At 33.9% G+C, this 57671-nt stretch carries 62 protein-coding genes and 1 pseudogene (1 of these 63 cut by a window edge); 44 read left to right on the forward strand and 19 right to left on the reverse strand.

The features are described 5' to 3' along the window. Positions 1–40 precede the first annotated feature (40 nt). A complete protein-coding gene (locus DM447_RS05605) occupies positions 41–919 on the reverse strand; it encodes a sensor domain-containing diguanylate cyclase (protein WP_112180281.1) in 879 nt (292 codons plus the stop codon). Positions 920–1388: 469 nt separating this feature from the next. On the opposite strand from DM447_RS05605, the gene DM447_RS05610 reads away from it, so the two are divergent. The 3 genes from DM447_RS05610 (at position 1389) to DM447_RS05620 (ending at position 3956) form a co-directional block, all read left to right on the forward strand. Further along, complete coding sequence (locus DM447_RS05610) at positions 1389–1484, forward strand: putative holin-like toxin (RefSeq protein ID WP_241964565.1); 96 nt, start codon at positions 1389–1391, stop codon at positions 1482–1484. 240 nt (positions 1485–1724) lie between these two features. Next, entirely contained in the window at positions 1725–2708 is a 984-nt protein-coding gene (locus tag DM447_RS05615; protein WP_112180283.1) for an NAD(P)/FAD-dependent oxidoreductase, read from the forward strand. 138 nt (positions 2709–2846) lie between these two features. Beyond that, positions 2847–3956 carry a plasmid pRiA4b ORF-3 family protein gene (locus DM447_RS05620; protein WP_112180284.1) on the forward strand — a complete coding sequence of 370 codons (1110 nt, stop codon included), beginning with the start codon at positions 2847–2849 and terminating at the stop codon, positions 3954–3956. A gap of 112 nt (positions 3957–4068) precedes the next feature. On the opposite strand, the gene DM447_RS05625 is transcribed toward DM447_RS05620, so the two are convergent. Further along, entirely contained in the window at positions 4069–4392 is a 324-nt protein-coding gene (locus DM447_RS05625) for a hypothetical protein (protein ID WP_241964566.1), read from the reverse strand. Positions 4393–4698: 306 nt separating this feature from the next. Here DM447_RS05625 and DM447_RS05630 point away from each other — a divergent pair, with 306 nt between their 5' ends. From DM447_RS05630 to DM447_RS05665, 6 genes are all read left to right on the forward strand, one after another. Further along, a complete protein-coding gene (locus DM447_RS05630; protein ID WP_112180285.1) occupies positions 4699–6417 on the forward strand; it encodes a two-component system sensor histidine kinase NtrB in 1719 nt (572 codons plus the stop codon). A 338-nt stretch (positions 6418–6755) separates the two neighbouring features. Beyond that, entirely contained in the window at positions 6756–8051 is a 1296-nt protein-coding gene (locus DM447_RS05640) for a hypothetical protein (RefSeq protein ID WP_112180287.1), read from the forward strand. A 793-nt stretch (positions 8052–8844) separates the two neighbouring features. Beyond that, the gene (locus DM447_RS05650) at positions 8845–9045 is read left to right on the forward strand and encodes a hypothetical protein (protein ID WP_112180289.1); all 201 of its coding nucleotides are present in this window, start codon (positions 8845–8847) and stop codon (positions 9043–9045) included. A 284-nt stretch (positions 9046–9329) separates the two neighbouring features. Then, positions 9330–9686, forward strand: a complete 357-nt coding sequence (locus DM447_RS05655) for a hypothetical protein (RefSeq protein WP_112180290.1) — start codon at positions 9330–9332, stop codon at positions 9684–9686. Positions 9687–9943: 257 nt separating this feature from the next. After that, positions 9944–10441, forward strand: a complete 498-nt coding sequence (locus tag DM447_RS05660; RefSeq protein WP_112180291.1) for a GNAT family N-acetyltransferase — start codon at positions 9944–9946, stop codon at positions 10439–10441. Positions 10442–10633: 192 nt separating this feature from the next. Next, entirely contained in the window at positions 10634–10906 is a 273-nt protein-coding gene (locus DM447_RS05665; protein ID WP_112180292.1) for a hypothetical protein, read from the forward strand. Positions 10907–11292: 386 nt separating this feature from the next. Here the strand turns inward: DM447_RS05665 and DM447_RS05670 are convergent, their stop codons facing one another. Further along, the gene (locus DM447_RS05670) at positions 11293–12207 is read right to left on the reverse strand and encodes a class I SAM-dependent methyltransferase (protein ID WP_112180293.1); all 915 of its coding nucleotides are present in this window, start codon (positions 12205–12207) and stop codon (positions 11293–11295) included. A 390-nt stretch (positions 12208–12597) separates the two neighbouring features. Here DM447_RS05670 and DM447_RS05675 point away from each other — a divergent pair. The 5 genes and pseudogenes from DM447_RS05675 to DM447_RS05710 form a co-directional block, all read left to right on the forward strand. Beyond that, a pseudogene (locus DM447_RS05675) lies at positions 12598–12690 on the forward strand (GNAT family N-acetyltransferase); the annotation flags it as partial. Between the two features lie 100 nt (positions 12691–12790). Then, positions 12791–13210 carry an NUDIX hydrolase gene (locus DM447_RS05680; protein WP_112180294.1) on the forward strand — a complete coding sequence of 140 codons (420 nt, stop codon included), beginning with the start codon at positions 12791–12793 and terminating at the stop codon, positions 13208–13210. 200 nt (positions 13211–13410) lie between these two features. Beyond that, the gene (locus tag DM447_RS05690; RefSeq protein WP_112180296.1) at positions 13411–14160 is read left to right on the forward strand and encodes a nucleoside phosphorylase; all 750 of its coding nucleotides are present in this window, start codon (positions 13411–13413) and stop codon (positions 14158–14160) included. A gap of 890 nt (positions 14161–15050) precedes the next feature. After that, positions 15051–15230 carry a hypothetical protein gene (locus DM447_RS05705; protein ID WP_112180298.1) on the forward strand — a complete coding sequence of 60 codons (180 nt, stop codon included), beginning with the start codon at positions 15051–15053 and terminating at the stop codon, positions 15228–15230. Positions 15231–15323: 93 nt separating this feature from the next. After that, a complete protein-coding gene (locus DM447_RS05710; RefSeq protein ID WP_112180299.1) occupies positions 15324–15506 on the forward strand; it encodes a hypothetical protein in 183 nt (60 codons plus the stop codon). 440 nt (positions 15507–15946) lie between these two features. Here the strand turns inward: DM447_RS05710 and DM447_RS05720 are convergent, their stop codons facing one another. The 3 genes from DM447_RS05720 to DM447_RS05730 all read right to left on the reverse strand — a co-directional run bounded on the left by DM447_RS05720 (position 15947) and on the right by DM447_RS05730 (position 17550). Further along, a complete protein-coding gene (locus tag DM447_RS05720; RefSeq protein ID WP_112180301.1) occupies positions 15947–16510 on the reverse strand; it encodes a hypothetical protein in 564 nt (187 codons plus the stop codon). 306 nt (positions 16511–16816) lie between these two features. Further along, positions 16817–17245: a hypothetical protein gene (locus tag DM447_RS05725; RefSeq protein WP_112180302.1), complete on the reverse strand. Its 429-nt coding sequence runs from the start codon at positions 17243–17245 to the stop codon at positions 16817–16819. Between the two features lie 218 nt (positions 17246–17463). Then, positions 17464–17550: a YjcZ family sporulation protein gene (locus DM447_RS05730; protein ID WP_112180303.1), complete on the reverse strand. Its 87-nt coding sequence runs from the start codon at positions 17548–17550 to the stop codon at positions 17464–17466. Positions 17551–18131: 581 nt separating this feature from the next. Between DM447_RS05730 and DM447_RS05735 the strand changes: the two genes are divergently transcribed. From DM447_RS05735 to DM447_RS05760, 6 genes are all read left to right on the forward strand, one after another. Continuing rightward, on the forward strand, positions 18132–18482 hold the full coding sequence (locus DM447_RS05735; RefSeq protein ID WP_112180304.1) for a DUF2200 domain-containing protein: 351 nt from the start codon (positions 18132–18134) through the stop codon (positions 18480–18482). Positions 18483–18691: 209 nt separating this feature from the next. Then, positions 18692–19018: a PadR family transcriptional regulator gene (locus DM447_RS05740; protein WP_112180305.1), complete on the forward strand. Its 327-nt coding sequence runs from the start codon at positions 18692–18694 to the stop codon at positions 19016–19018. Positions 19019–19032: 14 nt separating this feature from the next. Beyond that, a complete protein-coding gene (locus tag DM447_RS05745) occupies positions 19033–19371 on the forward strand; it encodes a DUF1048 domain-containing protein (protein ID WP_112180306.1) in 339 nt (112 codons plus the stop codon). Between the two features lie 558 nt (positions 19372–19929). After that, on the forward strand, positions 19930–21033 hold the full coding sequence (locus DM447_RS05750) for an NAD(P)/FAD-dependent oxidoreductase (RefSeq protein WP_112180307.1): 1104 nt from the start codon (positions 19930–19932) through the stop codon (positions 21031–21033). Continuing rightward, complete coding sequence (locus DM447_RS05755) at positions 21033–22016, forward strand: DUF3231 family protein (protein ID WP_112180308.1); 984 nt, start codon at positions 21033–21035, stop codon at positions 22014–22016. The genes DM447_RS05750 and DM447_RS05755 overlap by 1 nt, the downstream gene beginning before the upstream one ends. Before the next feature lie 340 nt (positions 22017–22356). Further along, on the forward strand, positions 22357–23535 hold the full coding sequence (locus DM447_RS05760) for an NAD(P)-dependent malic enzyme (RefSeq protein WP_112180309.1): 1179 nt from the start codon (positions 22357–22359) through the stop codon (positions 23533–23535). A 14-nt stretch (positions 23536–23549) separates the two neighbouring features. Here the strand turns inward: DM447_RS05760 and DM447_RS05765 are convergent, their stop codons facing one another. The 4 genes from DM447_RS05765 to DM447_RS05780 are packed head-to-tail and all read right to left on the reverse strand — an operon-like array spanning position 23550 to position 26044. Next, entirely contained in the window at positions 23550–24203 is a 654-nt protein-coding gene (locus tag DM447_RS05765) for a GyrI-like domain-containing protein (RefSeq protein ID WP_112180310.1), read from the reverse strand. Between the two features lie 22 nt (positions 24204–24225). Then, positions 24226–25131, reverse strand: coding sequence for a helix-turn-helix transcriptional regulator (locus DM447_RS05770; RefSeq protein ID WP_112180311.1), 906 nt, complete (start codon positions 25129–25131; stop codon positions 24226–24228). Positions 25132–25152: 21 nt separating this feature from the next. Next, entirely contained in the window at positions 25153–25467 is a 315-nt protein-coding gene (locus tag DM447_RS05775; RefSeq protein WP_112180312.1) for a nucleoside triphosphate pyrophosphohydrolase family protein, read from the reverse strand. Next, positions 25457–26044: a DNA-3-methyladenine glycosylase I gene (locus tag DM447_RS05780; protein WP_112180313.1), complete on the reverse strand. Its 588-nt coding sequence runs from the start codon at positions 26042–26044 to the stop codon at positions 25457–25459. The genes DM447_RS05775 and DM447_RS05780 overlap by 11 nt, the downstream gene beginning before the upstream one ends. A gap of 503 nt (positions 26045–26547) precedes the next feature. Here DM447_RS05780 and DM447_RS05785 point away from each other — a divergent pair. The 3 genes from DM447_RS05785 to DM447_RS05795 all read left to right on the forward strand — a co-directional run bounded on the left by DM447_RS05785 (position 26548) and on the right by DM447_RS05795 (position 28562). Beyond that, positions 26548–27180, forward strand: a complete 633-nt coding sequence (locus DM447_RS05785) for a DUF3990 domain-containing protein (RefSeq protein WP_112180314.1) — start codon at positions 26548–26550, stop codon at positions 27178–27180. A 36-nt stretch (positions 27181–27216) separates the two neighbouring features. Beyond that, entirely contained in the window at positions 27217–27495 is a 279-nt protein-coding gene (locus tag DM447_RS05790) for a hypothetical protein (protein ID WP_112180315.1), read from the forward strand. 311 nt (positions 27496–27806) lie between these two features. Continuing rightward, on the forward strand, positions 27807–28562 hold the full coding sequence (locus DM447_RS05795; RefSeq protein WP_112180316.1) for an AAA family ATPase: 756 nt from the start codon (positions 27807–27809) through the stop codon (positions 28560–28562). A 49-nt stretch (positions 28563–28611) separates the two neighbouring features. Here the strand turns inward: DM447_RS05795 and DM447_RS05800 are convergent, their stop codons facing one another. Next, on the reverse strand, positions 28612–28743 hold the full coding sequence (locus DM447_RS05800; protein WP_112180317.1) for a DUF4023 domain-containing protein: 132 nt from the start codon (positions 28741–28743) through the stop codon (positions 28612–28614). A gap of 309 nt (positions 28744–29052) precedes the next feature. Between DM447_RS05800 and DM447_RS05805 the strand changes: the two genes are divergently transcribed. The 4 genes from DM447_RS05805 to DM447_RS05815 all read left to right on the forward strand — a co-directional run bounded on the left by DM447_RS05805 (position 29053) and on the right by DM447_RS05815 (position 32043). Then, the gene (locus tag DM447_RS05805; RefSeq protein ID WP_112180318.1) at positions 29053–30420 is read left to right on the forward strand and encodes a hypothetical protein; all 1368 of its coding nucleotides are present in this window, start codon (positions 29053–29055) and stop codon (positions 30418–30420) included. Between the two features lie 389 nt (positions 30421–30809). Next, the gene (locus DM447_RS05810) at positions 30810–31103 is read left to right on the forward strand and encodes a hypothetical protein (protein WP_241964567.1); all 294 of its coding nucleotides are present in this window, start codon (positions 30810–30812) and stop codon (positions 31101–31103) included. A 183-nt stretch (positions 31104–31286) separates the two neighbouring features. After that, a complete protein-coding gene (locus tag DM447_RS18435; protein WP_198663149.1) occupies positions 31287–31448 on the forward strand; it encodes a hypothetical protein in 162 nt (53 codons plus the stop codon). A 145-nt stretch (positions 31449–31593) separates the two neighbouring features. Continuing rightward, positions 31594–32043: a VanZ family protein gene (locus DM447_RS05815; RefSeq protein ID WP_112180319.1), complete on the forward strand. Its 450-nt coding sequence runs from the start codon at positions 31594–31596 to the stop codon at positions 32041–32043. Positions 32044–32230: 187 nt separating this feature from the next. On the opposite strand, the gene DM447_RS05820 is transcribed toward DM447_RS05815, so the two are convergent. Further along, the gene (locus tag DM447_RS05820; protein ID WP_112180320.1) at positions 32231–34600 is read right to left on the reverse strand and encodes a polyprenyl synthetase family protein; all 2370 of its coding nucleotides are present in this window, start codon (positions 34598–34600) and stop codon (positions 32231–32233) included. 248 nt (positions 34601–34848) lie between these two features. On the opposite strand from DM447_RS05820, the gene DM447_RS05825 reads away from it, so the two are divergent. The 7 genes from DM447_RS05825 to DM447_RS05855 all read left to right on the forward strand — a co-directional run bounded on the left by DM447_RS05825 (position 34849) and on the right by DM447_RS05855 (position 39968). After that, positions 34849–36000, forward strand: a complete 1152-nt coding sequence (locus DM447_RS05825) for an AI-2E family transporter (RefSeq protein ID WP_112180321.1) — start codon at positions 34849–34851, stop codon at positions 35998–36000. Positions 36001–36209: 209 nt separating this feature from the next. Next, on the forward strand, positions 36210–36407 hold the full coding sequence (locus DM447_RS05830; RefSeq protein WP_112180322.1) for a helix-turn-helix domain-containing protein: 198 nt from the start codon (positions 36210–36212) through the stop codon (positions 36405–36407). Positions 36408–36526: 119 nt separating this feature from the next. Further along, on the forward strand, positions 36527–37162 hold the full coding sequence (locus tag DM447_RS05835; RefSeq protein WP_162632577.1) for a DnaD domain-containing protein: 636 nt from the start codon (positions 36527–36529) through the stop codon (positions 37160–37162). After that, a complete protein-coding gene (locus tag DM447_RS05840) occupies positions 37159–37482 on the forward strand; it encodes a replicative helicase loader/inhibitor (RefSeq protein ID WP_112180324.1) in 324 nt (107 codons plus the stop codon). Before DM447_RS05835 ends, DM447_RS05840 begins: the two co-directional genes overlap by 4 nt. Continuing rightward, complete coding sequence (gene dnaB / locus DM447_RS05845) at positions 37479–38774, forward strand: replicative DNA helicase (RefSeq protein WP_112180325.1); 1296 nt, start codon at positions 37479–37481, stop codon at positions 38772–38774. Before DM447_RS05840 ends, dnaB begins: the two co-directional genes overlap by 4 nt. Positions 38775–38822: 48 nt before the next feature. Beyond that, on the forward strand, positions 38823–39281 hold the full coding sequence (locus DM447_RS05850; RefSeq protein WP_112180326.1) for a thermonuclease family protein: 459 nt from the start codon (positions 38823–38825) through the stop codon (positions 39279–39281). Between the two features lie 123 nt (positions 39282–39404). Then, on the forward strand, positions 39405–39968 hold the full coding sequence (locus tag DM447_RS05855) for a hypothetical protein (RefSeq protein ID WP_112180327.1): 564 nt from the start codon (positions 39405–39407) through the stop codon (positions 39966–39968). A gap of 225 nt (positions 39969–40193) precedes the next feature. On the opposite strand, the gene DM447_RS05860 is transcribed toward DM447_RS05855, so the two are convergent. Genes DM447_RS05860 through DM447_RS05870 form a run of 3 tightly spaced genes read right to left on the reverse strand, consistent with a single transcriptional unit; the run spans position 40194 to position 43430 of the window. Further along, positions 40194–41411 carry an MFS transporter gene (locus DM447_RS05860; RefSeq protein WP_112180328.1) on the reverse strand — a complete coding sequence of 406 codons (1218 nt, stop codon included), beginning with the start codon at positions 41409–41411 and terminating at the stop codon, positions 40194–40196. Between the two features lie 9 nt (positions 41412–41420). Next, positions 41421–42365, reverse strand: coding sequence for a hypothetical protein (locus DM447_RS05865; RefSeq protein WP_112180329.1), 945 nt, complete (start codon positions 42363–42365; stop codon positions 41421–41423). Positions 42366–42368: 3 nt separating this feature from the next. After that, positions 42369–43430 carry an arginase family protein gene (locus DM447_RS05870; RefSeq protein WP_112180330.1) on the reverse strand — a complete coding sequence of 354 codons (1062 nt, stop codon included), beginning with the start codon at positions 43428–43430 and terminating at the stop codon, positions 42369–42371. A gap of 1204 nt (positions 43431–44634) precedes the next feature. On the opposite strand from DM447_RS05870, the gene DM447_RS05880 reads away from it, so the two are divergent. The 4 genes from DM447_RS05880 to DM447_RS05895 all read left to right on the forward strand — a co-directional run bounded on the left by DM447_RS05880 (position 44635) and on the right by DM447_RS05895 (position 49149). Beyond that, positions 44635–45519, forward strand: a complete 885-nt coding sequence (locus DM447_RS05880) for a helix-turn-helix domain-containing protein (protein ID WP_112180332.1) — start codon at positions 44635–44637, stop codon at positions 45517–45519. 182 nt (positions 45520–45701) lie between these two features. Further along, positions 45702–46286 carry a hypothetical protein gene (locus tag DM447_RS05885; protein WP_112180333.1) on the forward strand — a complete coding sequence of 195 codons (585 nt, stop codon included), beginning with the start codon at positions 45702–45704 and terminating at the stop codon, positions 46284–46286. 371 nt (positions 46287–46657) lie between these two features. Further along, the gene (locus tag DM447_RS05890) at positions 46658–47791 is read left to right on the forward strand and encodes an SIR2 family protein (RefSeq protein ID WP_112180334.1); all 1134 of its coding nucleotides are present in this window, start codon (positions 46658–46660) and stop codon (positions 47789–47791) included. A 59-nt stretch (positions 47792–47850) separates the two neighbouring features. Beyond that, on the forward strand, positions 47851–49149 hold the full coding sequence (locus DM447_RS05895; protein ID WP_162632579.1) for an ATP-binding protein: 1299 nt from the start codon (positions 47851–47853) through the stop codon (positions 49147–49149). Here the strand turns inward: DM447_RS05895 and DM447_RS05900 are convergent. Next, positions 49116–49757 (reverse strand): hypothetical protein, encoded by a 642-nt coding sequence (locus DM447_RS05900; protein WP_112180336.1) that lies wholly within the window; start codon positions 49755–49757, stop codon positions 49116–49118. The genes DM447_RS05895 and DM447_RS05900 overlap by 34 nt on opposite strands. Here DM447_RS05900 and DM447_RS05905 point away from each other — a divergent pair. The 3 genes from DM447_RS05905 to DM447_RS05915 all read left to right on the forward strand — a co-directional run bounded on the left by DM447_RS05905 (position 49751) and on the right by DM447_RS05915 (position 53190). Beyond that, positions 49751–50218 (forward strand): hypothetical protein, encoded by a 468-nt coding sequence (locus tag DM447_RS05905; RefSeq protein WP_112180337.1) that lies wholly within the window; start codon positions 49751–49753, stop codon positions 50216–50218. The genes DM447_RS05900 and DM447_RS05905 overlap by 7 nt on opposite strands. Positions 50219–50558: 340 nt before the next feature. Continuing rightward, the gene (locus DM447_RS05910; RefSeq protein WP_112180338.1) at positions 50559–52076 is read left to right on the forward strand and encodes an SIR2 family protein; all 1518 of its coding nucleotides are present in this window, start codon (positions 50559–50561) and stop codon (positions 52074–52076) included. A gap of 262 nt (positions 52077–52338) precedes the next feature. Then, a complete protein-coding gene (locus DM447_RS05915) occupies positions 52339–53190 on the forward strand; it encodes an AraC family transcriptional regulator (RefSeq protein WP_112180339.1) in 852 nt (283 codons plus the stop codon). A 44-nt stretch (positions 53191–53234) separates the two neighbouring features. Here DM447_RS05915 and DM447_RS05920 read toward each other — a convergent pair whose 3' ends face one another. The 3 genes from DM447_RS05920 to DM447_RS05930 all read right to left on the reverse strand — a co-directional run bounded on the left by DM447_RS05920 (position 53235) and on the right by DM447_RS05930 (position 55113). Next, positions 53235–53606 carry a hypothetical protein gene (locus DM447_RS05920; RefSeq protein WP_112180340.1) on the reverse strand — a complete coding sequence of 124 codons (372 nt, stop codon included), beginning with the start codon at positions 53604–53606 and terminating at the stop codon, positions 53235–53237. A 320-nt stretch (positions 53607–53926) separates the two neighbouring features. Then, entirely contained in the window at positions 53927–54127 is a 201-nt protein-coding gene (locus DM447_RS05925; protein WP_112180341.1) for a hypothetical protein, read from the reverse strand. 110 nt (positions 54128–54237) lie between these two features. Next, the gene (locus DM447_RS05930; RefSeq protein WP_112180342.1) at positions 54238–55113 is read right to left on the reverse strand and encodes an AraC family transcriptional regulator; all 876 of its coding nucleotides are present in this window, start codon (positions 55111–55113) and stop codon (positions 54238–54240) included. A 271-nt stretch (positions 55114–55384) separates the two neighbouring features. Between DM447_RS05930 and DM447_RS05935 the strand changes: the two genes are divergently transcribed. The 3 genes from DM447_RS05935 to DM447_RS05945 form a co-directional block, all read left to right on the forward strand. Next, positions 55385–56254 carry an alpha/beta hydrolase gene (locus DM447_RS05935; protein WP_112180343.1) on the forward strand — a complete coding sequence of 290 codons (870 nt, stop codon included), beginning with the start codon at positions 55385–55387 and terminating at the stop codon, positions 56252–56254. A 176-nt stretch (positions 56255–56430) separates the two neighbouring features. Further along, complete coding sequence (locus DM447_RS05940; protein WP_479684904.1) at positions 56431–57096, forward strand: DUF554 domain-containing protein; 666 nt, start codon at positions 56431–56433, stop codon at positions 57094–57096. Positions 57097–57158: 62 nt separating this feature from the next. After that, on the forward strand, positions 57159–57671 hold the 5' portion of the coding sequence (locus DM447_RS05945; protein ID WP_112180345.1) for a PRD domain-containing protein. Its footprint extends 324 nt past the window's final position; 513 of the gene's 837 nt are visible here — the first part of the coding sequence; its start codon is at positions 57159–57161; its stop codon lies off the right edge, out of view.

A 57671-nucleotide genomic window follows, 5' to 3' on the forward strand; every position in this document is an offset into this window, starting at 1 on the left:
TTGCAAAGGACAGACTCTCTGGTGAGGCAGCATGATTAATTTATAAAATTACAATTTGATTCTTGCCTTTATCTTTCGCAGCATATAAAGCTCTGTCTACTTTATCAAGCATCGCTCTCATATCTAAGTCATTTGAAAATGACGCACCGCCAATCGATACATCCACTTTTATTGGATAGGTAATTTCCTCCTGAATCTTGATCTTATTGATATTGATAATAATTCTTTTTGCTATATAATCTAACGCTTCATTCGAAGTTTCGGGTAAAATAATGGCAAACTCATCTCCACCTATGCGAGCACATGTATCAGAATCACGGATCGTTTCAAGAAATACTAGCGAAATTTCTTTTAACACGAGGTCACCTACCGTATGTCCATAAGTATCATTTAAATGCTTAAAGTCATCAATATCAATATACAATACAGACAACGAACTATTATTACGGTTAGATCGTTTCATTTCTATTAGGAATTCTTTATCAAAATACCTTCTATTATATAAATTTGTTAGAGAATCAGTATGTACACGTTTTTTTAGCTGTATTTCCATCAGCTTTTGTTTTGTTATATCAATATGTCGTATTACAATTCCTTCGATACCAAATTCGTTTTTTTTCATTCTTGTTGCTTGCATGTTAAACCAGCGTTTGAAATCTGGAGAATGACATGGATATTCATGGGTGAACTCATCAACTTCACCATTCATAATTGCCTCTAATCCATTCAATACTGTTGTATTTTCTTTAGCAACCTGCATATAATTTGTCCCGACACCGAGTGCTGACAAATTTCCATTATTCTTTTTAGCAAAATTCAGCCATTCATCGTTGGTTTGAATAATGTTGCCAGAATAATCAATCAAACATATCTGATCTTTTATAGAATTCAAGATAGAAGAACTAATTTCAATATCCATCCAATATACCCCTTTTCCCTTTTCCTATTAAATGAGGAGATTAAGTCCCGTAACACATCCTCAGCCTACCCTGAAATTCTATAAAGCTACTTTTAGGATATTACCCTGGATCGTAGGTTTAAAACACTATTTTTTATTTTATCTGTAGTTAATTTAGCCTATAAGAGAAATATCTAATAAGGATACCTTGTTTTTGGTGACCAATTTAGCTGTAAGATATAGAATAGAAAGTAGAAGAGGGTATTGAAATGAGCGAGAATACATAAACATTGGAGTAAGAATGGCAACACGTAGAATTGAAATAGGGATTAATAAGCGTATAATATTAGAAATTCAAATAATTAAATTCTTTAACAAAAAAAGAAACGTTTGTTCTTAATTAGTGGTTTTCTTATGGTATAATTTAGAAAGATAATGTTCTGTTAAGGAGAGGTCGGCTAAGTCCCCGTTGAGAAAGGGGGTGATGCCTATGGGTATGTATGAGAGTTTTATGGTGCTGTTTGGTTTTGGCACCTTCTTGATTGCAATGCTCGCATTGATCGTAACGTTGATCAATAGAAAATAGACCTCCCTATTTACCCTTTAGTGATTAGGTGAGGTCTATCGATAGTAAGATAGCCGATCCCACTTTAGAGAACCGCTTATCTATAAACCACAGTTGACGCTGTGGTTTATTAGTATATGATTAGCTTATTAAAATTATAACATATAAAATAAAAAATGGAAATATAAAGGATTAAAGTTAGAGTGACCAATTTAGCTGTAAGATATACAATAGAAGGTAGAATATGAGAGGGGTTTTTAGATGAGTGATCAAGTACCAATCGTTATTATTGGCGGGGGACTGTCTGGGATCATGGCTGCACGAAAATTAAAAGAAAAAGGCTATCAAGACATCATCCTTGTTGAGAAGAGTCGAAGCGTTGGCGGTAGAATGGCAACACGTAGAATTGAAAAAGGAAAAATCGATCACGGTGCACAGTTTTTCACAGTACGAACTGAAAAATTTCAAGCGTTTGTTGACGAATGGATAGAAAATGCTAATGTGAAGCATTGGTTTGGTGATGATTATTACCGGTATATGAGTGTTGATGGTATGAATGCTTTTGCTAAAAAGCTAGCAGAGGATATTTCAGTCCGTCTACAAACGAGAATTACAGAAATTAAGAAAAATACGACTGGATACATCCTTACAACAGATGAGGGTGAGGCGATTAATGCAAGGGCTGTTATTGTAACAGCACCAGCTCCACAGGCGAAGACATTACTTGAGAATGATAACTTAAAAGTGGATACGAAAGTTTTACAGAAGCTTGATGAGATTGTCTTCCAGCCATGTTTGGTCGGTTTATTTCAAATGCAACAGCCCACAAATTTACCGAATAGTGGTCATCTTGATTCGGAACTTCCAGAAGGTGTCATGCGCCTCGTTGATCACGAGAAAAAAGGGATCTCGGAAATTCCAACCGTCAGCGTCTATATGACTGGTGAATGGAGTAAAGCACACTATCAACTAGGAGATGAAGCGGTTTTAGAAAAGATAAAGCAGGTAACAAGTGCGTATATTGATTTTGATTCTGCACTATCAAGTCAACTAAAAAAGTGGCGTTACGCAGAGGCAGTTCAATTTTTACGCCAGCCTTTTCTTAATACAAATCAGGAATATCCCTTATTAGTAGCCGGTGATGCTTTCTTGCATTCTCAAGACCCAGCGAACCGGACACGTTTAGAAAGTGCATTTGTTTCAGGAATTACAGTAGGTGGGGAACTAGTAAAGTTACTTAAATAAGGATTATGATGAACACATTTAAAGGTGAATAAAATGGAATGTGTTCTTATCCTTCGATAATGAGATATGTTATGATAATAAAGAATGTACGCTTAAAGTGAATGGCTACGCTCTAAAACGGTAATAGGAGAATTCAATATGCTAATTCAATGTACGAAAAAGCTTTTAACTGAATTAAAGTTAAAGCCAACACCAGCTAAAGAAGAAGAACCGTTATTTTCTTGGCATGCTAATATTTTAACAGTGAATCGCAGGAAGACGCTTGTACTGATGAATGATAGTAATCGATATATTATTGTGCTTTATGGATTAAAGGCAAAGGATTTCAAAAAAATAGATGAGTTAATCGTGCAAGCTATTCGTGAAATATATAAAGAAGAGAACATAAAGGAAGAAGTTATTGAGGCGTTTCTTGCCCAGTCTAAAGAAATTACTTTTACTACGACAAAAGATAGAACGGGCGTTGCTAGGCTAAATAAGGCGTGTGAGAATGTCTACGTTATGGAAGATGACCTAGATCAAAATACGATGTATCAAGTTGCTTTAAGTAAGCTAGCAAGTCGTTTGCTTGTTGGAACCGGAAAGAACACGTATATAGTGCCAAATGAAGCGTTATTCAGTGATTTAGAGGGGCTGACAAAGGGACCGATTTTAAATTCAGAAGCGATTGTTCTTAAAGTGACATTGGAAATGGAGAATACTTCTGTTTGGCGTCGAATCGTCGTTCCAAAGCGCATGACTTTCTCTAATTTACATACGACACTACAAAGAACATTTAATTGGCATGATTATCACCTGCATAACTTCACTATTTTCCCAGGTAAACCGTTTGATCCGGACAAAATGAAAGCAAAGGAAAATCGAAAACCGGTTGCAAAAATTGTTTGCAATGAAGAGTTTCTTGAATATGATTCCGATATCCCTGAAAAATTGGAAACTGGGGAAAGGATAGCAGATTATCTTCCAGCTGAAATACTATACATCTATGACTTTGGCGATGATTGGCAACACAGAATTGTTGTTGAAGATTTTATCAATGACTATGATAAAAATCATCCTACATGTGTAGCAGGTGAAGGAAATGCTCCACCTGAAGATGTAGGTGGCGAGCCTGGATATGAAGAGTTTTTAGAAATTATAAAAGATCCAACTTACCCAGATCATCAAAATATGCAACGCTGGGGAATAAGCCAAGGATACGAAGAATTTGATATCAATATGACAAATAGAAGATTGAAGTATATTTAGTAGAGTAAGATCTCGCAAGTTTAGAAGGTATCTAGTATTTCAAATGGACAAATGTCTTATTTGAATACTAGATACCTTTTTAAAATCTATCGTTTAACTAATAAAGTAATCTTTATAATAAATTACTGTTATAACGAGTGCTACTATGGTGTACACAATATGCAGTATAGAATGGTACAGTAGGGTTAAATGTTTGTTTTTCCTCATCTATCTTTATCCCAGTTTGGGCTTGCGTGCTCATTTTAACACTCGTAGAGCCCATTCCTCCGGTTGAATTCATGAACCGTACAATTCCCACAAATAAAATACCCATTAAAAAAGAATAGTCAATAAATTTACCACCAAATAAAACTGCGACTCCCCAATTTAGAAGTAACATTACACAAACAGTTACAATCGACCAAATAATATGCTTTCCTATTGTAATCGCCTCCAATAAGTACGCTCTTTTTTTATATCCTTATTTACTTAACGAGTTTCCCAACTAAAGGTTTCAAATTTTCAAAGATTCGTATTCGTAAATTCAAGCATTCTAAAGTACCTAAGTTTTATTTTTTACAGTTCTCATTTGAATAATCTAAAGTAAAATCATCTATTATATAGGAAATATTACATAATTTGTAGTTCTGTATAACTAGTCTTTAATAACTATTTATTGCTTTGCTTGATAAGTTGAATTACAATTATAAAAAACGATGATTTGACATTTAACTACAAAATACGATAAAAAGAGTGAATTAATTTGACTACACTACAACAAAACTATAAATGGTTTATTATTCTAGCGGGATGCAGTGTCTTTTTTTTGCATCCTGTCTTTACGGCTTCATTAGATATCAATGAGTGGAAAGAATGGAGATTAATTATATTTCTAATCGCTTCTTTGCTAATAGCCTGTCGTTATATTATTGTGTTGCCACCCGACGGTAATAGATTTAGTTTGGATTCATCTATTTACATCGCTTCTATTTTTGTTTTTGGGATTAACATGACATTATTGCTTTTATTTTGTAGCAGTTTAGTTAATGATGTTAGACAACGTCACACAAAGTGGAATATTCAAGTATTCAATTTTGCTACATATACGATAATGATTAGTACTTCCTATTATGTCTTCATTTTAACTGGGGGAAAACTGGGCTATATTGACATAGAAAGTTCTGTCTCATACCTATTAGCTATTATTAGTTACAGTCTAGTGAATATTATAATAGTTGGATGTTATTTCCTGACTAGATCTGAGGACCGATTTTATTCGTTATTAAAAGATATTATAATTGAAGCAATGCGAAATTATCTAATAATATCTACATTAGCTTTCGTACTGATTTCCTTATTAGAGTTATACCCTATACTTGGATTAGTGCTATTTACAACCATGATAGTAGTGTTTTCATTCGTTCTTAAAAAATATTTCGAGTTATATGAACAAGTCTATAATGATAAGATATATATAGATCAAATCATGCGTGCATTAACAATTGGTATTTTAACACTTAATGATGAAACGGGAGAAATCATACTTAATGATGCTGCTTCCAGAATGCTAAAGAAGAGTAAAGATGAAATAAGAGATCTTCTTTTGTCCGATACTAAAATATCTCAAAGTAATTCATTTTGGGATATTCTACGTAATGAAAAAAATATCCTTAATAAAAAAGTACTTTATAAGACAGAAAAGGAAACATATGTATTGTTAGTTTCGCAGACAGAACTTATTAATCACTCGAATGAAGTAAGTGCGCGAGTCTTTCAATTTTTAGATATAACGGAAAGTGAAGCTATTGAAAAACGTATGTATCAATCAGAAAAGCTTGCGATGCTTGGGGAGTTATCTGCAGGTGCAGCACACGAAATCCGTAATCCATTAACAATTATTAAAGGATTTATGACGCTTATGAACAGTTCTCTTTCTGAAAAAGAACAAGAGAAGTTCCATGTTTCCTTTATGGTGAATGAATTAGATCGCATTAATTACATCGTAGAGGATATGCTTAAACTTGCAAAACCTACTGAACCAGAAGTGAAAGAAACAAATATAAAAGAAATGATTGAGACGTTTATTAACAATTACAAGGATTCTAATGAAGCGGATAACATAAAATTTGATCTGTTGCTTGATGCCGAACAGGTAAAGGTTGATCATAAACAGTTACAGCAAGTATTCTACAATCTAATTCGAAATAGTACGGAATCAATGGGGCAAGTAGGCCTAATCCGAATGTTTTCAAAAGTGAAACATGGGCAGTATCATCTATATATTGAGGATAATGGGAGTGGCATTTCTGATGAACTACAGGAGTCCATATTTAAACCATTTATGACAAATAAAGATACAGGAACTGGGTTAGGTCTTCCAATTATTAAACGCATTATTGAGTCGCACCAGGGCGAAATTTCACTGGAGTCAAGCTCAGAAAATGGGACAACATTTCTAATAACATTACCAATAGCAACTTAAATAAGGAAGCAGGAGACCATTCTCTGCTTCCTTCAGACTTTTCCACACAAGGGTAGGCATTTCATTCCGATAATATTCCCAGTCCCCCCACTTACTGCATTATTTTGAAAATACGTTGTTGCTTTCAGTTTAACAATAGAGTATTGTCCATTATCTGCTAGTAATTCACTTACAAAATATAAATTTTCAATTAATTTAAAAAGCTTTATCAAAAATATGGTACTCAAAACATGTGTGTGATAACGCTGTTTAGAGGATATTTAATAGTACTTAACGAATAGTAGTAGATAAGTATATCGAAGCGCTTTAGATTATAAATATAAGTGAGGTCATAGGTAATGGATAAAAGAATACAAGAATTAATTGATCGTACGAAAATAAAATTCAGTTTAGATAACTACTACTTACAAAATTATAGTCTGAATCGTAATGTCGATATTTTTAATGCTACGAGTTATACACTGTTGATGGAGTGGTTTCCAAAGCATATAACGGAATTAGAGGATGATGATTCAAATCCTGATGGTACAGCAGTTATTGAGATTGATGTAAACACACATAAATTCAACCGTGTTATTTTTGTCATGGGTAAAACGTACGCAAATAACGGGATTTCATTTGCTAATCTTGATACAAAAGCAATTATTAAATGGATTGAACAGGAAACGGGACTTATCTATGGAAAGCAATTTCAACTAGATAAAGAGGAAGATGGAAAACTATATTTTAAAGAAGGAATTGATGGTGTTGCGGTTTCAACTGCTGGATATATTGACATTAAATATAACAAGGAAGGTCAGCTGATCTTCTTTGCTGTCGATGGACAATTTTCTTCAAAAGAGATGATTAAAGAAGAAACGTATACGCTTATCCTTAAAGAAGTAAAACATTTAGCGATGGAACAATTGAAGTTGGTTGAATTCCCTGCTGATGAACAACAAAAACGTATTCCGGTATATGCGGTGGAAGAAATTTATATTACAAATGCTGGAACATCAACGATTCCATTTGAATTCATAGTGGATGTAAGGTCTTATTTGAAAATAGAGAAAACAATATTTTGGAACGATCCAATTGATAAGCCAATTGATAAGCCATTTGATATGAAAGAGATTAGTTTGACTGAGGATGATATATCAGTAGAACAAGCATTTTCGCGGGAACCATCTCCTGCTTCTTTCCCAATTACAAAGGAAGAGGAAGAAAAATGTCTGCTTGCAGTCGAGAAATTATTACGCCAGGAGTATCCTGATGACACTGGGAAGTGGATACTTAAAACATTAAATCGAGACCAAGGTTATATTCATGCAGTAGTAAGAGCTAAAACTCAGGATAATCCTCTCTTTTTATTTCAAAGAAAACTAGTGATTATAATTGATGCGAAGAGCCTTCAAGCAATTAATTATATCGATAACAAACCATTGTTGGAGATGTATACTGATCAATTTCAAGCAGCTGATAAAGTAACACTCACACAAGAAGAAGCATTTGAGAAAATAGAAGAATTGTTTGAGCTAAAACCTTATTATGTCTATGATTTTGAACAAAAGAAATATCTTTTATGTGGAAAATTAGATTGTGATTATGGTGTGCATGCTGGAAGTGGTGAAGTCATTTCTTTAAGTGACTTGTAGTTTGGTTGATCCAGAAGTAAAGTTAATTATAGTATTCTAAAGTGATGTATGCCTAAAGAAATAGGAGTGTTTTACATAGAAATATTAGAACTATACTATAAAAAATATACAGATACCGCGCAAACGTCTGATTATGTAGCGTGGGCCACTCAATGTTTGTATATGAAAATAAAAATAAAAGAGGTGTTAAATGAACAGGATTTCTCAAAGATTACTAGAGAAGTGGATTAAAGTTCCACGCTCCATTAGGCTGTTTGTATTGAATTTTATAATAATATTCTTTATCCTTCATTTAATGATTGCAGGATTGAAATCACTATTCGAATTATCTATAGATTTTCCAGTTCTTTTATTTGTCATCATAATTTCTTTTCTAGCCATGATGATTTTTCGGAAAAATAATTAACACAATTTTTATTGCCTAAAACTTTCACTGTCAACAAATTTTTTTATTTACATCGCGCAAAAAATGAAGAGGTGGAATAGTGGGGACTGAACTTACGTTTATAGTTAGTACTTTTAAGAGGACAATAATTCATTTGTGCTCTTTTTTAATACGTCATCTTGTGGAATAATATGTATGGTGATGGTATATATGATAAGATGCAAAAATTACATTAAAATTCTTGTGTTATTTCTATTAATATTTTTCCCCCAACTTGCACCCGTTAACTTATATGGTGCTGTTTTGTTTTTCGAAACTTTCAAATAAACAAATTAGAAGCGATGTGAAACGTTTACTGTTAGTTTAACGTAAAAAGATTGTAAGTTTATATAAAGGTGGATTGAATTTATGAAAGAAAAAGATTGTGAAAAGTGCGGGAAGAAAATGATAGAATGTTATGCTGACCAGGGATTAAAGGGAATATTGGTTAAAAATCCACAAGGAGAGACGTTATTTAAGAATAAAAAACATACTCGTATTAATCCTTATGTATGCGTAAATTGTGGCTACGTAGAGTGGTATGGCCGAAATCCTAAAGACTTAATATAAAACCATATATCTACAGTCAGGAGAAAGGGTTTTAATTTGAGATTTGGCATAAAAGATGTTCAGAAAACGGTAATTATTAGCTTGGGATGGTTAGTTGCCATCACAATAACGGTTGCCATTGTATTTAAAAATATAGAAGTATCTACGCACCAATTATTTTACATATGTTTATCAATGGAATAAATGTAGTGGCTGTAAATCTTATGTTTTAAGTTATAGATGGAGATTAGGAAGAATAAAAAAATGCAAGAAATGCCTTATTGTTGTAGAAAGGAGGGATTAAATTGCTGGAAGGAAAGAGACTTCAAATAGCCATGGGGACATGTGGAACGCTTTTTGTTGTTTTTGCTATGCTCACTAATAATGAGGAACTCCTATCAGTTCCTTTCTTGCAATATTTATTAGGGTTTATAGCTATAAGCCTGTTACTGACAGGAATATCAGTGTTCCGCAAGAATAGTAAGAAAACAGGTGTTTTTTTAAGTTTTATGTCTTTATTTATAATTGGAATTATTTTGTTTAATAACACCATTACGATAAAAGGATTCATGCCGCTAATCGTTTTAGGTGTATTTGCAACTATCCCTTTTGTTATCTTTTATCTTGTTACCCACTTTTCAAAGAATAAAAGCAGGTTATGAACAGGCAGGAAGGAAGGGGTAATTTGAATAAGTAGATTGCTTGTCCTGTTTTTGGCAGGATTTATTGGATTATCACTTCGGTATATGGTATTAAAGTAACTGGTGACAATAGTACAACAAAAGATCGTCAATTGAGGCGATGTATTTTGTTCAAGAATTATAGGAGTATTATGTTAAAATTAGTATGTGAACAGGTGTATTTAAAGTTACAGGTAGTAATGTTTTACAATAGACTACTAAATAGGGAGATCAATATAATGATTGTAAGGGAAATAAAAACATCTGATGCAGAAAATTTAGCAGTGCTTATACAAGAAGTTGAAGGAAGTTCTCAATATATGCTTTGGGAAGAAGGAGAAAGAAATATTCAACCAGAGAATCAACTAAAGATGATTGAGAGTATGATGAATAACGAAAATTCTACTATACTTGTTGCTGAAGATGGAAATATGTTAGTTGGATACTTGCTGGTTATTGGTGGGAATGCAAGGAGAAATAGACACTCTGGTTATATTGTGATTGGAATATTAAAAGATTTTAGAGGAAAAGGTGTTGGAACTCTGTTGTTGGAAGAATTAGAACAATGGGCATTTAAACATAACCTACGTCGATTAGAATTAACGGTAATCACTCGTAACGAAGCTGGTTTGTCCCTATATAAAAAGATGGGGTTTGAAATCGAAGGGACAAAAAGAGATTCATTATTTATTGATGGCGAATACCTTGATGAATACTATATGTCAAAACTTTTATAATGTCATATATTTACTCATATATTTACTCATATATTTACCAGGTGCAATAGTTTAACAAGGGATCGTCGATTAGGACGATCCTATTCTTATTTGAAGAATTATTGGAATTTTATGTTAGAATAAATACGTGAAATAATGTACTTAAAAGGTAGGTTAATGTAAGATTGTACATTAGATTAGGGGGATCCGAAAGTGAGTGAAGCACAAAAGGATATAAAAATCACAAGTTATACCATAATGGCTTTGTTAATACTAGGTGCCTTTCAGATGATTTTTGATGAAAATCATAAAAATGACTACTTAGGTGGGTTATTTTTGATAGCTTTTTGGCTAGTCAACTGTTTATATACTTTTTATAGTGATATAAAAGAAGGTAAAAAGATGTTTGCTTTATTCAATATACTTTTAGCAATTGTTGCTTTCAGTATTTTATTATCATATAGTATCAAAATGATATTTCACTAACGGATGCAAGCGTACAAGAAGCAAGGTTTTCAGTTGAAGGAGCCGTGGTTAAGAATTGCAAATACAAATTATATTAGTCATATCTATAATAATAATCTTAATGATTAGAAGAAGAAATAATGGAAATGACAGTACTAAATTCACTGTTAAAAAGTATATATTTGTATTAATTTTTACTGTCGTACTTATAAATATGATATTGTTTTTTATTCTTTGAAATACAGATCGTGATGTTGAACAAGGTAATTAGTTATAATAAAAATATATAAAAAATGGTCAACCAGAAAAATCAGGTTGACCTAATATTACCAACGGTCAGAATAGTTTAATAAAAATTTAAATTGATCAGTCTTACTTGAAATAAAAAGAACTGCTAAATTAGAAAGTTATTTCTTCACTGCATGAATAAAATGAATTGTCTCGAATGCAGACAAATAATCTGTTCTATCTCTAAAGAAAAACTCATTTATCATAGTTGGTGATAAATGTTCATAAATTAATAAACCTGATTTTTGTAACATGCTCTCTATTTCATTATAAGTGAAACTTGATTTCATTGGTTCTCCACTTGCCGAAGCCATTTTCACCATATTTTCCACTCTATTAGATATTCCTTTTTCTACGAAGAGTTTTTCGTCTGCATAATCAAAAACAAAAGAGCTACCTGGCGGGGTATTTGCAAACAAATAATAAATCAAATTCGCATTTTCCTCTTTTGTTAAATAATACGAAACACCCAAAAGGCTAAATAAAGTTTTTTTGTTATTAAATCCTTTATCTATTAAATCTTGCATAGAAAACTTATTAGTAAAGTCCATAGAAACAAAATGAAGATTATTCGGGATATTAAGTTGAGCATCTGCTAACTTTTTCTTTTTAAACTCTTGTGTAACTGGATGATCAATTTCAAATATCTTTAGGCTGTTGTTTAACTCTGGGTATCGGTAACCGAAAGTATCTAAACCTGCCCCAAGTATGACATACTGTTCTACTCCTAACTTAACTTCATTAAGTAATACTTTTTCACAATAGGCAGAACGTGCTAAAGATATTGGTGAAAGTTGAACTTGTGTAATCCATTTTAAAATTTCTTCTGGACTATCTTTGTACCTCAAAGCAATATCTTTGTTAAAAAACTGTATTCCATCAATCATATTCCTGCCGATAGCTGAAAACTCTTCTTCGGAAATTAAATCTTTTGCAATAAAATCATCAAATATTTTTGGTGTGTCATATTTACTGTGAAATGCTCGACTAAAAGCTGATAATAAGGAAGTTAAACTGGAATCATTTTGTTTCATACCATGTTCCTCCCATATAAAATAATAAGATTTCCCTGGCCAGGAGAATTTTATTATACATCATAAAAAATAATTTTTAAATTATAGCATAAATAAAATATTTTGTCAATAAATACACCAAAGTAATATATAGAAATGTTTTTAAAAAATTTAATTTAACTAACAAGTGCTTATCTGGAATAAGATTTTAAGGGTGGAATAAAAGTTGTTAAATAAACGGGTGCAAAAGTTAAACAAGGGTCGTCGATTATGGCGATCCTATTTTTATGTACTGGAATAATTATTGTAATTTTATGTTAAAATTAATATATGAACTACAGTAGTTAAAGTAACGGGTAGTAGATTTGAACAAGTAAATAAAAGATATTTAAGGAATTATGGAGATTTAAAATGGTTTATGAATTTAGTGTTATTACACAAGAACAAGCAGAAAACATTGCATTTAATTGGCATTATAATGGAGAATATTCATTTTATAATATTGGAAGCTGATGAAGATTGGTTTTCGATGAATAAGAAATTGCAAGCATGTTCAGCTGATGGGTAGGATTCCTTAAAAGGACTTGATAAGGGTGGTATGGAAATGCGGGACAGAGCTTCAGTTGTACTAATAGAAAATAAAAAGGTTGGACTAATAAAAAGAATTAGAGATGGTATCGTTTATTATGTCTTTCCTGGTGGTGGAATAGAAAATGGTGAGACACCAGAAGACGGAGCAAAAAGAGAAGCATTAGAAGAATTAGGAGTGGAAGTGAAGGTAATTGAATGCATTGCAGAGATTGAATTCAATGGAACGCAATACTTTTTCTTATCTGAAATAATTGGCGGAGCATACGGAACTGGGCATGGCGCAGAGTACATAGATGAGAATAGAGATAGAGGAACGTATCTGCCTATGTGGGTTGATTTAGATAGATTGTTGTCTATTGATGTTAAACCGAAAGAAGTGGCTTTAATGGTTCAATCTCGGATCTTTATACAAGTAATTTTATGGGAGAGATAAAATATATGAAAAACAGAATATGTCTGGTATTGATATTATTTTTTGTTTTAGGTTCTGCAATGGTAAGTAGTATGGATTCGCTTAGCCAAACTTTTAAGTCGATTTTTTATGGTACCGCTATGACCGTTTTAATTGGTATAGGATTAGTAAGTTTATATAAATTTTCAAGAAAGACTAAACATAACTGGGAGGAATAATCATTGAAGTTATATGGGGATTTTACGAAAGAAGATTGGTTGGATACACTTGGTGTTGGTGAAGACAAAATTCCTTTATCATTTATTATTCATGGTGAATGGGAACACGCGGATAATTTGGAAATGTGGAAGGAAATATTAAAAAATGACGTATGGCTACCTAAATGGAATACTGTAACAGGAAAATATAATGGAACTAAAGTCGGTTTTGCGAATGTTTTTGGAGGTCCGATGACAAGTTCGATAGTACACCAATTTGGTTTAGCTGGAACTGAAATGTTTATTCAAACTGGTTATTTTGGTGGATTATCACACGAAGTAAAATATGGAGATATTTTTATAGTCTCAGAAGCTGTAATGCAAGATGGGGTTTCACATTGGTACCTACCTAAACAAGAAGTAGTTGAGGCTAATGAAGAATTAGTAAGGTTAGCAATAGATTACTGTGAAAAGAAAGGATACAGTTATTCAACTGGCAGGGTTATTTCTACAAGTGCTATGCTGTTGGAAACAGATGAAATGGCAAATGGATGGGCTAATAAGGGTTATTCAGGTGTTGATATGGAGACTGCAACAACATTAGCAATTGCAAAGAAATTCAATAAAAAGGCAATTGGTTTGTTAAACTTGTCAGACCATATAATCAAAGGAGATACACTTTATTCATACACCGAAGATAGAGAAACACTAGAAATGGATACGGATGACAAAATTAGAGATGTTGCATTATACCTCACCTCTCATCAAAAGTAGTTTAATTGATTATAGAGGTATAAAGTTTTTTTTACACCAAAGGTATATTGAATGGGAAACAGTATTAAAGAGTTAAAAAGTACCGAGAGACAGAGTTATATAATGTAACTAGGCAGAAGATTAACGCAATCGAAAACAACAAATAAGATCCAAGTTTAAAATTGGCATTTGATATAGCGAATTATTTAGAAATCACTATGGAGGATTTATTTATACCAATGGGGAATGGAGGGTAAAAGAGTGGGTAAATCAAAAAAATATAAAATGTTCTAATTGTGAAAGCGCAAACTTTACAGAAGGAACAGATTATATGCCTGTAAAACCAAATAAAATGTCACTTAAAGGAACTAATAAAATTTATACGTTTTGCTTAAATTGTGGAGAGGTTCATTCTATTCGTATTGAAGATACCGGTATTTTTAAAAAGTGATGGAATTTTTACTTTTCAACAAAGGGTGAGAAAATGAAAAAATTTGGAAATGAGACTTGTATATTTATTTACAGGAGAATTTTTTTCAATTATTGTATTTACTTTTATCATGCTATTAATCCAAACAATAGTTATTCTCTACTATATGTATTATTTTATTAAATTTCATCTTACTACAAGGTCGTTTTTACTGGTTTGTAAAGTGGAGAAGTTTGGAGTCGAAAATTTAATTCCTCCTAACCTTTATAAGTTTTTAGGCGTACTAAAAAAGATAGCCCTTACTATTATATACAAAGCACCTATTATTCTCTTAATTGATACTTTTGTGTTAGAAAGGGTAACGTTTTCGGGCTTATTAACTGGTTTATCTATGTATTTGCTATTGTTGAGTATATAAACTATTTCCACATACAATTGACAAATTACAAAAGTGGAAGAGGAATGAAGTCTTCCATTGCCAATGAACTTAGCCCATTTAGATAGAATGCTATTTAGAAAAAGTACAACAATTGTTGATGTAGCTGCTGATAGTGAGTCAGTTAAACCAAACGGGTGCAATAGTGGAACAATGGTGAGAGGGATTTTCTTGAGATTTTTCAAAAAGAAGAGGGACTTGATTTTATATATATTAATAGATTGAGTAGTTATATCATCGGATTTTTAATAGCGTTTATATTATTGAGATTCTTAACGGGGAGGATTATACAAAAGCATGTTTTAAAAATGGGAAGTAATGACCAAATGGGGGAAGATTTTTGTATCAAGTTTAATATTCTTAGCCGTAGGTGTTGTTTGGCTAATAATTGATTTATCATTTGAGAAATTCTCATTCTTTAAGTCACAATCCACATTTTATATTATTTTAGGTATTGCTATTGCCCTTTCCCATGAAATCTGTGTTAACAAAGATACTTAAAATAAATAGTATAGATTGATGAACATTGTGAATTTTTATACTCAAAGTAACGGGTGCGTTTTTTCAACAAAAAAATATACAGGCTCTTTATTTTTAAAGTCAGGACTTTGATTTAAAAATATCTTGTAAGTAGAGTTCCATCTCAATTTAATGTCACAAGTAGACGGTATTCTGCTTCTTTTCTATTATTTCAATTTGAGATTTCTTTTTCTACTCCTTTTAGCAATAAAAAGAATAATAAAAAGAAAAAGTGTTGAAATAAAAACTGCATGAATAGATGAATCAACACCATTGTCAAATAATAATAAACCTATATAAAACAATAATGCTAAACAATAAACTACAACCGCTATAGCGACAATCACTTTTTCGGTCCCCTTCATATTTATCTCCTTCCATTTATAAATCACTTTACGATGTTAACATAAATGCAATACTGCTTAATTACTAAGTACATGTTGTAATCCATCATCCTCTAGTATTTCAAAATAGCTTATCACTTCTTGATCGTTCACACGCGCTCGCCCGCTTACCACGGCTTCTTCATTTTCACCATAGGAAACACTTACAGTGAAATTATATAGTCCATCTTCATTATCATTTTTTTCCAAGTTTATGTCGTCGGCATGCAAAGTATGATTAGAATAATATGCTGGCATCTGATACATAAAGGCGTAAGTTGTCAGATATTCTTGATAGATATTTTCTGTAAAATAAGCACTATACTGTTCTTCAAGATAGGCATTTAATTCTGTATTTTCTTCAGACATCACTTCAGCTGTACCATCTAAGATCGTTGCATTTTCAGGAGAGTCGATTAAACGAATTAGCTCCTCATCAGCTGTGGAAAATTGTTCATTCAAGACATGCTCGATCACTTCCTTTTTGTCACGATCATCAATAAAAAACCATTGCTTACCTCCAACAAAAACGATTAATCCCACTAATAAAATAAAGACGATACCAATAATCAAGTAATGTTTTGGTTTATTCGTACTATCCATTAGATCAGCACCTCCCGAGGTGGTTTAGAAGCAATTCTATGGCCACGTTTTTAATTAGATTTTTTGATTTTAAGAAAGTTGGAATTTATTACTGATCCCGGAAGGTTCCCTGCTTCCTTTAGATTTTTTCGTATTATACTAGAACTTCTATAATGAAGCGTTAAAATCCTTCTTATTTTATGAAACTGAAAATTAAGAGGTTGAAAAATAGATTAGTAACTCTACTTATTGGCACTAAATAAAATAGACTTAGAATTAGCTCTAAGCCTAAGGACGTTCCACCACTATCATTTTTATTCTTCTTTTTTAAATGCAAGTGAATGATTGAATTTGTCGTAAGCTTGTTCCAAAATATACCCATCTAAAACCATTCCAGCGGTATCCAGAAACAGAATTTCGACCTAAGAAGATTGGATAAAACCAAAATTCTTGAAAGCCTCGCATCCATACATACGTAAATCTGAATAAACACCTTCTAATACTCCCTGGATCAACAGCAAACGCTTGAGCTTGCTGAGTTTGAGCGGGAACATAGGATGGTGGTGGTGAAGAAGGAGGTCCAGTTTCTGGTCCTTGACCTTGACTAGGTGGTGAACCTGGAAAACCTGGTGAAGGTTGCATCGTGCCACCTGCCCATGGGAAACTAGGAATAAGTTGTCTTTCATCTAGATTTCCATAAGAATAAACGTCCTGACAATCACTTTTCCAATATTGTTGTTCATCATTAGAATACAAAATATCACTCCTTAACTTTTATCCATACCATCCTATTCATTAGGCATTCGTTTATAAACTTGGACTACTTTAAATGTGTGAATACCTATGTGAAATTGGAAAAAGATAGTTGAAAAATTTGTGTAGAGGAGAAACCATGCTAAAAACTGAAGAGCAGATAATATGCCCTTCAGTAAGGAAATGAAAAATACATTGCTAGGTTATGGTGGTGTTATGGTTTAGGAGTAGAAAGATGCACCAACAATAATCAAAAGAATAAATAATACAACAATCAAAACAAAACTTTCATTACTTTGACATCCCATAAGAATTCACCTCCTTTAAACAATACATAGTATTATTTTTTAAAAAACTTGATTGGACATTAAAGGATTCTGGGGATGGTTTTCTTATTCCTACAGACTTTTCCGCACTATAACAGTTTTTAGAAAGAAGAGTTGAATGCTTATACAAAACTCCAGAGTACGGTGATTTTTATTGGGGAATTTTTGGGGATAATGAGTTTGATGATCGTAAAAAAAAGACCTCAAAATAGAGGTCTGACTAAAATAGTATATTTACTGAAATTAATCCAATGATACAAACGCCATAGATAGACAATGCAAAAATTTTATTGTTTTTAGGTACTTCCTTAGTTTTAAATACGTTGATAAACTTGTATGTCAAAAATAGAAATGCCAAAATAGAAACGATTAAGAGTTCATTCATTACCGATTTCCGCCTTTACAAATTAATTATTAATATATATTATATGATAACAAAAAATTGAAAAGTATCAATATACTGGATTAAAATGAAGCGGAGAACCGTCCCCTTTTTCCATTAGATGTTGTCCGCCTATTTTTCATGATAAAATAAAGAAAATCAAAAACTTAGGATGTGTATCATGACCAAGCATAAGATTTATACAATGAGCTTCGCAAGTGTCTATCCCCATTATGTTAAGAAGGCTGAGAAGAAAGGTCGTACAAAAACAGAAGTCGATGAAATTATCTGTTGGTTGACAGGCTATAGCCAGGACGAATTAGATGCGCAACTTGAGAAACAGACAGACTTTGAGACCTTCTTTGCGGAAGCACCCAAACTAAATCCTTTCCGGGCTTTGATCAAAGGAGTGATCTGTGGTATCCGAGTGGAAGACATCGAAGAACCGACTATGCAAGAAATTCGTTATTTGGATAAAATGATTGATGAATTAGCAAAAGGAAAAGCGATGGAGAAAATTTTGCGGAAATAGTATTTATTTTAATGAAATCTTTATCAAAAATGAGCCCTGTTGGCTCATTTTTTTATGGGAACAGATTTAGAGCTTGATTAAAGAAGCAAAGAACCGTCACCTGCTTCCTCTTGACAACTCACGCTATTCTGTATTACTATATACTAGTAGCTAGTATTACTTATTACCGTTGTTATAAAATATAGTGAAATATAAATGAGGCGATAATTTTGGAATATATCACAGAAATGTTGAAAGGGGTTCTTGAGGGGTGTGTGCTTGAAATCATCAGTCGTGGCGAAACTTACGGTTATGAAATTACGCAACAGCTACGAGAACTTGGCTTCACTGATGTGGTTGAAGGTACAGTTTATACGATTACCATGCGGCTTGAAAAAAACGAACTGGTAGAAATCGAGAAAAAAGCCTCCACTAAGGGACCACCAAGAAAATTTTATACACTAAATAAAGCAGGACAAGAACAGCTTGAAACTTTTTGGAGAAAGTGGGAATTTGTTTCAAATAAAATTAACGAACTCAAAACTAAAATAAAGTAAAAAGGAGAATGAATATGCGTATTTTTGAAAAAATTGTTGTTAGTATGAATGATAAGCGGGAATGGAAAGAGATGGAGGCACGTGCGAAGGCACTTCCAAGTGAATACCATAACGCTTACAAAGCGATCCAAAAATATATGTGGACAGCTGGTGGACTTACCGAATGGAATGACATTAGTCGTATCTTTAACGGCATTTTAGACATGTTTGAGGAAGGTGCAGCAGAAGGTAAGAAAGTCACTGACCTTACGGGTGAAGATGTGGCTGCTTTCTGTGATGAACTAGTGAAGGACTCGGAAACATGGAAGGACAAATATAGTGCTAAGTTAAACAATACGATTGCTCGTGACTAAAGTAAGATAGAAATAGTATATTCTATTTGTGTATTACATTTATAGTTAATATTTTTTAATGCACTTTTTCAGCGGGAGGATTATATGTACAAATATTTAAGCTTTATTATGCTAATAACGGTATTCCTTCTATTATTATTAGCCTTCAATAAAATAACCTTAGGTCTGTTTTTTGTTATTTTAGTCCCATTAGGCATAGCCATGTTAATTAAAGGGATTATAGAAATCAAAAAAATCATAAAACAATATACGAATTAATAGTAGTTGTGGTAACTGATTGATTTGATGGTATGCATAGTCTCGTTTCATAAGGTAAAATTATGTTTGTGGAATATCTAGTAAGTAATTTTAAATAAAGATACCTGCCACTTTAAATGGACAATTGTCTCTTTGGAGTGTCGGGTATCTTTTTTTGTTATTTAAAAATGGCTTATGAGTATATTTCAGCTTAACTTCTAACTAGAAAATAACTTCCAATTAGTTGTGAATGATAGCGTATGTATTAATTTTCACGGGGAACGCTCTTACTATAGAAAAATTTAGGAGGTGTGGTCCGAAATGGATATTGCTATCATGGGGGCTGGCCTCTCCGGTTTGGCCTGTGCTATTACGCTTGAAAAAAATGGTGTTACGCCAACGATATATGAAAAACGGAGTAAAGTAGGGGATCGTTTTGTTAACGGAGAGGCGCTGCTGTCTATTTTCACAAGACCAGTTCATGATTGTGTTGAATCATTTTCAGAAAAATATGGGATTTATCTTAAACCGACTTCGAACATCCAGAAGATAGAGTTTTTTTCAAAGAATGAAATGGCAATTATAGAAGGTCAGTTAGGTTTCACGAATATTCGTGGTAGGGAACAAGATTCATTTGAAAAACAGCTAGAAGAACAAACGAAATCATCAATTCACTTTAATTCAGATGAAACATATGAACAATTGATTCGTAAACATTCACATGTGGTGATGGCAACTGGAGACGGTGCTTATGCAAAGAAGACACGAAATTTTAGAGAAGACTTAACTGTTTCGATAAAAGGGGTGACAGTTGAAGGGACGTTTGACCGTTATACTGTCTTGACTTGGATTGATTATGACTTAGCACCTTTTGGGTACTGCTATCTTATTCCATTTTCAGAGAAAGAAGCAAATATCTCAATAGCTATCCCAGACTTACCTGAAAATGAAGCTGTAAACATCAACAATTTATGGAGCGTTTTTCACGAAAAAGTCCGTTCTCAGTTAAAGCAGGAATTACCAATAACCGATCAGTTCCAAATTACTGGTTACCCAATAGGAATTTGTAAGTCAGGGCGGATAGGAAATACATTTCACGTTGGAAATTGTTTTGGTACTACGATGCCCTTTATGGGATATGGACAGTATGCATCTATATTAAGTGGAATTTATGCAGCTTATGATTTGTGCGGTTTAGGGAAGTATGAGGAACTAATGAAACCACTTCGTCAGAGCTATCAAGATTCAATTGTTTTAAGAAGGTCGATGGAGCAATTATCAAATAAGGGATTGGATCTAATTATTTACTCACTCCAAGGCTACTGGGGAGAAAAGTTGTTCCATACGAAGCGCATTAGCCCACTGAAAGTTGCAAGCTATTTACTTCGCCCCTATATAAAAATGAAAAAAGAAGGGACCAGATAATGAGAAGCCCAAAAGAAATGCACCTTACCTCTGCTGAACTTGGTTATCTATGGACAGGTTATTCTATTAATGAAATGTCAAAGTGGTATTTAACCGTATTTCGTGAGCAAGCAGAGGATGAAGAAATAAAGGATTTATATACACATGCGCTAGAGAGTGCAAATGAAATCCTTGTCGAACGGAAAAAATTACTTAATAACGACGGGTATCCGAACGCAATTGGCTTTTCCGAAACGGATATTGATAAAAGCTCAGCTAAATTGTTTTCTGATCGTTTTTTACTGCACTATTTGCATAATGGTACTCGTCTAGGTCTTGAATTTCACTCCAAATCATTAGCTTCAGCAACAAGAGTAGATATTCGCACATATCATAGAAATTGTGTGCTATCTACTCTGCAACTACATGAGCGAGTAGTAGATATGCTTCTCAACAAAGGGGTGTATTGGAGAACGCCGACATTACCTGCCCCGTCGACTCCTGAGTATATTCAAAAACCTGATTATTTAAATGGGTGGCAGGGAGATAAACGCCCAATCAATAGTATGGAGCTTGCTAACCTTTATCAAATCATGGACCTCCTCATGATCATCGAAACAATGTGTAGAGGTTTTAGCCAAACTTCTGATTCTGACGAAATAGTTGATTTATTTCAGAAAGGGATAAAAGTAGCAAAAAAACAATACCATGCACTGGGTGAATTGTTAGAGAAGGATGATTTACCAATAGCCCCGAGTCTAGCAGCAGAAATAACAGACTCAAAGAAAAGAGTATTATCAGACCGAATCATGGTTACACATGTAGCTGGTTTACTTGGTTCTTTATTGTCCCAATATGGCTTTTCTCTCGGTGCTGCAATGAAACATGATTTAGTTTCAACGTATTCAGCACAAACTGTTAAAGCTGGCGCCTTTTCTGAAAAAGTCACCCGATTTCTGATCGAAAAAGAATGGTTGGAAAAGGTACCAGGAGCAAAATCCTGATACCTTAAAAAGTCGTCATTTCACAAAGAAATGTATGAAATGGAAAGGCCGGTTGACACGTATGTAATGAAGACAATAGCAAACAATTAGTTATCTATTTACATGACTCAAACAGATGATGTTTGCTTCATTTTTTTTGTGAAAGTTGTTTTTGCATATTTTATCGCAATTATGGCACTTGTGTGACGTCTTTTATTATCCTCTAGTAGTAAAGTATCTTCTGTTGTATTGTTAGATAATAAAATAACTTGCTTTTTTTAGTTCTAAAAAGAATTTATATGTAGATATAGTATATATCTAGTAGCCATGTGAGCGATCGCAAATAAAGGTGGGGCAAAATATGAATAAACAAAATTTACGAGAAGAAGCAATCAAACTTCATCGTGACAACTTAGGTAAATTAGAAATTACAAGTAAAGTAAAAATAGATAATGAAAGTGATTTAAGTCTAGTATATACGCCTGGTGTTGGAGATGTTTGTAAGGCTATTGTTGATCGACCAGAAGAAGTTGATCAATTAACCGCTAGAGGAAATATGGTAGCGATTGTCACAGACGGCACTGCTGTTCTTGGACTTGGAGACATTGGTCCAAAAGCAGCAATCCCAGTTATGGAAGGGAAAAGTATTCTATTTAAAAAATTTGCCAATATCGATGCCGTTCCACTTAGCTTAGATACACAAAATGTAGATGAAATAGTAAACATTGTTAAAGCACTACAACCAAGTTTTAGCGGGATTAATTTAGAAGATATTTCAGCACCGCGATGCTTTGAAATAGAAGAACGCTTAATAAAAGAATTAGACATTCCAGTTTTTCATGATGATCAACATGGAACAGCTATCGTCGTTTTGGCAGCATTATATAATGGCTTAAGGGTTGTTAAGAAAGAAAATAAAGTGGATAAAGTAAAGGTCGTAATCAATGGTGCTGGTGCAGCAGGTATTTCAATTGCCAAGCTTCTAATACATTCTGGTTTTAAAGATATCACCTTAGTGAGTCTAGAAGGTGTTGTCTGTAAAGGGGGAAAGTGGCTAAACACTGCACAATCTAAAATTGCAGAAGACACGAATCTAACTGGTATCACGGGGACATTAGATGATGCAATTGTGGATGCAGATGTATTCATTGGTGTCTCAGCTCCAGGGGTTATGAAAGCAGCGCATGTTCAAGCAATGGAAAAAGATGCGATTGTACTAGCAATGGCGAACCCAATTCCGGAAATTTATCCAGAGGAAGCATTAGCAGCTGGGGCAGCAGTAGTCGGTACTGGTAGATCGGATTATCCAAATCAAGTAAATAATCTACTCGCATTTCCAGGAATCTTTCGAGGTGCACTAGATGCTAAAGCAAAAGATATTACGGTGAACATGAAAGTAGCAGCGGCAATAGCAATTGCTGAAGTTATTACCGCTGAAGAATTAAGTCCAACTTATATTATTCCGAATGCACTTGATGAACGAGTTGCTAGATTAGTAGCTACAGCCGTAAAGAAAACGGCTATTCAAGAGAAAGTATGATAAAAGAGCAATATCTAGATCACAGGATCACGCAAGATCGTGCGTAGCGTGTCTTGGGGTGTGTCACGAGTGAACGGGTCTATATGAATTTCGTGATGCGGTCCATTTTTACTTACTCCGTGATAATCAGCTACTGCTCCAAGTTGTTCGAGTGTTTCAAGTTCGTTGGCAAATGGTCCGTGGTGCATCACTTGAATCACCATTTGTTTTGGAAGCGTAAAAAGCTCAAGTGCTTCATTGTTGGTTTCAGCTGTACTCGCAGCAGAGCGACGTGCAAGTATGATGTCATTCATTGTAGTTTGATCGTTAATCTTAGCCATAATCCGATAACGTAAAGAGGAAATCGGATTAATACTGTAAAAATTCGCAATATCAGCTGTTGGTGCGTCTTTTGGGTACCAGTAGAGTATTTCGATGATAGGTAAAGTATCTGAAACATGTTCCGTATATGTTAGTGTACTTAACAGATCAGAAATAAACGATTTCTTGCGATAAAACGCAGGAGTTCCAGGTGCTCCTGATCCTAAGATTGAAATATAGTTGGTCTCTGGAGTCATCACGATTTCTGGGAAGTCAGAAGCATGAAAGTGATCTACGTCTGGAATGTTCTCCAAGGTAGTTTTTTTTGTGCTATTACTGTTTTCTTTACTTTGGTTATGTTCGTTCATTTATTAAACCCTCCCATATAAATTATTCAAGATTTTGCTTCATTTCATCAAGTTTTGCCATTAATCTTTCACGTAAAAAAGGAGGATGGACATCTTTAAGTAGTGTACCAAAGGATAAAAGATAACTATCTAACCATGTATCAACAGGGAAATTTACTGCAACGGTGTATGAGCCGTCTTCGTTATGCGTAATCATCTGTTCGTTAAACTCATCATAGACCCGATACGCGCCTTGTGCGGAAATTCGAAGCGTTATCGGTATGGCAGATTCCCCAATTTGATTTTCTGCATTTTTTATCGCTTCTGTTGTTGGTCTCAAGATGAATGTTTGCTCTGAAACAGACACTTGATCCATGCGACTTATCTTAAAAATACGATATTCCTTTCGCCACAAACAATATCCAGAAAGATACCACGCATTTTGTTTGAATAATAATTGAAGCGGCTCTACATCACGTATACTTTGCTCACCGTATGAATTAAAATAACGAAATTGAATGACAAACTGTTGGATAATCGCATCTCTTAATAGAATAAATAGCTGTTTCTTCTTTTCGCCACTTCCCCATGGAGAAAAGTCAACGTCAATCCATTTTGCTGTAGGCTTTTTAAACAGCCTAGCTACTTTCTTTAAGATAAGATCTGTATTTGGAAAATCCGTGACGGCTAACGTTTGCAGGCCAACTAATATGTCTTCTTGTTCATCACTCGTTAACATCGAAGCATTGAAGGAATACCCCTCTAAAAGTGAAATCCCACCGCCTCTTCCTTTATTCGCATAGATAGGGATTCCTGCACCACTTAACACATCCACATCTCGATAGATCGTTCGTGTTGAAACTTCAAACTGCTCGGCCAATTCCTTTGCAGTAACCACTTTTTTCTCCAATAAGATATAGATGATTTCAAAATGCCTACTAATGGTCATGTGAAATCCTCCTGCTTCGATTTATAAGAATTGTTCTTCTTTTTTCTTTAAAAATTTCTCCATTGCTTGTTCACTATCAATGCCCATTCGCTCTGCCAAAACCATCAGCCACCAAATGGACTCCGCGATCTTATGCTCTAAATCTGCTTCTGGATTAGTCCCAGTTGGCCATCTTTCCTGTTGCGCCATTGCTAATCTCCCAACAAGTGCCGCATCGGTAAGGAATGCAAGTGCATCTTCCTCTACGGACCATTCTGAGCCATGATGTTTTTCCTCAAGTTTGTGATACGCCTTTCTAATTTGTAACGAACGATTCGATGCATTGTTAAATTCCATTTTCTATTATCTTCCTTTCTTTGTTTAACGTGTGGTAAGGACAGCTTGTTACATGATCATCCACCATGCCAATAGCTTGCATAAAGGAGTACATCGTAACAGGACCAATAAATTTAAATCCTCTTTTCTTTAAGTCTTTACTAATCTGAATTGATAATGCTGTTTGTGCAGGGATTTGTCCTTCTATATCCCAATGATTGATCAGTGGCTTAAAATCGACATACTGCCATAAAAAGGTTGAAAAGCTTCCAAACTCCTTTTGTATGTTTAAGACCGCTTGTGCGTTACTTCTCACGGATTTGAGCTTAGCAGCATGTTTAATGACAGTATAGTGCTCTCGTACATGCGTCAAATCATTATCCGTCAGTGTCGAACAATAACTAATATCAAAGTTATTAAAAGCTTTTTGATAAGCTTCTCGCTTCGCTAGTACGATACTCCAAGATAAACCAGCCTGTGCACCTTCTAATGATAGCATTTCAAAAATATATTGGTCGGATGTGGTCGGCACACACCATTCTACGTCATGGTACATTTGCATAATTGGATTATTTCCAGGCCAGGAACATGTCCCCATTTCCATTACCTCCTTTTCAATCTATAACAACTATACCATTCTAAATAAGACAAGGGTCTGTCATATTAAAAAATTAAGAAAGCAGGTGACGGTTCTCTGCTTCCAACAGACTTAAATTGTTAATGCAATTATGAAGCATCAAAAAATTGTGATATCTTAAGCTTTCTAAATAGAAAATCTGATCATTATAAAGGAAAGTGGCATACGACAACCAATTCGATAAATTCGAATTCAATCATTAATCGAATCGGCAAATACGAATGAATTCTAATTCCATTCGAACCCATCCTAAAAAAGGATGGGGGGGCTTAGGTTTCTAATTGTGTACTCAATAACATACTACTTAGAATATAAATTGTTTTAGTCCAATTACCTATTTTATGAGTGATATTTTAAAATCCAATTAAGAATAAGTAGTGAAAACGTTGGTTAGTTAGTGTATAATTAACAATTATTTACTAATAGTTTGGATTCAGAAAATAGATGAATTTAGGTGCGAAGGAATGAATTTTAATTACCCAGTAAACGAAACTAAATTTCAAATACCAAGAAGGATAATTCATGGGACAACTACAAAAGGAATTTTAGATATTAATAAGCATGGAATAAGATCAAGAGGTTTTAATATATTTGGTAAGCAGAACCTAGCAATTTCTTTAGATTTTGGTGAAGGTTTTTATTGTTCATATGATAATCGTGTTTGCAGAAGACAAGTTCAAGCAAGAGCAAAGACAAAAGCTGACGGGTTCAAGTTGCCAAATATACGTCCAGTAGTAATCGAGATTCATGTAAACCCAAAGATAAATCAAGATACCTCGTTAAAGTGTGTTTATTTTGATGGCAATATTAATAAAGATGGAATAGAATGGGCTGAATTCATTGCATTCCATAGAGTTATGAAGGATAAGAAAAATTGTATAACTTCACCTTGTCATAATCATCCGGATATAATTATTGGACCAGTTGCCGATGGAAACGCAATAACAAGTTATGCTAATGATGTACATACTGGGATATTACCAATTAAGGATTTCTATAGCGAAGTTACCAAATCAAATTGGTTTCCGGATTATCGGCAAATTGTTTTTGGGGAAAAATCGATAAAATATCTAAAACCAGTTTTAAAGTTTAGGTGAAGGGTATATAATTAGCAAAAGGTGGTGTAAAAATTTATGGATAAACATTCAAAAGATGAAATACTTAAAATGTTGAAGTTAATTGAATCAAGCGCAGTAGAAATCTATAGGCAATTAGATTTTGAAAAAAATGAAAATGTAAACACTAAAGCTAAGTCATTGATAAAGAAGTATGAAAGTAATATTGAAATAATATTAAATAAACCACAAGGTGGAGCTTTAGCGCCCGAGGAAATTGCAGAAATGATAATAGCCCAAGATTACTATAAAAATGGAACTTACGAAGAAGCTCCTACGGCGGAACATGCATATTAAAAGAACCTATTTTAACTACTTTTAAAATAGGTTCTTTTAATACAATTAATGCAAAAACATTTTTATATCCCCAGTTAATAAACTACGAATACTATCACCATCAAAAAAACCAATTAACATCTCTTCTGTTAATTCTATATGCTGATTACTGTTAAATACACGTAGGATTAGATTTGTCTCATTTTACTTGTCCCGTTTAATTTAATTGAAAATTCATGTTAAACTGGATTTAAAATGAAGCTAAGGGTCTTAAATATGAAATGCCTTGTTGAATTTTTAGCTACTGACTTATTAAAAGGTGTTGAGATAAAATGAAGTTAAATCAGGATACGCAATATATTAGGGAGGTTTCTCTCAAAAAGGAATTAATTTCTTCCTATCAAGAATTCCCATTTAACATCCCAGTAATCGAGAACTTTAGTGAGTTAAAGCTCCATCCAAATGTTACGTATATAATTGGAGAAAACGGCATGGGGAAGTCTACGTTACTAGAGGGCATTGCAATTGCATTGGGTTTCAACCCAGAAGGTGGAACGCTAAACTTTAACTTTTCCAGTTATAATTCGCACTCGAATTTAGATCAATATCTCCGAATAGTTAAGGGAATTAATAAAGCAAAAGATCATTTTTTCTTTAGAGCTGAAACCTTTTATAATGTTGCAACTAATATAGAGGATTTAGATAATGAACCCTCCTCTGGTGCAAGTGTCATTGATTCCTTTGGAGGAAAGTCATTGCATGAACAATCCCATGGAGAGTCTTTTTTCGCAGCATTTACGGAACGGTTTCAGGGCAATGGTCTCTATATATTAGATGAACCAGAGGCGGCTTTATCCCCATTAAGACAATTGTCTATGTTATCTAGAATCAATGAGTTATGTAATCAAGGCTCTCAATTTGTTATCTCTACCCATTCTCCTATCATTATGGCGTATCCAAATGCTTTGATCATTCAATTGAATGAAGAAGGAATGACTGAAGTTAGTTTGGAAGATACATTTCATTATACTATTATGAAACAATTTTTTGAGGATAAAGATCGACTACTTCATCATTTGTTTCAATAATGGAGAAAAAAAGGGTGATTCGATGTTAAATCAAATCACCCTCTTACTTTTAGCTATTACTATCGTTGTGCTTCTTACTAGGTAGTTTATTGCTTGGACGACCATTGCCTTGCCGCTTCTTATTTTGTTCTGCTTTCTTTTTGTTTCTATTAAATTCTTCTACAAATTCATGTGTATCCAAAGAAACACCTCCTTCTCGACTCTAGTTTAAGTTAACCTTCCCTAACGATATTCATACATTCTCCCAGATGGAATTCGGAGGTTTAGCGTATCATTTTGATGGATGAAAACCAGTTCCAGCGTATCCTTACATATCATGGAATGTTCCTCCCGTTTAAATTCTAGTATAAAAGTAAATAAAAACCCCAATTTAAGGGTTATTTAGATTAAAATGAGGAGCTTTCCTACTGCGACAGTAAACCTATGCCCATGTCCCACTGGTTGTGGTAAACTGAAAAAAACAGCTTTTTTTTGGAAGGGGTATGACAGGATGAACCTACATAAAAAGGTCTCGACGCTTTCGAAAGAGGACTTGGTTGAATTAGTTATGGATTTAGTCAAGGGTGATGAAAATGTGAAGCAAAAAGTGGAATATAAGCTACTCACCCCTAATGATGAAGTGAAGGCTAGTAAACAATTAATTCGAAAGTATATTAATGCGTATAAAAGGCAGGGGTTCATCTCTCGGGGGAATGTATATGCTGCACTAAAAGGAGCCGAGCTTGTGCTTCAAAAAGGTAGGGAGAAGCTTGTCAGTGGAGAAGAAGAGACAGCTGTCCACTTGGGAATTGCCATACTTTCAATAGTTGTTGAAATGCTTCAATTTGCGGATGATTCCAATGGAGAAATTGGTTATATAATTAATGAAAGTACCACTCTTATTAGGGATGGCTCTTCTTTGGTGCTTCTATCTAGCGATCATCACAAACAGGATAGTATCTTTCAGCTAATTTTGAAGGAAGCAATGCATAAGCGCTATGATGACTGGAGTGATTTCCGTCATGAGCTGTTAGATGTGTGTACGGTTTATTCTGCCAGGTCCTCTGCTAGACAAATGCTGGAGAAAACGTTGGATAAGCTTTTAACACAAGCTTCAACGATCTCTTCTTGGTCGTCGAGTTATGATCAAACAATACTGAAAGAGCTTCAGTTTAAAATTCTGGAACGTAATGGGGAATTGGAAGAGGCGAATCAGTTTATCAATCAAAATTTGGAATTTGAAAACTTTAGGGAAATGGCCATTGAGAAAGCAATCGAAAATGCGGATTTTTCATTTGCTGTAAAACTTTGTGAAGATGGAGAAAACAACGATATTAAATATCTTGGCCTCGTGAAAAAATGGAAGCAATATCGTTTACAAGTCTATGAAGCACAAGATGAGGTTGAAAAACAAAAGGAGATTCTCCTGGAGTTTGTTTATGATAATGAATACGATGCATATGGTAGGTTGAAAGATTTATATCCTGCTGAGAAATGGAAAACTGTAGTAGAAGAGATATTCGAGGTGTTGGAGAACAAATCGGACCATCTACCATATGTCTATGAATACATGGCAAAAGCAGAGAACCGAGGAGATAAGCTGCTTAAATACTGTAAGGAATCACCAATGACAATTACAGAACTCTATCCGTATTTAACGGATGATTATCCGGATGAACTTAATCAACTATTCACAGAATATATTAGGCGCGAAGCAGAGCGAGCAACAGACAGAAAAATGTATCGAAACGTTTGTAGGAAATTGAAAATATACCAAAAAGCTTGCGGAGAGTCAATATTCCAAGAAATGGTCAACGAACTAAAGCAAACCTATCAACGCAAACCCGCATTTGTCAACGAACTAGACAAAATCAAATAGGGACAGACTCGCCCCATCGAAAACATTTGTTGTTCCCACAAGACAAAGAATGCTTCAAAGAGTTCGCATCGCACGAAGAAAATCGATTTATATTTTCGATGAGTGTCAACCATTTGCTACCTTTTCTAGATAGTGTATCTTTGTTTTATAGAGGTGATAAAATCACTTTTCGCCTGAGTGCCTGTCACCACCTGTAAGTTTGTTGGATATTGAAATATTAAAGTAATTATATTCATATATAAGTAAGTAAATCTTTTTCAATGGGTGGTTGCTTTATTAAAAGGTTTTTTTATTATTTTGGTTCGACAGTTGTTATTGGATTTATTATTTATTTGGCAAGTAAATTTCAGGTTTTCTTTGTAAAGGAATCCCTTATCAGATATAGTTTAATGCCTGTTGTAATATATGCAACTATATTTCCTGTTGTTATTGGACTCTTACTAAGATTACCAAAGTTGATAATTGAAATTAAACAGAATAAACAATGGACATTTGATTGGATAAAGTTTATTGCGATTGGATTACCATCTTTTTATATAATAGCAATGTCTTTTTTACCATTTGCTGATTTAGAAGCAGTATCGATTAAAGTACCAGAGATGAACATGCTTGATAGTCCAACATTTCAAATAATCGCTGGCGTTGTTTTTGGATATATTTTATTGGATAGTTTAAAGAAATAAAGTTCTTGAAGTAACGGGTGTCACTTTAGTTGAAGAAGGCTTCGTCTACACAAGTAAATCCTAGTTCTTAGAAGTGATTTGAAATCCTGCGAATAAGCGAGCATATCGAATCTAACTGAGGGAGTTTAAGAAGAATATTAAATTTATATGATAAAATCTTAATGGCAGGAAAGGGTGATTGAAATGGAACAACTTGTATTTTTTAACTTTTTATATATTCTTCTTTATGTTGGTATTTTAGGCTTTGGGATATATTTTGTAGTTACTTTACTAAAAAGATCAAAAGAAAGAAATGAATATTTAAAAGAAATTCGTAATGAAATCAAGGAAATTAGAAAGAAATAGATTTTTTGCTAATAGGTGCGTTTCTTCAAGAGGTGCCTGGAAACTGACACTTTTTTATTCAAAAAGGAAGCAGAGAATCATCCCCTGCTTACTATGTCTATGATCCGTCGGCTGTGGTTACACTTAACTTAAAAGGATGAGGACAATGGAATTTTATTATGATGTAATGTTTGGTATGGATAAGCAGATGCATCTTTTTAGTTATGGGATTATTTCACTATTGGTTGGGATAGTTGTTGTGGCCATGTCGCATAATCAAACTGTTAAACAAAGAATAAGTGTTGCTTGGGTTTTTTTAGTGACGGTTGGCACAGTGGAAGAGTATCGTCAATATATGCTACCAAATAGGAGTGCCGAATTTCTAGATGCTATTGCAAATTTGTTAGGTATTACAGTAGGATTATCAGTACCATTGCTTGTATTATATATGATTAAATACCGTAATCGTTTTGTTTTTAAGTTATTTGCTGTTTACAGCATTATACTGGTCCCTTTGTTTCTTGGCTTAATCTATTTTAATCAACGGCCATTTGTTATTCTCCAAGAACCAACACGAGAAAATTTGCAAAACCTTCTCGCGATTGTTGGATTATAGAGTGGAAGCATGGGACGATTTTAGGGAAAATCGTAATTCAATACCATTTACAAGTTTGATATTGAGTCCTGCTGCATGATGACGAGCATTTTTAGAGAAGTCCGCCATCAACACCATGTTTTCATAGATTGGAATGGACTTTTGCGATAGTATCGTATGACAGATTTTCGTTTAACTAAGCTAACCGTTAATGGTCTCGATTTACTATATAATGCAAAAAGTGTTTCAAAAAAGGACTTTTAGGACTGATTTCTTCTAATAACTCGAGAGCAATGCAGTAATGATCCCACATCTCCTTCTTGGCACCTTCTACGCTGAGGACTGAAACATACGTGGATTTATCATGATCCGCATCATTCCCAATTGGTTTTCCAGTTACAGACTGATCGCCCTCTACATCTAGCAAATCATCTTTTATCTGAAATGCTATACCAGCATGATAAGCAAACTTTTTCCATGCAGCTATTTCAACATCACTTGCTTTAGCTAGAATAGAAGGGATGACGAGGGATGCTTCAAACCCAATGCCTGTTTTGTAAAAGCACATCTGATTCAATTCTTTTAAACGCAATTGCTTGCCTTTAGCATCCAAGTCCAATGCTTGCCCCTTACACATATCCGCTGTTACTTTTGCTGTATATTGAATCAATTGAAGTACTAGATGTGAGTCAAATTGATCTAAGCGTGTTTGCTCTTCAATTGCCTTTTGCGTTAAAAAGAGTCCCGTCAATTCAGCGATTGCAACGTTGTGTACTTCATGAAGAGTTGGATTACCTCTTCGGAACGTAGCATTATCTTGCGATGGCAAATCATCAAAAATTAGTGACGCCGTATGCATATATTCTAGTGATTTCAGTAAAGGAACGATGGCAGACTCTGCTAAACCAAATTCTTTTACACCCATTACCCATGTCATGATTGGCCTTAACCTTTTCCCATCACCTTCTAAACTATAATTTGCTCCCTCAACAATACTGTCAAAAGGTAATGCACTACTTTTAGCAATAGGTAAATACTTGTTTATTTGTCCACGCACATGTTTGAACGTATCTAGAAACGCTTCCTGTTCCTTCGATTGCTTTTTAAAACTTAGAATAATATCATCTCGAAGTAATTTATCGAAAAAATCCACATCATCCGCTTTTTTGACCATCTGTTGAATAAGGTTGTTAAATTCAGGTTGTTCAAAAAAGAACAATTGGATCACTTCGTTGTATGCTTTACTACCCATTCTACTTTTATAGCGTTTTAAACCATTAATTGCCCGGTCTAAAATGACTTCACAAGTCTTTAGATCGGAGTGATATACATCGTGGATTAAATGAGCGATTACCGCCCAATATAGCTCAAACGGGTTAATCAGATCCGGTCGACTCTCATGATGGGTCAAATAATACGTGTAAGGTGTTACCGCTCCTTCATCTAAATCATCAAACATATCAGTAAAGTCATCTGCTAACTGATTGTATATCCCATAATAAAACGTGCGTTGGTCGAATCCTTCATCTTGTTCTGCACTTATAACCGAACGAACGATTAATCTAGAAGAAGCTGACTTTAAGATGACTGGTATAAAAAGCTCTTCATTCGTGTAATTTGGATTAGATAAATCTTTATCACGATCTACTTCTTGTGCTTGGAAGAAAACGTAAGCTTGTTCAAAAAACGCATCAATCGTCTCTGGGTCTTGATGCGCTTTAATATATTCAAAGGCTTCTTTTAATTCTGAATGAATAAATGAAATGAGTTCTTTATTCTTTCCTGTCCAATTGCTCAACTCTGGTACATTTCTTGTGATTAATGACGTACGTATTAAATCAGAATATCGCTTTTCTTCTTGTAAGGTAAGGACATTGGCATCCAAAAGATCATCAATAAATGGATACGTGAGACCATACGAATATCCTAATCGAATTGCCTCATCCAATTTTTTCGAGCGGACTTCTTCTGTTATAGAATCATTCATTTCTTCATATGCGTGCATAACGACTCCAGCAATCGTTTTAATCAATTTACGTTGTGCATGTTCTGCATCCATCCCGCTAGGAATATGATCAGCTACTCGCTTTAGTTTGTTGATCACCCAAATCGTAGCTGACTCTAATCCTTCTTTTTGAGCCCAACGGTACAAGCCTACCTGATTAAGACTCTCCTTCTTGTTGTTTCCAAGTTCTGTTAGCATATGGTCTTTTATATTCTTCACAGCACGCTCAATACTTAACTGTGTAGCTGTCTCATCGAGTGCCTTTCCTAAATCTCTCATATAGATATAGGCAATACTTCGTTCGAGGTAATGATCAAGCTTACCTGTTTTATTCAACCATTGCATATACGCATGATAACCTAGTCTTTCCGCTTTTTTTTGTCCAAAAGAAAATGGGGCGCGTAATAAATGATGCCGAATATGATTTTGTTTCCAAAGATGAAAGTCTTCAGTAAGAGTAGGGACATACGTCTTCTGCATCACTTGATTAGATAACGCTTCAAAGTACAGTGTAGCCTTCTCTTCAGCGATTCGGTAGTATGACTCTGTATGTGTGGCTATCGGTTGATTCATTATACATAACCTCGATTTATGATGTGGATTTATTTTTGTAATACAAAATACGAAATAACCTATGTATTTGTTTCAAGTTATTCTCTATTGCTATCAATTATTCTAACATTATATGTGTCTGAATAGTATACCTCGTTTCGCCCCACGGGTGGGGAAGCGACAAAAGTCCCCTGCTACCATGTTTCTTTATTCAACACTATGGGTACATTAAAAGAAAAGGTATATTATTTTTTAAGGAGGCGTATTAAATGGAGGAACAAAATAGATTTTTAAGATTAATTGGTGGAAAGAATATTTTTTACATATTAGCTTTTTTCATTTTGGTTGGTATTACCATATATATTTATACTGAAGTTTCTTTTATCTTTTATCCACTTGAAGTCATTTTATCTACCATAGCAACACCAGTAATTTTAGCATTTATTGCTTACTATTTATTAAATCCAATTGTAGATTTACTTGAGAAATTGAAGATTAAAAGAATTTGGGGAGTTATCATTCTTATTCTCGGTATAAGTGGTGCCTTAACTGGAATTATCTTGTTAACTGCTCCAGCTATCGAAGCACAGATAAAAGATTTAGTTCAATCTTTTCCAAACTACTTAAAACAGCTTGGAGATAGCACGACAAATTGGGTACAGAATTCCTTTTTAGGTCCTTATTATGATAATGGTTATAACTGGGTAATGGAGAGATTAGGCGAATTACCACAATTAATTGGAAGTTATATTTCTAATGGTTTTCAAGGGATACAGAGTATTGCTAGTACGATTACAAGTACAATTGTATCTATTATAACCTTTCCATTTATTTTGTTTTTCTTATTAAAGGATGGTAAAAGATTTCAACATTATACTGTTAGATTATTTCCACCGAAATTTAGAGAGGATACCAAGCAAATCTTAACTAATATCGATACGCAAGTTGGTTCTTATATCCAAGGCCAGATTATTGTCGCATCCGTAATTGGTATTCTATTATTTATTGGTTACCTAATCATAGGACTCGATTATGCATTCATATTGGCTATTGTCGCAGCAGTGACAAGTGTTGTTCCTTATTTAGGACCGACTATTGCCATTATTCCAGCTGCCATTATTGCAATCGTTACCTCGCCATTTATGTTGCTAAAGCTAGCAATTGTATGGATTGCAGTGCAATTTTTAGAAGGGAATTTTGTCTCTCCAAACATCATGGGGAGAACGATGAAAATTCATCCATTAACCATTATTCTTGTATTATTGATTGCAGGTAATTTATTTGGGGTTATCGGTGTCATTCTTGGTATTCCAGGCTATGCGATCGTAAAAGTAATTGGTTCCTATATTTTCTATAAGTTTAAGAAACGATATAACAAGTATTATGGAGAAGACCGCGGATATTATGAAATGGAAGAATAGTTGATAGCAAAATTTGAAAAATATACCGCAGTTTCAGTGTCAGGTACCACGTTCGGACATATGTCCAGACGAGGTACCTGGCACTTTTTTATTGATCTCTCCATTTACTAGACTGAAATTCTCCCAACCTATTTGATCGGACGTAGACACCTAACATCTGCTTGCTAACGATTATACATATGAAAGACAAAATAGAGGAGGATGAAACAATGGAAACTTGTACGATTACGGTGAAAGAAGTAGCAAAGTATTTAGGGGTGCATACGGATACGATTTATGATTTGGTTAGCGAGGGGAGCTTGCCACATATTCGGTTTGGGCGGAAAATTCTTTTTTCAAAAGAAGCGATTGATGGTTGGGTTCGTGAAAAAGCGCGTGCGTCTGTAGTAAGAAAGGGCGTGGAATGAAGATGAACTATATTAAGGAACTAAATGCGTTTAAAGAATGGATGTCATTTCATGAAATTCCGCCTAATGTGGTGCTATTATGGCACACGCTGATGGTGCTGAATAATAATGCTAGATGGATGGCGACGTTTAATGCCCCAAATTCAATCATCAGAAATTTGTCAGGGTTATCGAGCCAAAGAATATCTGAATCGAGAAAAGTACTGATGGAAAATGAATTGATTCGTTTTGAACCAGGTGTGAAAGGCAAAGCGGCATCGTATCAAATGAAATCATTGGTTGCCTATTTTGAAAACTTATCACCAGCTTCACGCGGACAATTCGAAGTACAACACGAGGAACCAAACCCGGTGCCATTCGGTAACGAAACACGGGACATACATAAAGAAAAAGAAATAGATAAAAAAAACAGAGAAGAAGGAAGAGGAAAGGAACAAAATGCTTATACAGTCTATGAACAAAACTTCGGCATTATCAAACCAATTGTGCGCGAATCGTTTCTTGCCTGGTGTGATGACTTAGGCGATGCAATTGTGATCGAGGCGATCAAGCTTGCCGCACAAAAAGGTGGCAGAACCTACAGTTATCTCGAAGCAATTTTGAAAGAATGGGCACAAGCGGGCGTAACGACCTTGGAGCAAGCGACAAACTATCAACTACAGAAAAAGGGATCTAGATCGACCCAGTTTTTTGTCACAAATAAAAGTAAAAATCGGGCAGTGTTAGAAGAAATTCGTAGGGGGATGCAGTCATGAATGCGAATCAAGCATTTGACGTTATAGATACGATTGCAGAGCTATATCCGAAGTTTGTGATCACGAAAAGAAAAGTAGAAATTCTGTTGCCACAGCTAAAGCAGATGGACTACAACAATGTGCTAGAAAAGCTGTCTGCCTATGCAGCGGCGTACCCGTATCCACCGACCCTTGCAGAAATCGCTGCCTATCCACCAGCACCCAATATCTATCTAGAGCAGATGCAGCAGTGGAAAAAAGAAGCAGCCCAAGTCCCTGAAGAAACGAAGCTTAAGTTTAAAGAGCTACTCGACACACTTTTCAAGGGGATGAGTCAATGAATCTTGTAAACTACGAAGCGGAAGAATCGGTATTAGGTTCCATCTTGTTGGAAGGCACGTTGTTTAGCAATTTAACGGTCACCGAAGAACAGTTTGCATCCAAGAAACACAAGCTTATTTTTCGGGCGATGCAACAAGCTGCACAAAAGCAGCAAACCATTGATTTGGTTACAGTGACTACGAATCTAAAGGGAAACATAAAGCAAGTTGGTGGTACGACTTATCTGTTAAAACTTGCCGAGTCAGTTCCTAGCACAGAAAGTCTCGTTCACTACGAGCGACTGCTTTTCGAAGCATATCGTCATCGTAAATCGCGTGAATTAGTAATCAAGTATGCGACCAAACCAAGCGACGCAGGATTAAAGAAACTGATTGCGTCCTTGCAGACATATCAGGAGGTCGGCATGGAGAAGCAAGAAACGGATAACGCGGATTGCCTCAAAGAAATCTCAAACATGATCTTCACGGGAGAAGGCGCATCTGCTAGCTTGCCAACGTCCTATACCGATTTCGACAACATGACCGGTGGCCTGCAGCCAGGTGAATTAATAATCATTGCTGCTCGTCCATCCGTTGGAAAAACAGCGTTTGCCTTAAATATAGCAGCAGGACATTGCCGCAATCAGGGAATGAGTTCTTTTTTTAGCTTAGAAATGGGAAAAAAGCAACTGCTCCAGCGACTAATATCAGCTGAAGCAACTATCTATAATCAAAAGTGGCGTAGCTTAATGTTCAGTGAACAGGACTATGCTACCGCAATCCATGCCGTTGGTGAGATCTCCAACTGGAAGCTTTCGATTCAGGAACATAACCGAACGATCAGTGATATTCGCGCATCTCTAAGAAAAACCGCTCATGATTATCCAGATGGAAAGCATCTAGCCATTATTGACTATTTGCAACTAATCACACCAAACACCCAGAGGCAACGTCGTGATTTAGAAATTGGAGAAATAACCAGGGAGTTAAAACTACTAGCGTTGGAGTTGAATATTCCAATCGTGCTCCTGTCACAGTTATCCAGAAGTGTCGAACAACGTCCAGATAAACGACCGATTATGTCTGACCTAAGAGAATCGGGCAACATTGAGCAAGATGCAGATGTTATTGCCTTTCTTTATCGGGATGATTATTACGATCGGGAGGCAGAAAACAAAAACAGCTTAGAAGTTATTCTGGCAAAACAACGAAATGGTCCAACTGGAATTGTGGAGTTGGCCTTTTTTAAGGAATTTGGACGATTTCAAAATTTGATAAATAACGGAATGAGCGACAAATATCAAGAAGCATAGAAGGCTGATGCTAGCCGTTGCTTCGTAAATGAGGGAGGGGAATCAGAGATGGAAACGAACGAGAAGGATTCACCACAGATAGCGGTTGAACCGGAACCATTAGATACGGCATTGGTAAAACGAGTCATTGATGCGGACACAATCGAAGTTTATCTAAACGGCAATAGTTTTGATGTGCGCTTATTGTTAATTGATGCACCTGAAACAGTCCACCCGGATATCCCAGACGAACCCATTGGTGCAGAAGCAGTTGCAAGGGCAATACAGATACTAATAGAAAAACAGGTACAGTTGGAATATGATGGTCCGAGGTATGACAATTATGGTAGATTGCTAGCTTATCTATGGGTGGATGGTGTGATGCTAAATGAGTTGTTGTTGGAAGAAGGATTAGCCCATGTAGCCTATGTCTATCATCCGCCATATAAACATTATCAGCGGTTTGTGAATGCTCAGATGAGGGCAAAGGATGGCCGGAAGGGGATATGGGAGAGAGGCAGTCAATAGTGGTGACTTGTTTAATAGGTTTCACACTTCAAAATAAAAGTTACGGTTTAAAGCCTTATGTGATATAATCCACATAAAAACCGATAGTGAAAATTAAAAGAGCTATAATGGAGGTAGGTCTATATGTCCAAGTTAGGTGAATTAATGCCAGTTGAAGCGGTATCTAGATTGAAATTGCCAGAAGAATTAATTTCTTATTTTACTAAAAGTTCAAGGATTCAAAACTACTTATATCGAGATGCCTTAGAAGATGTAGAGGAGATATTTGCGCTATATTCTTCGCTATATGAAATTGACAATGCCCAGTTTTCATACTTATCTATTCAAGCACTAGAACGAGCAACTAGCTTAAGTAGTTTTTATCCTTACATAAAAACCATCATGGAAAGTTCCCTCGAAAAAAGTAAACGGAAAGAGGACTTCATTTTCATAAAAAAAGATAAATTTGAACGTTTAAGGGAAGGTGCAATAAAAGAACTTATATCATTAGTTGATCTAATGTATGTTGGTAAAGAAGTGGATATCCGTAAAGTCGATGTACTATTCGGACAAGCACTGTTTTCACTAAATATTGATAATGATCCATACATTGAAGAGCTACTTTCATCAGCAACAAAGGTAATGAATGACTATATGAATAGCGACAAAAGTGATGGGATTAGTAAAGAAGTTAAGATTGTTAATTAGTGTTGAAGGTGTAACGCTTTGGGCGGATTTGTTATGATTGATTTTATTAGAACTCGATAAAGATATATAATCAAAATTCCGTTAAACAAGATTATTCGGGAAGTGCCAGGCACCTAAAGCTAAGAAAATTGTTTCCGCCTCTCCGGTTAAATTACGAACAGTGCCAGACACTGTTCGTAAAAAACGTTAAACAAGATTATTCGGTAAGTCGCACCTTTATTATTTTCAGCTGTTCTCCCTTACGCTCTCGCCCCTGCTCATATTTGGTAAGATCATGAAGGATAATATAGCCAATCCAATCATATAAATTCCAATTATATATCCAACTGTGATTACACTAGTGTTGGTGATCAACAGACCGATGATAAAGTATCCTGGCAGACTTGCTCCTTTCATTAATAACGTGTAAAAGCTGGACACTCTTGCGTAATAGTGCTGTGCTGTGACTTCCTGCAAATAGGTATTGAGAAAGGTGAGGAAAATGCCTTGCGCTATACCGCCGATCATTAATAAGAATAATAAAATGACTAGTGGGAGCTTTAAAGCATACCCCAATATAGCTAAGCCGAATAAGAGACTTGGCAAGTAAAAACCAATTTTCTTATTGAACGTCTGATAGAGCTTTGGCGCTATAAAGGCCCCCGTGATAATCCCTCCGAGAGAAAAAGTTGTAATGATGTAAAGATTTTCAGTTCCCATTCCCAACTCATTCTGTAGATACGAGATAAGAAAAATATCAATAGATGAACCAATTAGCCATGCTAGGCCGAATAGGATAAATAATTTCTTCATTGTTTTCCTTTTATTAATAAAGACGAGACCTTCTTTTGCCATTTGAAGCGCTTTTGAACCCGTATCTTCTGCATTTCTAACAAAGGGTCGTATAAACTGCGTGAGGAGAATAGATAGGGCAAACGTCAATACCACAACAAACAGCATGGTGTTTAAAGGAACTCCTACCTTAAGTAGGAATGCGCCTAAGGAGTAAGAAAGTAATTTTCCAGTCATCATCGCAACTTGTAATTGTCCATTTGCCTGAGGTCTGTGTTCTTCTGGTACTACCCATCGTAATAGAGATTGACTGGCCGGTAGGAAGAACATATCGTTAATGGTAATTAAAAATAAGAGTAGATAGATAAACACTGGTGAAGAAACAAAGAAGTAATCAATTGCAACAAATGCTCCAATCAGAATTATTCTTATCACATCAGTTACGATCATTGTCTTTTGCAAATTACTCTTTTCTACATATGCACCAGCAGGGATGGCAAACAAAAACGCTGGTATTCCTGCTGATAAATAGTAGATAGAAATACCAACACTCCCTGTTCCAAGCAATTCCAACATTTTAAGTAAAAGAAGAAAAAGCATGCCATCTCCAATTAATGCGATAAATCGTGCAAAAAACAGTAGTAAAAAGCGTTTGTTTTTCCAAATTTTCATTGTTGCACCTCAAATAGTTTCTGTTTGATAAACGTTTCCTGTCCTTAAATCAATTCCTAATCCGGTTTCCTCCTCAACCCATTGCACTTGAGGAGAAGGTACTACACTATTTATAAATAATGCTTGCCATTGTTCAACATAATTATGATGTCTATACCAAAAACGCCATAATTCTGGTCTTTCTAGAATAGACTTTCTAAAAAGTGAATAGCTATCCTCAACACCTAATTCAATATTACGCTTGTTTACAGAAAAAGGCTTGTAGGCAATTAATCTGTTATATCCCTCTTTTGGTTGATCAGCCACAATAATACATAAATCCTTTTTGAGTAAAGATACCAGTCTATAGATTCCACTTCTCATTTTTACTCTAGATGTAATATGCTTACAAGACATTGGATTAGAATCTTCTCCTGAACCAGTATTACCATCTAAGTACAAAAGAATATTCCCCCTTTGCTTAAGTGTTCGCAATAATTTTAAACCACTTCCATACTCTTCAGAGATAATATAATTCACATCTGCTTTAGTTCTAAGTTTTTTCCATTTCACAAGACCATTTTCACTTTCGAAAGAGTCTCTATCTACCACTATATCTAAAGAAGAGACATTACTTTGAACATAATTGTTGAGATATAATGGAACATACCGATAGGCGCCATAGTGAAAAGTTCCAAAAACGCCTTTGTTCTTTATACACTCTATAATGTTTTCTTCACCAATTACTTCATCAAATCCTTCAAACAAATCAGGATCTAATCGATATTGGTTCTGCTCTAGGTTATTTAATCGATATTTGGTCCAAATATCCTCTATGTTATTTATACTATAACCAAGTGGTAACAGTTCTTTTGCTATATTCACAAGTGCCATAAAGTCATGATGGAGGAGACCTTGTTTCTTTTCATGTTTTAGCATTTCTGAGATCTCTTGCATTAGTGAGTCATAATTCATATTCTAACCTCCAATTGTAAATTTGTTTTTACTCAAAACATTTAATAATCTAGTGTAAATGTATGACAACAAATCATAATGATAAGGAATATCATCTACAGCAGATGTTCCTTTTCCCTCTACAAAATCAAAGCCTATTAAATTAGGAATTGAATGGAAGCACTCTATTATATCAAGAACAGTATCTATTGAAGGTCCACCAGGTGAAGGGAAATCAACATCTGGAAAATCACTAGGATCTAATACATCTACATCAAATGAGACATAAACCAAGGTATTCGTATCGATGTGCTCTCTTAACAGATTATTTACGGATTCCTTATTTAAATATTTACTTGGAATAGTATGTAGCCTTGGATCTTGGTAGTATTGACCTATTGCTCTCATCCCTCTTACTCCTAATTGGATCACTTGATCAACTATGTTATTTGTTAATAAGTGCCGCACAAAATTACCGTGGTGTATATCATTATCTAACCTAAAAGGATCCATTCCACAATCTAAGTGGGCATCCAAATGAATATAAGTAACATTTCTTTCACCTAGTTGTAGATTTTTTAAAATATAATAAGTAATGGAATGATCTCCACCTATAAAAGAGAATTTTGATTTATTTTCTATACAATTCTTTATATAACTCTTAACTTTTGATTCTAGTTCTTCTACAGAAAATTCCTTGAAATCAATATTTCCTAAATCTCGTATCAAACAATCATCAAGTATTGTTTGCAGTTTGTTAATATCAAATATGCCACTTGTTTTAACACCATCTATCGTAGGGTATATTGGTGTCTTCGTACTTAAGTACCTAAGCATGGTTGGAAATGCATCTACTGCGGATGATAGCTGATTTGAACCTCCTGAATAGGGTACTCCGATTATGTTCACTACATTCTTATTAGAAACAAGCGTACCTGGAAAATTAAAAAAAACATCTTCTTTGTATTCTATAAGATCTTTTGTTATATGATTTTTCTCTGTTTTCCAAAAACTCTCCAATTTATCATCACTAATAAAAAGTTCACCCTGCTTATTTTGTTCAAGAATATATTTAGGTTTTCCCATATTGTAACCTTCTTTCGTGTAAATAGTTTACAATGTTAATGCTTATTCGAATCCATAATAAAAAGCATAGTGTTCCGTACGTCATTATTTCGTATTTCGTTAATTCTGATATAAGTTTCAAGAGTAAATACAGAGAAAAAGTCGAACCAGAATAAAACATTAAATGTAGTGAAAATCTGACAATATTCTTATATTTCAAGGGTGTTGAATATATAACGAATTTTCCATCCAATTCAGAGAATGGTAGGATATTTATTAATACCTTTGGCATATATATGAGTGATATTAAAGTAAATACCGTAAAGAATGGTTGAGTAACTAGAATAAATGATAAACACAACTGTAATAACACTCCAGAAATACTTATAAAGATATTTTCAAAATTGCTCATGTTTCGTTTAAAGTCAAAAAATGTTTTAAAAGCAAATTGAAACCCTGAACGTTTACTAGTAATGACTACCTTTTTTGCCCCAAAAATAGTAGCACTAATTGCATGCCCCAATTCATGAATGTAAGTACTAATGAATGTAAAAAAAATATAAACTATCAAAATAAGTAAAACTTTCATAAAATCTTCCCTCAATTTTTATCAATTTAGCATCAAAAATCCTTCCTTATTTACTTCTATTTTTATAGAAAAATAAGTTATTCATGTACCATCTATATAAAATGAATTAAATTAACTCAATAGGTAAAAGGTGTGGAGGACATTTGTCCTCTACACCTTGCATTGTTAGCAACGTCCTTGTGCACAGCGACCTTGTGCATTACGCTTTTCTTCCATTTTTCTTAATTCATTTTCACTAACTGGTTTTAGGACAATATTTTTCATGAATCTCACCTCCTTTATTTAGGATTATCTATTAAAAGTCTTATTAGACTTTCAATCAATGCTCATGGGGTAAATCGTATGAAATAGAATCTTCACCTTGACTAGCTAGATTTTGATCGTGATCCTGAGAAACTGAATAAAAACTTAGTAAATTGAGAGTAAGTAAAATAACCATTATTGATTTAAGAAAACGATTCATTTATTCCCCTCCTTCTCTTAACTGTTTTCATCATAATACATAATAAAATTTCTCGAATTTGTCATAAAATCAAGTCTCACTTATTTAAAATACAATATCTAACTTATCATCCATTATATGTGTTAATATATAATTGTAGGAATATTTAGATTTTTAGCGTAGGAGGTCAAAGCATGCGTGATTATTCCGCTATTGGAACCACATTGAAGAAATTGCGTCTTGAAATGAAAATGTCTCAAAAAAAGCTAGCCGATGAGATTTGCACCCAGGCTCAAATTAGTAAGATTGAAAATGGGGATATACTACCGTTGAGTAGCACTTTAGCAGAGCTTGTAAGCCGGCTGGGTGTCACACTAGATTACTTCTTTTCACTAGTAAATAATCCTAGATTTGATTATGTTGAAGAATTTCTATATTTTGTGCGAAAACACATTCGAGATAAAGATTATCAAGAAGTCCTTTGGATGATTAAACAAGAAAAAAATAATCCTATTTTAAAATCAGCTAGAAACCAACAATTTCTACTTTGGCATGAAGCAATTAGTCATTTTCATATCTACAAAGAAGAGGGATTTGCCTTATCTAATCTTTATAAGGCTCTAGACTTAACACCTACCATTAACGGTATTTATTCTGAAAGGCAAGTAGAGATTCTAAATAGTATTGCAATCATTTATGATGAACTTGATCATTATGAAAAATCTGCAGAGATTTATCGAAAAACGTTAAAAAACTTAGAGCAACTCCAATTATTCCAAGACAAAAATATAAAAATCCGTATTTACTATAATTTATCGAAAACGTTAACCAACTTAAATCAAAATCAGGAATCGATTTTATATGCAGAAAGCGCCATTAAACTATGCGTTGAACAGGATTCTCTTTATCTATTTGGTGAATTACATTATCAAAAGGGGAACAATTTACTAAAACTGAATCAATTAGAGGAGGGGCAGAAGTTCATATCGCATGCACGGTATATATTTGAATTGACAAAAAAGGAGCATTTAATCAAAATATTAGATAAGGAAAAGGTTGAGAATTGTTCAAGATTTTGACAGAATTTGGCCGCAGTCAATGGATAAAAAATAAAGTGGGCCCCCTAGATGTCTATCGACAGCGGCTTTTTTAGAAGATAAATGGTTAAAGGTAGTTGATTTTGACGATCGAGGTCATTACGGTGAACGGTTTAAACCAGGAGAAGAAGAGCCAAGGCTACGTGTATTAGATACGCATATTAGTGGCCTTGTCAGATGAAGTGGGAGATTTAATATCAGATTCAACTTCATTAACGGAAGTATTAAATATCATCCAAAAGAAGGATTGTGTCTTTGTTCTAGAAAAAGATAGAGTTACAAAGTTAGTTACTGTTGCTGATTTACATAAACAACCAATAAGAATGTTAGCATTTAGTCTTATCTCGATATTAGAGATGAGTTTAATAGAGTTAATTAAAGGTGAGTATCAAAATGATGATTGGAAAGATTTATTGAGTGAATTAAGAGTAAATCTCGCAAATAAATTATTTAAGGATAGACGTAATAAGAATGAAGCCTTATCACTTATAGATAGTATTCAAATATGTGACAAAGGGACTATTATTGAAAAATCAGATTATCTAAGAGATAAACTAGGTTTTTCTTCTAAACAGGTTTGCAAAATTTTCTTTAAAAAAGTTGAAAAACTGCGAAATAACATAGCACATTCCCAAGAACAAATTTCTCTTGACCATAAAGAGTTAATTGAAATTGTATTGCAAGTAAAGGAAGTACTTAACATAACACTATCCAATAGCATAGAAAATGAGATTATACTAACAGAGTAAAGTGAAAATATTTTTATTATATAAAAAAACACACAAAGAGAGGAGGCTGGATAACTTTGAGTTATTGCAGTCTCTTTTAATTTTTACTATAGCTAAATAGTGAGAAGGAAACTGCTGTGACCATTCCAATTGCTAAAGGATATATTAGGGGAGAATCTAATATTATTTCTACATAAAACAATAAATTCGGTTTGTTTATACAAAAAATCAACATATTCTGCTAATTATATTTAAAAGTTAGTATAAATGGACTAGAATAGAATACTAGAGATCAATATTTGAATGAACGAATGAACTGATGGTGTTAAACTTTATATTTATTTTAATTTTCAACTGTTTATATAGACTTAAAAACTAATAGGGGGAGAGAAATGGATATTAATAAAATCTTAACAGAACTAAAAAATCAAATAGCTGAGAAAAATATTAATTTTCTAATTGGTTCAGGAGCATCAATACCATATTTCCCATCTCTAGGTAATATTGAGAAAGTATTATCAGAAAAAGTCGATGATAATTCTTCTATACGGAAGTTGATATATTTACATTATTTCAACAAGGTTGTAGATAAAAATATCGAGTTGTTAGATGAGACATATCAATGCGAATTTGCTATTACACCTAAGTATAGGGTGTTTATAAATAGATTATGCAATATTATGAATGCGCGTAATTCAAGGATTTCTCCGAAGAGAGCTAATATATTCACGACAAATTATGACGTTTTTTTTGAAAAAGCTATAGATTTAGAGTTAAAAGACAATCCGTCATTCATTTTCAATGACGGAGGTAGTGGTTATTTTACTCGCAACCTTAATTCAGAGAATTTTCATAAAACAGTTTCAAAAAATGGTGTGTTTGATAATTATCAAAAAGAATTATCAACTATTAATTTAATAAAATGTCACGGGTCAGTAACGTGGGATAAATTAATTGAGGATAATGAAGAAAAGATTGAAATAAAGATGAGGTTAAGCCTATTAGAGAAAGTTCGCGATGCTGCTAGCAATTTAACGTTAACCAAAAAGGATCAGGAAATAATATCAGATTATTTGAACTTGAGTGATTCAGAAGATGTTGAGTCAAATATGATGGAAATAGCTGAAAGGAATAAAGAATCATTAGAAAGATTTTTTAATGAATATAAAAAATTAATGATAGTAAATCCTGAAAAGTCTAAATTCAAAAATACAGTATTAGACGAATATTATTATAGTATGCTCCGTCTATTAAGTTATGAGTTGGAAAAAGACCAGACTATACTAATTGTTTTTGGTTTTTCATTTGCAGATGAACATATCCGTAATTTAATAAAAAGATCATTACATAATCCGTACTTGAGAGTTTACATTTTTGTTTATAAGCAAGGAGATGCTAGTATAATCGAAAAATTATTGAGTAGTGCTCAAAATAATAATGTTGTAATAATTGAACCATCAAAAGACATGCCACCAATAGATTTTATGGAATTCAATGAACTTTTGTTTGGAAGTGTTGTAAAATGAGTTCCCCTTTGCAAATAGGAAACGTAGTAGAGGTAAGAGGAACAAGAATAAAAGTTCAAGTGGAAAAAGATATGAATCAATCTACCCTTATATATAAGGGGGATATAATAAATAATATTTCAGTAAATGGTTTTATAATTATTAAAAAGGGATTTATTGACCTAGTAGGAAAAATAGAGGCAGAATATATTGAAGATCTATTAAATAAAAAAAGAGAACAATTAGTCGATGATCGGTTTTCAAAAGGGTCTATTTTAAGGTTATTAGAAGTTCAAATTGTAGGTTTCATTGAAAATGATACATTTAATAGTGGTATAAAGCATCTTCCGATGATAGGTAACTTGGCATTTATTCCCACAAAAAAACAAATAGAAAATGTATATTTAAATAATGGAAGAGGAAACCCCGAAGATCATACAAATTTGCAATTTTCTATTGGAAAGTCATTAAGTGAGAATATTGATATTACTTTTTCAATAAATGGTTTCTTTGCATCTCATATAGGGATATTTGGAAATACAGGTAGTGGAAAATCTAACACACTAGCTAAAGTTTATAATGAATTGTTTAATATTGATTCTTTTAAATTTAAAAACAAAAGTTCGTTTCATTTAATAGATTTTAATGGCGAATATTCCCACGAGGGAGTTTTTGGGTTGAAAAATTCCGATTTAAATATTATCAAATTAGACACTAAAGCTGATACAGGTAATAAAATTAACATTTTATCATCAGATTTTTATAACTCAGAGATTCTATCAATACTTTTTAGCGCAAAAGAGCAAACTCAAAAGCCGTTTATAAAAAGGTTATTAAAAAGTAATAAAAGGGCTGCAGAAAAAGGTTGGGGATTCAAGAATTGGTTGCCGTTTTTATATAGTAAATCATTAGTACATTCTTCTAAAGAAGTTTTTGAGTATATTAAAGAAATAATTGAGTACATCTCAGTAAATGAAATGAGGTCTGGACATGAAGACTTTCTAAATACGATGAGAGAACTCCAATGGCACTCAAATCAAGGCAAATTTTTTATCGGCAATTATTATTTTGATACTAGTGAGCAGATACATACAGTTTACAGAGATGTTTCTGGTTATTCATATTTATATGAATGGTGTTCGGAATTAGATGATAAAGAGATTGGTTGGTGTGAAAAATTTATAATTAATGCAAAGTTGTATCTTGTGTACGATATGTTAAATAAATACGCTCAATTCGATCATATAAATCCATTGATTCATCGTATTGAATCCAAGATGCAAGAATTAGAGAAAATACTAACCATAGTTGATGATATAAGCATTGAACACTCTGTTATGAATATCTACTCCTTTAGAGAATGTAGTACAGATATTTGATTTTCATCAGTCAATGGTTTTGTTGAAATTTCCGAATGTGACTGTCCCCACCAAGCAATACCGCGTTTTAAACCATTATTCTTATTTGGTAATAGTGTATCTTCCTTTGATTCATCTTCAACAAGACATGCAGCAAGTCTAGACTGATAGGTACCATCATCTAGCTTTATTCTTGAATAGTAGATAACTAGACCCATACCTACGCGGAAATATACTGTCTTTCCTAACCCCCATGATCCACCGGCTTCCTTTTTTTCTTGTGGCATGCTGATTTCGTATATAAGTTTAAGTAGGTTGCCAAAGCTATCATCTTTAATATAATCTTGGTGAAGAGGTCCTGTTAAACCTGTTGTATTTGAGTCCCTGATAACAATACTCTGCTGCTCTTCTTCCTTGTATCTGGCATTTAAACTTTCAGTTATTCCATCAAAATGTTTAGATCCCATATCTCTATTAAAAGGCTTGACTGAAATATCATACCTAATTGGAGTATTTATGCCTTTAGTTGCATCCAAACTATTTTGTACAGACTCTCTTATTAATAAATCCAACATTGGAGTATGACTGTTCTGTATTAAGCGTAATAAAGAACTCCCTGTTTGTGCCATTCATTAAATCAATTCTAGAAATTCTTTTTTACCCACATTTAAATAATCCAACGATCGAAGAGAAAATACATCAAGGTAGAAAAAGAGTTGATGTAGTAATGAACAATATTGCAAATTCTGGTTTTTTCAACAGGTTGCATTTGGCCAATAAAATATTTTGTCCTTATGTCTTTATTGAATGTAAAAACTATGGAAAGGACATTGCCAATCCAGAAATAGATCAATTGTCAGGTAGATTTGGGTTTAATAAGGGTAAATTCGGAATATTAATGTGCAGAACTATTATAGATAAAAAATTACTATATCAAAGGTGTTCTGATACTTTTAAAGATGACAGAGGCTTAATTATACCTTTAGACGATAATGATGTTATCTCCTTGCTGGAATCGTTTAAAAGTAGTGATATTGATATTGATCAGAAACTTGAGTCTATCAAAAGGTTAATAATACTCAATGGCTGATTTTATTTATTACCTCTTATATAGTTTTGAGTATTAATACAGGAAAACTATTACACGATTTTATACATCATTAAACAAGATCTTTATTAATGCAGTGTTTTTAGAGAATCCAGGATTTCATGATGCATATGAAGTTGTTAAAAAACGATCGAGTAGGGTTTGAATTTATGCCTTGCTTAACTATATCCACTTTTGTTAAAAAGGGAGAAAAGAGATAGATTCCTATATAAAGAATTACATGAAAATACATTCATAAAGTAAATAAAATAAAATTGCCTTGTATAATCGTAAGTGAAATAAAGATATATGATAAAAAATGAACTAAGAGAAGGGTGAATATATGCACATAAGGGAGTTTATAAGAAATTTTAATAATCATCCGGTTCTTTTTGTAGGTACTGGTATAAGCCTCAGGTATTTAGAAAACTCATTCACTTGGGATGGGTTACTTTCATATATTTCTCAAGCTATTAAAGGTTCAGATGAATTTTATTACGATTTAAAATCTAAATATGAAAAAGATGGGGACTTTGATTACACTAAGATAGCTGAAGAACTTGAAGTCGAATTTAATGAAGCTCTAATAAGTGACCGAGACGGTATATTTAAGGAGATTAATGATCAGTTCTATAAAAACATGAAAAACGATATAAACATTAGCCGGTTTAAGATTTATATTGCCGAGTTATTGTCAGACATTAAAGTTAAAAAGAGTATGCTACGTGAATATTCAGAGTTAAAAAAAGTAAGAAAGAATATTGGTTCAGTTATAACTACAAATTATGATCAATTTATAGAAAGTGTTTTTGAATTCAATCCATTAATTGGTAATGAAATTTTATTAAGTAATCCCTATGGTTCAGTTTATAAGATCCATGGTTGTGTCGATGATCCTAGTAAGATAATAATCACTGATGATGATTATAAGGCATTTAATGAAAAATATGAACTGATTAGAGCACAATTATTATCATTGTTCATTCATAACCCTATAATTTTTTTAGGATATAATATTGGTGATACTAATATTAAAGGGATTCTTAAAACTATCTTCACATATATAAATCCTAATACGGCTGAAGCAGAGGATATCAGAAAGAATTTCTTACTTGTAGAATATGATGAAGGATCCCAGAATACTGAAGTTACTGACCACGATATTGATATGAGTGGATTCTCAACAATTCGAATTAATAAAATAAAAACTGATAACTTTTTAGAAATATATAAGCATCTGGCAAGTTTAAGTCTTCCTGTTTCTGCTATGGATGTCAGAAAGGTACAAGCAATTGTTAAAGAAATATATGTTGGTGGAGATATTCAAGTTAGTATAACTGAGGATATTGACGCCTTAAAAAATGGAGAAAAGATTTTAGCGATTGGTTCATTAAAGACAATTAAATATGAATTTCAAACAACATCAGAGATTATGGAAAACTATTTTAAAATTATTGATGAATCAAATGACCAACTGTTAAAGTTAATTGATAAACACCATATCCAAAAGAGTCAGTATTTTCCGATCTTTGGGTTTAATAAAATACAAGAAGAGTTGAAAACCTCTCAAGAATTAAAGGCAATTCAAAAGGAGAAAATTGCAAATTTAATTATAAACACTCCTGACTTTGCACAACAGTATACTAACATTAATGATATATTAGAGGATGGATATATTTCCCAATATAAAAAGAATCTAGCTATAGTATTAGGAATAATAAGCGATCGAATTGAACTTGGATCTGTTGAGACTTATTTAAGGGAATATCCAGATAAGAAAACTACTAATTACAGAAAGCTTCTTTGTGTATATGACTATAAAATGTACGCTGGAGCAGACGATACGATATACTTTAGTTGATGGTCCAGACACTTTATTACAAGATGGGAATTTGCTCTTTATTACAAAACAGTATGTAGCAACCTATTTTGATACTCCTGAGGATCAGATTATGGCAATACATCATTGAATCACAGCAGATAAAAAACATTCTTCCACAATAGGGCTAGTTAAAGAAACAAAAGCTGTATCTTAACTAACTCAACATACTGTCCGAGCAAAGCACGGGAAGACAGGATTAATAGATAATGCTCTGTTAAGATTTAAATAAGGAGTGAGTGACATGACATGGGTTGAATCATTACAGGCAGCTATAGACTACATGGAAGATCATATACTTGAGGATATTTCGATAGAAGGTGCTGCCCAACAGGCTAATTTTTCAGTTTTTCACTTTCAGCGTACATTTGCGATATTAACTGATACTTCTGTTGGTGATTATCTTAGACATCGTCGTCTAACATTAGCTGCCTATGAGTTAACAAGATCAAATACAAAGATTATTGATCTCGCCTACAAATATGGTTACGACACTCCTGAAGCTTTTTCAAAGGCTTTTCGACGGCAACATGGTATAACACCAAGTGAAGCACGAAAGTACACGGGAAAGCTAAAATCTTATAACCGCCTGGTAGTACATGTGAGTCTGAAGGGAGCAGAGCCGATGCAGGTCAAAGTTGTTGAACGTGAGGCATTTCAGATTGTAGGGATTAAGCGGGAATTTTCACTGGTTGATAAGGAGAACCTAGTGGGCATCCCAAAAATGTGGGATAAGATAAACGAAGAGGGAACTGGCGAGCGATTGTTTAAATTGAACAATGGTCCGGTTAAAAGTGTAGTGGGTGTATGTGTTGAAAAAGATTCTCAATCCATTGATTATTGGATAGGTACAGCACATGAGGGAAGTGCGCCTGATGGATTATCCACTTTGGAAATACCCGCAACCAAATGGGTTGTGTTTGAGGTTCATGGACCGATGCCCGATGCTATGCAAAATGCGTGGAAACAAATTATTTCAGAATGGTTTCCTTCAAGTGGTTACAAACACGCAGGTACACCAGAACTAGAAGTATATTCAGATGAAGATCCATCCAGTCCTGATTTATATTCAGAAATCTGGATTCCAGTAAAATAGAAACTTATATTAGCAGTGGATTACACGTGAATCCGCTGCTTACTTTAATTCTCTTCTGTTAAAGTAACGCCTAATATATGGTCTGAAAATAAAATAAATTCTTTAAGGTGAATAGGGTTGTTTTGATTTGTAAAAGGCGTTAATTTTACATCCTTTAGGTAAAAACAAGCCTTGATATTTATGATGTCTTTCTCAGTCATGTCAAGTTTAGGTTCCTTTTCGTAAGTCATTAACGAATGACCTAATGGAGCTGTGTTTTCATTGTAATCAGATTCTTTTAAATTCATTTCCCCTTCTATAAATGCGGATTCTGTAAGAAATGTAAATCTCGAATTACAATTTAACTCACCAAGGTTTATTTGTAATTCAATAGCCATCAACTTTTTGAAATCTACTACTGCCTCGATATTGTTCATGTTTAGTATTCCTCCATTTTTTAACCCGCCACTATAGTTCAACAAGCACAACTTCGTAAACGTGTATAATTATTAGTATATACATATTTTTTCGTGAGTAACTATATGCAAAGGCATGAGTGGTTGAATGATTGTATAAGACTATCATACACATTCTTCCATTATTAAGGAAGTCTTTAACTGGAAAAAGCAGTCCGTTTTATCAAAGTAAAAACCATTCCAAACAGTCATATGATTGGTCGGATTTGGTGATCAATAGTTGAATAATATACGAGCCTATTCTGACCACGAAAGATATATATTTCTGTGGATTCTTTTAACTACTCGACGGCTACATCGTTTTTTAGCTCTAGTTCCTCGACGTTTTCTTGCCAAGTTATAGTTGCTGTTACATTTTCATTTTTATAGACATGTGAAAATACACAGTTACTACAATAACTTCCATGCCCTTCTATTTCTAATTCACCTTTATCATCTAGTGAAGTAATTCCTCCCATTTTTCCAGTGTTAGTTTCGATCATATAATTAACTTCTTCAGGAATAGGTTTATTACCAATGTATTGTATTTTTACTTTTGTTTGCTCTTTTTATTCATCGAGAAGTGTCAGCCACTATGGGATATACTTTTCTATTACTCCATACTTACTTTAGAGTGATACTTAATCCGGTACTGAAGAGGCGTGTCTCCGTATACTTCCTTAAATGCTTTACTAAATGCTTTTTTGTTAGGGAATCCAACCATTTCGGTAATCATTTCTACTGTGTCATCGGTGTTTAGCAACAGTTGATAGGCCTTTTGTAATCTAACTTGGAGAATATATTGAGGGATGGTTTCTCCCATATATTTCTTGAAGATTTTAGATAAGTAGCCTTTTGACAAATGAAATGTATCGGAAATATTCGCTAAGCTTAGATTTTGGTCATGATTGCTCTCTATATAGGAAGTTATTTCTTCTAGATAAGTAAAGTGCCTTTTGCCAATAAAAGAGGCGGGTTCATTTGTCTCGTAAAAGTAGTAGGTAAGTATATATAAAATATTAAAAACTAGACTAATAGCTTTCAATCGAATAGGATTGGAAAATTCATTTTTGCTACATTCATATAGTTCTTGAAAGCTTTGTTGCATTTTATGGTAATGCTCTTTTTGAGTCTCTGTCATATCAAGTTCTATTGTATTTTGAAAGCGGAAGTCTTCAATATCAATGGAAAAAGTGTTCAGAAACTCTATTGGAATCATCAGAGTTAGCGAAACTCTTTCTGGTTGATCTTCAAGCTGTATACCATGGATACAATATGGGTTAACAATGAGAATATCACCAGGTTTGGTTGTGTAATGGTTCCCGTTAATATAGTAGTCTTCGATTTTTCCACAAACAGTATAAGAAACTTCTAAAGACTTATGCCAGTGCTTAATAACTGTACGTTTTTCTCCTGTGTTATGAAGTAATAATCGGAATGGTAATTCTTTGTTAGGTGTGATTGTTTGGTAAATGAACGGATCAGCCATGATTCCCCTCCTTTGATACGCTTGTAATCTAGTAAATTATATCATGGATATAGACTATTTACATAAACGATAAAAGATTCTTTTTTGCCCTTTTTTAGTAAATTATTGTCCTTGTTCCAACTAATTAAACTGTTTATACTTCAAGTATAAACAGTTTACATATTCTTATTTGTTTTGGATAAGAGTAATATTTTTTCTTTTTTTAGTAGTTAATATGAAAATGATAAAGATAAAGATAAAGATTAAAAACAATTAGGAGGTATTGAGAATAATGAGACCGTTAATTGATACGAGCAAATACGAGAATACAATATTAAATATAAGCTATGGGGATGTATCTGAAACATTAAAGCTAGATATATTTTATCCTGAAGCAGGGGATGGGCCTTTTCCTGTTATTATTTCGATACACGGTGGGGCATTTAAAAAAGGGGATAAGCATAATGGAGAAATGATAGAACCAATGCTTCATGGATTGGCAAAAGGCTATGCAGTAGTAGCCATAAATTATCGGTTAAGTGGTGAAGCCAAGTTTCCGATTCCGGTGAAAGATATCAAAAGAGCCATTCGGTTTATAAAAGCAAATCGTTATCAATATAATTTGGATACGAAGCGGATGGTAGTATGGGGTGGTTCCGCTGGTGCATACATGGCGTTGATGGCTGGCTTATTTGAAGATGCTGAACTATTTGATGATGAAAACGATCCGAACCTCGATGTGAAAGCCAATGTTCAAGGGGTAGTTGCCTGGTTTCCTCCTGTAAACTTTTCAAATATGGACAAGCAACTTGAAGAAAGTGGACTATTAAGAAACTATCCTGACCATGATGCGGAGGATTCGCCTGAGTCCTTATTTCTAGGCAAGCCACTGACAGCTGCTGGTTCATTATTAGATAGATCAAATCCAGAAACATATATTCATCCAGACATGCCTCCAATGTTTATTCAACATGGTAGGGCAGATAAGATTGTTCCATACCAACAGTCGAGAGATTTTGTTGAAAAAGTGAAGCAAGCAGGATTCGAAGAAAAGATTCATTATGAAATAATCGAGGACGCAGATCACGGCGATGAAAAATTCGAGACGAGTGAAAACTTAGATAAGGTATATGCCTTTATTAATCGTCTACTAAAAGGTTGAATCTAGAAAGTAAAATTAACCTTGAACTGGTAGTAATTCTACTGCTAGTTTAGGTTTATGTTATGTAAATTATGTCCAAATGATCGTTCCAACTTCGGAGGATTGAGAGACAAGAAAGGAATGATCATCATGCCAATAGGTCCAATAGTGAATGCGTTGGCTGTATTTTTTGGGGGATTATTGGCGCTTATTTAAGTGATAAAATCCCTGAAAGATTAAGGGTTGCTTTACCACTAACCTTTGGTGCCGCCTCGATGGGGATGGGGGTTACGTTAATTGTAAAACTAGACTCTCTACCACCAGTTGTTCTTTCCTTAATTATAGGTAGTATTATTGGTGAATTAATCCAATTTGAAAAAGGGATTGAATGGTGTGCAAACAAGGTGAAAGATCCAATAGAAAAGATCTTTTCAAGCAATAATACGATGGAATCTAACGATTTTATGGAGAAATTTGTAGGGATAGTCGTTTTGTTTTGCGCAAGTGGTACAGGGATATTTGGTGCATTAAATGAAGGAATGACAGGGGATCCTTCCATATTACTGTCAAAATCTTTCCTAGACTTTTTTACAGCTATTATTTTTTCTACAGCGCTAGGGTATATCGTATTAACGATTGCGCTTCCTCAAGTTGCTATTTTGTTAGGCTTATTTTTCAGTGCTGGTTTAATTTTACCAGTAGTAAACGATGCATTAATTGCTGATTTTTCTGCTTTAGGTGGCATTATCATGCTTGTGACAGGATTTAGAATTTGTGGGATTAAGGCCTTTCCAGTTGCAAACATGTTACCAGGGCTAATTATTGTAATGCCAATATCATCGCTTTGGTCACATTTCTTTTAAGGATATGTTTATTATCAAAGGTGTTTTTTCATTTTCTTAGAATTGATAAAGGAGTAGTTTTTATGAGGGCGATTAAGAAAATTAATAATAATGTAGCCATATGTGTTGACGACAATAAAAACGAACTGATTGCCTTTGGAAAAGGAATTGGATTTCCTATAATGCCTTATGAGATTAAGGATTTGCGTTTGATTTCCAAAACGTTCTATAAGGTTGACAAACGTTTTTATAGTTTGATTGAGGAAATACCAGAGGATGTATTTGAAGTTGCAGCACTTATTGTAGAAAAGGCCCAAACAACATTAGATTGCTACTTAAATCCTAATCTTGTAATTAGTTTATCAGACCATATTAATTTTGCCATTATTCGAATGAATCAATATAAAGAAATGCAGATGGTGTTCTCTTACGATGTGGAACAGTTATATTCACAAGAAACGAGTCTTGGAAGGTATGCAGTAGAGCTTATAAAATCCAAATTAAATGTTAGTCTACCAACTAGTGAAATTACCAATATTGCTATGCACTTTGTGAATGCAGAGGTGGAGAAGGTACCCGTAGCATACGGGAAAGAC

It is taken from the genome of Paraliobacillus zengyii (assembly GCF_003268595.1).
In the GTDB taxonomy this organism is placed as follows: domain Bacteria; phylum Bacillota; class Bacilli; order Bacillales; family Amphibacillaceae; genus Paraliobacillus_A; species Paraliobacillus_A zengyii.

Bases quoted from the DNA above. Each gene is read 5' to 3' on its own strand.
- DM447_RS05795 (WP_112180316.1), top strand. From the start codon at position 27,807: ATGAAGTTAAATCAGGATACGCAATATATTAGGGAGGTTTCTCTCAAA.
- DM447_RS05720 (WP_112180301.1), bottom strand. From the start codon at position 16,510: ATGGATAGTACGAATAAACCAAAACATTACTTGATTATTGGTATCGTC.
- DM447_RS05855 (WP_112180327.1), top strand. From the start codon at position 39,405: ATGTCCAAGTTAGGTGAATTAATGCCAGTTGAAGCGGTATCTAGATTG.
- DM447_RS05770 (WP_112180311.1), bottom strand. From the start codon at position 25,131: ATGACCATTAGTAGGCATTTTGAAATCATCTATATCTTATTGGAGAAA.
- DM447_RS05805 (WP_112180318.1), top strand. From the start codon at position 29,053: ATGAACCTACATAAAAAGGTCTCGACGCTTTCGAAAGAGGACTTGGTT.
- DM447_RS05745 (WP_112180306.1), top strand. From the start codon at position 19,033: ATGCGTATTTTTGAAAAAATTGTTGTTAGTATGAATGATAAGCGGGAA.
- DM447_RS05935 (WP_112180343.1), top strand. From the start codon at position 55,385: ATGAGACCGTTAATTGATACGAGCAAATACGAGAATACAATATTAAAT.
- DM447_RS05890 (WP_112180334.1), top strand. From the start codon at position 46,658: ATGGATATTAATAAAATCTTAACAGAACTAAAAAATCAAATAGCTGAG.
- DM447_RS05730 (WP_112180303.1), bottom strand. From the start codon at position 17,550: ATGGGATGTCAAAGTAATGAAAGTTTTGTTTTGATTGTTGTATTATTT.
- DM447_RS05660 (WP_112180291.1), top strand. From the start codon at position 9,944: ATGATTGTAAGGGAAATAAAAACATCTGATGCAGAAAATTTAGCAGTG.
- DM447_RS05910 (WP_112180338.1), top strand. From the start codon at position 50,559: ATGCACATAAGGGAGTTTATAAGAAATTTTAATAATCATCCGGTTCTT.
- DM447_RS05820 (WP_112180320.1), bottom strand. From the start codon at position 34,600: ATGAATCAACCGATAGCCACACATACAGAGTCATACTACCGAATCGCT.
- DM447_RS05735 (WP_112180304.1), top strand. From the start codon at position 18,132: ATGACCAAGCATAAGATTTATACAATGAGCTTCGCAAGTGTCTATCCC.
- DM447_RS05680 (WP_112180294.1), top strand. From the start codon at position 12,791: ATGCGGGACAGAGCTTCAGTTGTACTAATAGAAAATAAAAAGGTTGGA.
- DM447_RS05765 (WP_112180310.1), bottom strand. From the start codon at position 24,203: ATGAACGAACATAACCAAAGTAAAGAAAACAGTAATAGCACAAAAAAA.
- DM447_RS05790 (WP_112180315.1), top strand. From the start codon at position 27,217: ATGGATAAACATTCAAAAGATGAAATACTTAAAATGTTGAAGTTAATT.
- DM447_RS05760 (WP_112180309.1), top strand. From the start codon at position 22,357: ATGAATAAACAAAATTTACGAGAAGAAGCAATCAAACTTCATCGTGAC.
- DM447_RS05880 (WP_112180332.1), top strand. From the start codon at position 44,635: ATGCGTGATTATTCCGCTATTGGAACCACATTGAAGAAATTGCGTCTT.
- DM447_RS05755 (WP_112180308.1), top strand. From the start codon at position 21,033: ATGAGAAGCCCAAAAGAAATGCACCTTACCTCTGCTGAACTTGGTTAT.
- DM447_RS18435 (WP_198663149.1), top strand. From the start codon at position 31,287: ATGGAACAACTTGTATTTTTTAACTTTTTATATATTCTTCTTTATGTT.
- DM447_RS05825 (WP_112180321.1), top strand. From the start codon at position 34,849: ATGGAGGAACAAAATAGATTTTTAAGATTAATTGGTGGAAAGAATATT.
- DM447_RS05835 (WP_162632577.1), top strand. From the start codon at position 36,527: ATGGCGACGTTTAATGCCCCAAATTCAATCATCAGAAATTTGTCAGGG.
- DM447_RS05870 (WP_112180330.1), bottom strand. From the start codon at position 43,430: ATGGGAAAACCTAAATATATTCTTGAACAAAATAAGCAGGGTGAACTT.
- DM447_RS05840 (WP_112180324.1), top strand. From the start codon at position 37,159: ATGAATGCGAATCAAGCATTTGACGTTATAGATACGATTGCAGAGCTA.
- DM447_RS05900 (WP_112180336.1), bottom strand. From the start codon at position 49,757: ATGGCACAAACAGGGAGTTCTTTATTACGCTTAATACAGAACAGTCAT.
- DM447_RS05775 (WP_112180312.1), bottom strand. From the start codon at position 25,467: ATGGAATTTAACAATGCATCGAATCGTTCGTTACAAATTAGAAAGGCG.
- DM447_RS05850 (WP_112180326.1), top strand. From the start codon at position 38,823: ATGGAAACGAACGAGAAGGATTCACCACAGATAGCGGTTGAACCGGAA.
- DM447_RS05670 (WP_112180293.1), bottom strand. From the start codon at position 12,207: ATGAAACAAAATGATTCCAGTTTAACTTCCTTATTATCAGCTTTTAGT.
- DM447_RS05750 (WP_112180307.1), top strand. From the start codon at position 19,930: ATGGATATTGCTATCATGGGGGCTGGCCTCTCCGGTTTGGCCTGTGCT.
- DM447_RS05705 (WP_112180298.1), top strand. From the start codon at position 15,051: ATGAACTTAGCCCATTTAGATAGAATGCTATTTAGAAAAAGTACAACA.
- DM447_RS05915 (WP_112180339.1), top strand. From the start codon at position 52,339: ATGACATGGGTTGAATCATTACAGGCAGCTATAGACTACATGGAAGAT.
- DM447_RS05925 (WP_112180341.1), bottom strand. From the start codon at position 54,127: ATGATCGAAACTAACACTGGAAAAATGGGAGGAATTACTTCACTAGAT.
- DM447_RS05865 (WP_112180329.1), bottom strand. From the start codon at position 42,365: ATGAATTATGACTCACTAATGCAAGAGATCTCAGAAATGCTAAAACAT.
- DM447_RS05620 (WP_112180284.1), top strand. From the start codon at position 2,847: ATGCTAATTCAATGTACGAAAAAGCTTTTAACTGAATTAAAGTTAAAG.
- DM447_RS05610 (WP_241964565.1), top strand. From the start codon at position 1,389: ATGGGTATGTATGAGAGTTTTATGGTGCTGTTTGGTTTTGGCACCTTC.
- DM447_RS05860 (WP_112180328.1), bottom strand. From the start codon at position 41,411: ATGAAAATTTGGAAAAACAAACGCTTTTTACTACTGTTTTTTGCACGA.
- DM447_RS05920 (WP_112180340.1), bottom strand. From the start codon at position 53,606: ATGAACAATATCGAGGCAGTAGTAGATTTCAAAAAGTTGATGGCTATT.
- DM447_RS05810 (WP_241964567.1), top strand. From the start codon at position 30,810: ATGCCTGTTGTAATATATGCAACTATATTTCCTGTTGTTATTGGACTC.
- DM447_RS05780 (WP_112180313.1), bottom strand. From the start codon at position 26,044: ATGGGGACATGTTCCTGGCCTGGAAATAATCCAATTATGCAAATGTAC.
- DM447_RS05605 (WP_112180281.1), bottom strand. From the start codon at position 919: ATGGATATTGAAATTAGTTCTTCTATCTTGAATTCTATAAAAGATCAG.
- DM447_RS05930 (WP_112180342.1), bottom strand. From the start codon at position 55,113: ATGGCTGATCCGTTCATTTACCAAACAATCACACCTAACAAAGAATTA.
- DM447_RS05650 (WP_112180289.1), top strand. From the start codon at position 8,845: ATGAAAGAAAAAGATTGTGAAAAGTGCGGGAAGAAAATGATAGAATGT.
- DM447_RS05815 (WP_112180319.1), top strand. From the start codon at position 31,594: ATGGAATTTTATTATGATGTAATGTTTGGTATGGATAAGCAGATGCAT.
- DM447_RS05640 (WP_112180287.1), top strand. From the start codon at position 6,756: ATGGATAAAAGAATACAAGAATTAATTGATCGTACGAAAATAAAATTC.
- DM447_RS05785 (WP_112180314.1), top strand. From the start codon at position 26,548: ATGAATTTTAATTACCCAGTAAACGAAACTAAATTTCAAATACCAAGA.
- DM447_RS05830 (WP_112180322.1), top strand. From the start codon at position 36,210: ATGGAAACTTGTACGATTACGGTGAAAGAAGTAGCAAAGTATTTAGGG.
- dnaB (WP_112180325.1), top strand. From the start codon at position 37,479: ATGAATCTTGTAAACTACGAAGCGGAAGAATCGGTATTAGGTTCCATC.
- DM447_RS05615 (WP_112180283.1), top strand. From the start codon at position 1,725: ATGAGTGATCAAGTACCAATCGTTATTATTGGCGGGGGACTGTCTGGG.
- DM447_RS05710 (WP_112180299.1), top strand. From the start codon at position 15,324: ATGACCAAATGGGGGAAGATTTTTGTATCAAGTTTAATATTCTTAGCC.